Raw genomic sequence first — 56,891 nt, forward strand, 5'->3', positions numbered from 1 at the left:
GAGACTTACATGGAGATCCACAATCCGGGAGTCTATCAAAAAGAGTCTAAATAAAATTAATTTTAGGTTGATTTATTTACCTGACTAATCTAGCTTTAGTTGAATCTAAACCACAATTGAGAGTGCAAAGGATGGCAGGTTATATCATCGCAACCTATAACATAGTAGATCAACTCAATTATCAACGTTATCTGGAGTTGGTCAGGCCAACCTTGGAGTCCTTTAACGGTGAGGTATTGGTGGCAGATTATGATAGTGAACCTCTTGAAGGCACGCCACCACAGGTGAGCATAGTCATTCGTTTTGCCAGTAAAGCCATCGCCAAAGCCTGGTACACTTCAGTACAGTACCAAGACATAATCCATCTGCGTGTGGATACCACCGTAGGTTCGGCGGTTCTGACAGAAGCGTATCAGTATGCAGAACCATCTTCGGCTCTAAAAACATCGCAGAATTCGTTGGCGGGTTAAGAAAGTACCAAACTGGCCGTTATTAATAGATAATGACCTTTGCCACTCAGCAGTTCAGGAGGGCAATTATGGCCAAAACGTGGGACGGTATTGACCGCAGAACCACTTCCAAAAAGCACGATTTTTTTTATCGCTTATCGCGCGTGGGTAATATCCTGTCGTGGATCTTGTTTGTCAGCGGCCTGGTGGTGCTTCATTATGCCAGACCAGAACGGATTTCAGGAGTGCAGCGTTATTGGGGCGTAACCGGTAGAGAAGAATGGAATGACGCCTTATTGCCGTGGTTATATGGGCTTTTTAGCCTTTGCATTTTGTTCAGTATCACCATGCTGCTTTTGCGCAAATACCGCAGTCGCCGTCAAAATGAAAAATGGGCCTGTGGCTTAGTGTTTTTGATCGTTATTGCATCAGCATTTGTTGCCTGGGTGTATCAGGCTGTTGCCTGATACACCAGCTCATTGAGTGTTTGTGTTATCTGAGACAGTTCTTCTTTACTGATAATGAACGGCGGCATGATGTACACCAGCTTTCCAAACGGGCGCACCCACACACCGCGACTAATGCAAAAGCGCTGCACCGCAGCAACATCCACAGGCGAACGCATTTCAATCACACCGATTGCGCCCAACATTCGCACGTCTGCGACTGAGTCTGCCTCCATACAGGGCAGCAGTTCTTCTTTTAGCTGCTGCTCTATCGCATGCACTTGAAATTGCCATTCATTGCGTTGCAGCAAGCTCAGGCTGGCATTAGCGACAGCACAAGCTAATGGATTGCCCATATAAGTAGGGCCGTGCATAAATACTCCGGGCTCTCCCTGGCAAACGCCCATGGCAACATCATCGTTGCACAAGGTAGCCGCAAGGGTCATATAGCCACCGGTAAGCGCTTTGCCGAGGCACAAAATATCGGGGCTAATGTCAGCGTGTTCACAAGCGAAAAGTTTGCCGGTACGACCAAAACCCGTGGCGATTTCGTCACAAATCAACAATATGTCGTATTGATCGCACAATTGTCTGACACGTCGTAAGTATTGGGGATGATAAATACGCATACCACCTGCCCCTTGTACTACGGGCTCCAGAATCATGGCAGCAATTTCATGATGATGGCTTTCTAGCATATCGGTTAAAGGTCCCATCTCATCTTCATTCCATGCTTGCCCAAAACGAGTTTGCGGTGCAGGTGCAAACAACTGCTGATTGAGCACAGGCGCAAATAGAGAATGCATGCCGTTGGCAGGATCACTCACAGACATGGCGGCAAAGGTATCACCGTGGTAACCGTTGCGTGGCGCAATAAACTTGTGTTTATTTTGATTGCCCTGACAGGCCCAGTATTGCACTGCCATTTTCATGGCAACTTCTACCGCCACAGAGCCAGAATCGGCGAGAAAAACCCGGTTAAGACCGTCCGGTGTCATATCGATGAGTTTCCGACACAGTTCAATCGCAGGTTCATGAGTGATGCCACCAAACATCACATGTGACATTTTTTTTAGTTGTGCTTCGGCTGCGGCATTAAGCTCCGGGTGATTATAACCATGCACGGTAGCCCACCAACTGCTCATGCCGTCGATAACTTGTTTACCATCTTCAAGAGTCAATTTAACGCCCGACGCTGAAACTACTGGATAGCAGGGCAGCGGTGAAATGGCGGAAGTGTAGGGGTGCCAGATGTGTTGCGTGTCGAATTGTGTATCGATAAAAGACAAAATACTCACCAGTAGTTCAAAAAATAATCAAAGGTAAACCTTGTGTTATTCTTTAAGTTGACAAAATTACTGGCGATTTTAGACTAAGCAGGCAAAAAATAAAGAGTGCCCACAGGAATCTTCATGCTCACAAATCAACAAACGGCTTCTGATATACGTCATAACTGGACTTTAGCGGAAGTAAACGCCTTATTTAACCTGCCTTTTAACGACCTGTTGTTTCAGGCGCAAACGGTACATCGTCAGCATTTTGATCCGAATGAAGTGCAAGTGAGCACTTTGTTATCCATCAAAACCGGCGCTTGTCCCGAAGATTGCAAATATTGCCCTCAAAGTGCGCGTTACGACACGGGGTTGGAAAAAGAACGTTTGTTGGAAGTGGAAAAGGTGCTGGAAACCGCGCGTCATGCCAAAGCTACGGGATCCACGCGTTTTTGTATGGGGGCCGCCTGGCGTAACCCGAAAGAGCGGGATATGCCCTATCTGGTACAAATGATTGAGGGCGTGAAGGCCCTAGGCCTGGAAACCTGTATGACCTTGGGTATGTTAAGCCGTGACCAGGCATTGGCACTAAAACAAGCGGGTCTGGATTATTACAATCACAACCTTGATACCTCTCCCGAATTCTACGGTGAAATCATCACCACGCGAACCTATCAGGAACGTCTTGATACCCTCAGCAATGTGCGCGAAGCAGGCATGAATGTTTGTTCTGGCGGTATTGTAGGTATGGGGGAAGCATCTAACGACCGTTCAGGTCTGTTAATGCAACTGGCTAACCTGGAGCAACACCCGGAAAGTGTGCCGATTAATATGTTGGTGAAAGTAGAAGGTACGCCTTTGCAGGACCAGGAAGATCTTGAGCCGTTTGAATTTATTCGCACCATTGCAGTGGCCCGCATTATGATGCCTAAATCGCATGTGCGCTTGTCTGCCGGACGCGAGGCCATGAATGAGCAGATGCAGGCCCTGTGCTTTATGGCTGGCGCTAATTCTATATTCTATGGCTGTAAGCTGCTGACCACCCCCAATCCGGAAACGGACAAAGACCTACTGTTGTTTAAGAAGTTGGGCATCAACCCTGAGAAAGGTCGTGACTATTCTGATGAGGCACATGAAGCCGTGCTGCGTGAAGCGGTGCAAGAGCAACAACAAGAAAAACTGTTTCACAACGCAGCGCTATAATGCCCTTTGAACATGTCGCCGAGGCCATCAGCGCCCGGCAACAACAAAACTTATTGCGTCAGCCTGTTACGGTACAGGCTGTCGATGCTGCCCGAGCGCAAATTGATGGTCGCTGGTACCTGAACTTCTCCGCTAACGATTACCTGGGAATGAGTCAACACCCTAAGGTGATAGACGCTTTACAGAGTTCATTTCCGGCGGGCTCGGGAGCGTCGCCTGTAGTTACCGGGTTCAGCCAACAACATCAAGACCTTTGTGACTACCTCTGCCAGCTGACAGGGCAAGAGAGTGTCATGTTGTTTAGCTCCGGATTTGCCGCTAACTATGCTGTTTGTAAGACCTTGATGGATAACAGCAAAGGCCTGATTTTGGCGGATAGATTGAGTCATGCTTCGTTGATTGATGGCAGTGTATCTGCAGAAGCGCCATTGAAGCGTTTTAGGCACAACGATATGAATCATTTAGACACTTTGTTGGCAGCGAATGCACAGCAGTATCGCGATATATTGCTGGTATCTGAGGGCACATTTAGCATGGATGGCGATAGCGCACCGTTTGAGACGCTTTTGCCCTTAGCGCAAAAGCACAATGCTTGGTTGATGCTGGATAACGCTCACAGTATTGGTGTGCTGGGTAGCGAGCAATTCAAAGTGCAAATCGGCAGTGAACGCTTGAAACCGCAGATTGTGATGGCTACTTTTGGCAAAGCTGTGGGAACAGGTGGAGCTTTTGTCGCAGGTTCCGCGCAGCTAATTACTTTCCTGCAAAATTTTGCCCGACATTACGTTTATAGCACGGCATTTTCAGCTGCACATGCCCATGCTACTTTAAGCAGTTTGCGGCTTATTGAGTCGGATCTCAGTTTGCGAGATAAGCTCAGGGCCAACATCGAGACATTCAGAAACGCCTGCTGTCGTTTTGATATTCCCTTAAGTCAATCTGAGACAGCAATTCAACCTGTGATCATTGGTTCACCCGAGAGCACTATGGCTGTCAGTCAGAGTCTACGAGAGCAAGGGTTTTGGGTTTCAGGTATCCGTTATCCCACGGTACCCAAACACACAGATCGATTACGCATTACATTAAGTGCATTGCATAACAAAAGTGACATTGAAGAGTTGGTGCGTAGCTTGCGCTTGGCACTGGATAGTGCAAAAGGAGAGTTACGATGACTGCCTCTGCGATATCACAACAAGCGGTAGTGGCTCCACAAGTGCTCTCAGAGTCGGATATTAAACAACGCATCGCCTGTTGCTTTGGTGAAGCGGCCGCTATGTACGACACCCATGCTCTGGTGCAAAAAGACATTGCTGAGCATGCTTTTTCTTTGATTGCCAATAGCAGGGCCGGCAAAGCAAAGCTTGCCCATGCCATTGACATAGGCTGTGGTACAGGGGCCTTTACCGGCCGTTTGCTTGAATTTGCTCATCGAGCCACCGGATTGGATTTAGCGCAAGGGATGATTCATTTCGCACAAAACCATTATGCCCAAAAGCAGTTGAGCTGGACTGTCTCAGATGCCGAAGCACTGCCTTTGACAGGGCAAAGTATTGATCTCATCTACAGTAGTATGGCTCTGCAGTGGCTAGCACAGGCTGAAAAAGTGGCGAAGGAGTGTTTCCGTATTATTTCCAGCACTGGACAAGGGACATTGGCTGTGGTGGTAGATGGGTCATTAAATGAGCTTAATTATTGTTGGCTGAGCCTTGCACAGCCATCTCCTGTGAATCGCTTTATGCCAGTCAAATCCTGGTATAACGCCTTTAAAAATGCGGGGTTTGAGGTACAGGTGCAACAACAGCGCTTTACTTCATGGCACCAAAATATTTTTGCGGTGCTGCATTCTATTAAAGATATTGGAGCAGGCGTGGTGCTCGATGCAGGCCAGCAAACCCCCTTGAATAAAACTAAACTGAAAATATTAAATTCAGTGTATAAAGACAAGTTTGGCTGCGAAAATAAGTTGCCCCTTAGTTGGCAGATTGCGTTTATCAATTTTCATAAATCTCAACCGGAGAATATAGTTTGAGTGTGTTTTTTGTGACAGGTACTGATACCGAGGTAGGCAAAACCTTTATCTCCCGCACGATCATGCATATTTACGAACAAAAGCGTAAAACTTGCGTGGGCTATAAGCCTGTTGCTTCTGGTTGTGTTCTTACCTCTTCCGGTTTACGCAATGAAGATGCACTGTGTTTGAAAGATGCCAGTACCATCAATCTTACTTATGACGAAGTCAATCCCTATCCCTTCCAGGAGGCTGTGGCCCCGCATCTGGCAGCACAACGAGCTGGACGAGAGATTTGCCTGCAAGGTGTCGCTGATGGTTTTGAGCGCTTACTCAAGAAACAAGCAGACCTCACTATTGTGGAAGGCGCTGGCGGATGGCGCTTACCGGTCGGTAACAAGCGCTTCATGTCAGAATTCGTTAAACAGTACGATATACCCGTAGTGCTTGTGGTGGGGGTGCGCCTTGGTTGTATCAATCACGCCTGCATGACGGCAGAGATTATCAAACAGGATGGCTTAACAATAGCCGGCTGGGTGGCGAATCACGTGGATGCGGAGATGCCGTTTTTAACCGAAAACATCAAAACTTTGAAAGAGCATCTCGATGCGCCATTTTTAGGGGAAGTGCCATTGGTTAAAAGTCCAAAAGAAGCAGCCGCTTATCTGGACATCACACCTTTGTTGCAGTTTGATATGGTAGCTTAACCTGATTCTTAGTAATAAAAAGCCCTCATCAGAGGGCTTGTTAATGTCATAACGTTTTCTCAGTGTAATCAGGTGCGAGTCACATCCACGTAAATCTTTAGTTTCTGTCCCGGCTGCAGGTACTTTTTCTTATTCAACTGGTTCCATTTAGTCAGGTCATTGATGGCGACGTTGAACTTATTGGCAATGCGGGCCAGTGAATCGCCTTTGCGAACTGTGTAGGTTACCGTGCGCATTACCGCGTTGTCGCTTTGCATTTCACTGACTTGATTCACCCAGATAACCAGCTCTTTACCGGGTTTTAACGGGTCGGTGGGAGCCATGCCATTCCACTTGGCTAAGCTGCGCAAGTTCACATTGTATTCGCGGCTAATATCCCACAAAGTATCACCAGATTTCACCTTATGCTTTAACTGGTGAGTGCCACGCTTTTTTGACTGCTTGGCTAGTAAACGTTGCTCTTCTGACAGCGAGTAATAGTCCAATGATTTTAACGCCACCGGGATCATCAAATAGTCGCCAGCACGGATAACGTTACCCCGCAATTCATTCACTTGCTGAATAACATCTACTGAGGTGTGATATTTGTTGGCCAGCTTGAGCAGACTTTCTCCAGATTTAATTTTATGTCTTACCCAATTCAAGCGCTGTCGTTCGGATTTATCACCTAGTGCTAGTTCAAACTGTGCCACTTTATCGATGGGCAATAACAAGCGATGCGGACCCTTGGGATCGGTAGCCCAGCGATTAAATCCGGGGTTTAATGAATGCAATTGCTCGACGGTCAGTCCTGCCCAATCGGCAGCCATAGCTAAATCTATTTGAGAGCCGATCTCCACTACTTCAGTAACGTCTTCGTTTTTCAGTGTTGGCCAATCAAAGCCTATCTCTTCCGAGCGCATCAACAGGTCAGAAAGAGCCAGTAACTTAGGCACGTAAGCTCGGGTTTCTCGGGGTAAATCAAGGTTCCAGAAATCAGTAGGCTTGCCATTGCGTCTGTTGCGCTTGATAGCATTGCGCACACGACCTTCACCACTGTTGTAAGCTGCAAGCGCGTGCAGCCAGTTGCCATCGAAAAACTTGTGTAAGTACTGCAGGTATTTAATGGCGCCATCGGTGGAAGAAATGACATCTCGACGCCCGTCAAACCACCAAGTTTGTTTAATGCCAAAGCGTTCAGCGGTGCCAGGGATGAACTGCCACATACCGGCTGCACGACCATGAGAATAGGCAAAGGGGTCGAAAGCACTTTCCACTATTGGCAACAGTGCCAATTCCATCGGCATATCAGCTTCCTTGAGTTTCTCTACAATATGCTTGAAAAAGGGGGCTGCGCGTTTGTTGACGCGCTCCATGTATTCGGGATGTTTGCGATACCAGGCTTGCTGGTTCCAGATGCGTCTATTGTCAGGGATCACCATGGTCAATTCGCTGCGAACTAACTGCCATAGATCATCTTGCTCTATAGTATCTTGCTCGGTGATTTGCTCCATTTCTGGAACGGAACTGATAAGTTCGTCAAGTTCACTCACCGGATGAATGACTTCATGGGTGCCTTCACTGTTTTCATCGCACTCAAAAGCAAGGTCTGCCACATCGGGTGGAATATAACATTCGTCAATGTATTCGGCGGCTATAAAATCGTCAGAGGATGTCTCATTTTCAGTGAGGGGCTGCGTCAGCTGGCAACCCTGCAAGGCAAACGCAATAACTAACGGCAAGAATATTCGATAGGTCACTAAGTCGTCCTGTATGGTAAGTGCTGTTTAAAATTGGTCTTTTAGTTGCCGAATAGCGGCAAAGGCTTCCAGCTCTGATTGGGGTATTTTACCCGTTTTTTGTTGAATTGCAGTGGCAAATTCAGCTTCTCCTGCACGCATGTATGGATTTACCTTTAGTTCTAACGATATTGAGGTAGGCAATGTGGGTTTATCCAGTTTTCGTAGCGACTTAACGCGTTGGTTATATTCGTTGAGTGCAATATCGGCAGGAAGCAGATCAAGGGCAAAATCCAGGTTCGCTTGGGTGTATTCATGGGTGCAAAATACCTTGGTGTCTGAAGGTAACTCAGCATAGCGTTGGAATACCTGATACATTTGAGCAGGGGTTCCTTCAAACAAACGCCCACACCCTGCGGAGAATAAGGTGTCACCACAAAACAGACCAATATCCCCAAAATAGGCAATGTGTTCTTTCGTGTGGCCGGGGACTTCCATCACGGTGAAATCCGCATCAAGTGGCGTGATGTTAATCTGTTCACCTTCTTTCACTGCAACATCGATATGAGCAATACGCTTTGATACGGGACCATAAACAGTGACACCCGGCTTCTTGAGTTGTGCTACACCACCAGTGTGATCAGGATGGTGATGGGTGAGCAAAATATGAGTTAGTTCAAGGGTATTGTCGTGTAAATACTGCTCAACCGGTGCGGCTTGTCCTGGGTCAACCACTACAGCAGTTTGTCCATTGTGGAGGCACCAGATATAGTTGTCAGTAAAAGCAGGGATGGGAAAAACGTTGATCATCTCTTGGTCAAAAGTTCTATGGTTCTCATTCACTTTGCCATAATATAACGTTCTTGAGTTCATACTGCTAATTTGATTTTTACGGAATTCGCTTGTTCAGACCCGCACTGCTCAACAAAAAACTCTCGGCCCCTACATCGTGGCAGGCAATGCCACATAGCAAGGGGCTTAAAGGTGTTTACGAGCATGAGCTTGCACCGGTAATGCAGAAGTGCTTTGGTTATCACTTAGTTAAGTTGGGTGAGTTAAGTCAGGCGCTGAATTTGGATAGCTGTCCCATAAAACATCAAGTATGTCACTCTTACCACAATAATGCGCTTGCAGGAGTCGTAGCTAAGCCTACCGAGCTGCCCTACAAAGAAAAGAGCGTTGATGCAGTATTGATGACCCACGTGCTGGATTATGCCAGCGATCCACATCATATTTTGCGCGAAGTTGACCACTGCTTGATCCCCAATGGACATATAGTGATCGTGGGGTTTAATCCCTATAGCTTGGCTGGGATAGCTAAGTGGTTGCCACTCAAAAAACAAAATCCTTTGCATCAAGCGCGTTTATTTAGTCGTTCCAGGGTTCGAGATTGGTTGTCGCTGATGGGCTATCAAGTTACTGAAGAGAAGCGTTTTTTGTTCTCTGAGTTATTGTTTTCTAGGGATTTAAAAAAAGCGCAAAAGTGGCATCAACTTGCGCAAAAGCACTTGTCCTTCCTGGCTTCCGTTTACATTCTGGTGGCGAAAAAGCAGGAGTTTCCGCTGTCTTTGATTAAACCTGTGTGGAAGCCGGTTCCCAAATTTGCCACAGTGGGTGCCAGCCTGCGGGTAAAACAAAAGAATTATTAAAAAAGCGCTGATGTAATTAAAAAAATAGACGATATGTATTCAATAGCCGTTTATTGTTTCTAATTACACGAGAAAAGACATTATGTGGTGGTTAAATAAAAGCAACGAAGATGACCTCCTTCAAATCAAACAACTCAACAGTGAAAATCAAACACTGAATGAACGTATTTCCCAGCTGGAGAAGCAGTTAGCTAATAGCGAAATGCTGCTAGCCGAAGCACAGCAAAAAGATACGGGCGGAAATGGCCTGACAGAGAGTCTTGTTAAAGGACAAAGCCAAATCAGCAATGTCAAAGAGTTGATGCAAGACAGCTCCCAAGCTTTATCTGCACAAACAGACAATTTGAGTGCTACCGAAGATCTCTTTACCGGATCAGCAGAAATGCTGGATGAAGCCGTTAATGGTTTAAGTCAGATTGACAGTATTGCTGCGCAAGGTGTAACCCATGCTGGGGAACTGTCCGGATTAGCCAGCCGTATCAGTAACTTTGTAGGTGTTATCAACTCAATTGCAGAGCAAACCAATTTGTTAGCCTTAAATGCTGCCATTGAAGCCGCTCGGGCCGGGGAAAGTGGGCGAGGCTTTGCTGTAGTTGCCGAAGAAGTGCGAAATTTGGCAATGCGCTCTTCGGAATCCACTCAGGAAATTAACAACCTGGTAGAAAAAATCGAAGAAGGCACAAAAAACATCGAAACTAACATCAACGATGTGTCGGAAAAATCTCGTGTGCTGGTGGAGAAAACCAGTGAGGTTAGAACTAAGGTGTCGCAGGTCTTAGATATGTCCGGTGATATGCGCGATACTATTGTTGTGGGCGCCGACAAAGCGCTGTTAGCAATTGCACAGCTGGACGTATTACAAATTAAAACTCAGGTGTACCAAGGTCTCTTGGGACGCGGCAGTGGGGGGCTTTCGAATAAGGCCGACTCTGAGCTAGGACGCTGGATGCAAGATCAAGGTCAATCTAAGTTTGGCAAACTAAACGAATACAAAGCTTGTGAATCGGCATTTAATAAGTTTTACGAGCAGGCATCACGAACGTTTTCTTTAGCGGCGAACGGTGTTGACGAAAACACCCTGAATACGCTGCAAAAGCTTGAGCAATGTGCAGCTGAATTGTTGGCCGCTATTTTGCGCCTCGCCGCTAAACTATAGTTGTTATCCTACAGAGGTGCGTGCAACATCTCTCAGGTGTTGTCGCCTTCAGGTGTGATTATTTTGTTTGCTACTTTTTTAAGTACTTTTTCGCGCAATATAAAATTTTGCGGAAACAGTAAAAAGTAAGTAAAGCCGGTATAGCCTATCCAGTTCGAAGGTACGAGAATACACAAAAGCAGTGCCAGCACACACACGCTAGCGCCACTCAACCAGATGATGGCTTCGGTTTTTGCGATTCGTGTTTCTTCATCGGACAGTCCGATCTCTGCTGCTTTTTGAGCTGCATGATGAAATAACCCCGCGAAAGTCAGACTCAGCAATAAAAAGCCCACAGCGTAGAAACCAAACAAAAAGCGCACCTGCCAGGTGGCTTCAAAGTCCATGTCAAAGGGGAACCAGCCTTGTGACAAAAAGCCCATTAAACCCTGCATCATTAGACGCAACGGATAGATATATACCAGTACCAGAAACACCAACAGGCAACTTAAAACGATGGTGCGGGTATCCTCCAGACCGTATTTGCGGCACCAGCTTGCATGTTCATGCCAGATCCAGGCAAGTATCGCGAAACTGGCCGCAAAGGCTGGGATATTTTTCGCAGCACTTTGTAACTCTTCAAAATTACTTGGAATGGAGTCCACCGAAATCACCAACATCGATACCGCGAAGGCAAAAGCCGCCGCTACAAAGGTTTCGATACGATTCATCTGTTCACCGGGAAGTGCGCTCATGTTGATACATCTTGCTGCTTGGAATGGGACTTAGTGTGCCATAGGTTTGATTGAAGCGAAAAGACCTAATAAACAATAAGACCCATCTGAATAAAGTGAGTCAATCCATTGTTAATGGCGATTTAAAATGGTTTACCGCCATTTAATGGCACCCAACCAGAATCGTACTTACTTGAGTAGTTGTACTGGTTAAACATGGTTGCCATGACAGCGTCTTCGATGCAGGTTTCGGCAGTCCACCATAAATCACCAACGTTGACGCGGTTAGTATTGTCGTCTTTGATTTGTATTATTCCCATAGCGCCAGGCTGTAATGTTGCGCCATACTCCAGGTTTATCGGCGTGTTGGTGGCATCAAAATTATGATGATAGGTCAAAGAGTAGGGGGTGTAATCATTTCCATCGACGTCGGTAAACGTCATAAACACCTTAATGGGCACATCACTGGTATTGGTGATATCAAAATAGCCAGACCAATAGGCGCCGCTTGTTACGAATGATGGAGTCTTAATGCCTCCTGTAGAGAATGCCTCATTGCTTTCTGGGCTGCACGTGGTTTCAGCTATCGCTGCAAATGAGAGCAGTAAAGTTGAGCTCAGGATAGCCACGGATTGTTTTACGTTTTTCATTGATAAGTCCTTGTGAATAACAGTTAACATCAAAATTATTTTACTGACCAGCAAGACAATTTTAAGAGCCTTGATATTAGTCGGTAGTTATTTCTCTCGGGTGAAAAAAAATGACGGATTGTGAATAGCAACAGTCACTGATACTGGCTTTGCGTATGGAATCAAGCAATAGCAAATTAAATCTAAGTAACTATAGTGATGTTACATTTTTCGGTGCATTTCATGTGAGGTTCAGCTGCTTAATTTATGGTTTGAATAGTTCCCAATTCAACGAAGGACAAAAAATGAGACTTTTGGTTTTGACTTTGTTTTTGATAAGTTCGCCCATCTTAGCCACTGATTATCACACTCCGGTGGAGCAATTTTTTAAACTGTATCAGGCAGAAAGGAAAAACAGAGCGGTAGAGCAACTGTATTTTTTTAACCGAGACAGAAAAGACAATAGTAACGATGGCGTTATTATTTCGAAGCAGGCTATGCTACGGGAGGCCACTGAAGCACTTGGACTCTATTATGGTCAGGAGTTATTGGGTACACATCAAGTGGGAGAGAGGTTTAAACACCTCAGTTATTTGTTGCTCCATCAGGAATCTCCTGTCAGGGTTGAATTCCAGTTTTACAAGCCTCAAGACCACTGGTTACTTATTGATTTTCAAGTGGATAATAATCTAGCTTTGGAACTCAAAGACCTGGCGCGTAAAGATATCGCTGGATTTTTAGTGCAAGGCGATGTGGCTGGCTTAAGCCAGCCACAATAGCTATTGACCGTTTAGTTACTGCTTGTGGGATACAATCCCTCGGCCTATGAAGAAATACTTAGTTGCGCGCAGCAACTTCTTCTGCTTTTGACTTTTCCCAGGCCGCGACAGAACTTTGGTATTTCACCAGCAATTCAAGTAGTTTTGGATTCCCTTCGATTACTTTGGCCACGGCATTGAGTGCTTCCTCTTGCTCATCAGCGACCATAAATTCCACCAGTTCTAAAGAGGGCGGTGCAATATCAGCGTCTCTGGCTACGCGGTGTTCATAGGCCATTCTCTCTCTGAGGAAGTTTGGTAAGCAGTTCTTGAACTTTAGGTTGGTGTTGATCTGGCTCTCTCTGCGACAGCTCACTTTAAATTTATAATCATCTATTTGCATATTAACCTGGTCATAAAGACTGATCTCAGCATGTCTCATTGCATCGAAATAGTGGGCTGGTGACTTTTTGCCTTGTATTTCAATGTTTTCACCAAAATCCACAACAGGTTCAGTACTTCCGAGCTGGGCAAAAGCTAAATTGGAGGTAAGTGCCCCCAGTAACAACAAAACAACATGTTTTTTCATTTTCATTTCCTTGGTGGTTAAAAATAAATCCTAAAGTTGTTGTAAAAAGCATAATACAATAAAAATATTTGGCAAGTGTGCAGCTCAACAACAAAGAATGGCCTTACATTTCACATGTATGTCACTCGTTCTCATCCGAAGTATATTGCGCTTTGATTTTTTCATAGTTGGCGACTGAGGTATGGTATTTCACCAGTAGTTCAAGTAGTTTTGGATCGCTTTCGATTACTTTGGCAACGGCATTCATTGCTTCCTGACGCTCTTTGCCAACCAGGGCTTCCACTTGTTCTAAGGTGAGAGGGGGCCCGCCACTTTCACGGGCTTTTTGGGTTTCGAAGGCCATGCGAGCCCTAACAAAGTTGGGCAGGCACTGCTTTTGTTTCAAGTTGGTGCCAATCAGGCTCTCTCTTTGGCAACTTACTTTATACTTGTCATCTTTTAGTTGTTTATTAACTTGATCATAAAGATCAATTTCTGCCTGTTGCATTGCAGAGTAAAAGTACATGGGCGTTTTTTTGCCGCGCACTTCTATACGCTCACCGTAATCTTCTTTTGTGGAGTTTTGTTGTTGTCCAATCGCTAATCCACTGGAAAACAAAGCTACAATCATTAACAGGCTATGTTTTTTCATTTCCGTTCCCTCATAGGAAAAAATTCACATTGCTCAACTTAAGAGCAACTTAGCACGGTTTGAGAAACTTCAGGAGAGCAGGTTGATTACATACCTGCTCTGCAATTGATTAATTAACTAGTCTTCATCCGAAGCATATTGGGCTTTGACATTCTCATAGTTGGCGGCAGAGGTGTGATATTTTATAAGCAATTCAAGTAGTTTGGGGTTTTCTTCAATCACTTTAGCAACAGCATTGAGAGCTTCTTCTTGCTCATCAGCTACCATCAATTCAACTTGCTCAAGGGTAGGGGGCTCAACACCATCCTCTAATGCTTTGCGCGTTTCTTCTCCCATGCGCTCTCTGACAAATTTGGGCAGACAATATTTTTTCTTCAACCGAGTCGCATTTCTCGCCACGCTATAGGTTTCTCTTTCACAGCTGATTTTGTATTTGTCATTGGTAAGCATCTTGTTGACCTGAGCATACAAATCTATCTCAGCTCTTCTCATCGCCTTGTAGTAATGGGTAGGAGTCCTCTGGCCAAGTACTTCAATTCGCTCCTCTGAATTGTCCTTTGGTTCGTTAGTCTCCTGCTGTGCAAATGCTAATCCAGATACGAGTGCAGTAAGCAACAATAAAACGACATACTTTTTCATCTTCCTGTTCCCTTAATGGTAAAAATTAATATCGCCGAGTGTGATGAGTAACATAGCATGGTTTAAAAGTTTTTGGGAAGGGCTAGAAATTGGCTTAAGGAAGAATTTAGTTCTAAGCCAGTCTGACAGCGACACCTGAAAAGCGGGTCACCGTCAGATAAAGTCTCAGCCAGAACAAAGTAAAGGAGCGGAATAAGAGGAGAATCTGTTACAGGGTCTAACTTGTTCTAACTAAATATTCTTTTAACCATGTCTCTTCGATGATTTTGAAGCTCTTCAAAAGATTCATCTGAGTGTTGACACATCCCATCAATTATTTTTTTTATGTATTTAGACAGAGTCATGAAAAGGGCATGTCTTTCTTGACTACTTTCAATTAGGTCCTCCAAAAATGCTCCTTCATGAATTATTCTTGTACGATAACCTATATTTACGCCATTTATTTTTTTACTTGTGAGTAACTGAAACATTTCACCAAGCTTTTCGTACTCGTCTATAGAGGATGCTAAATGTGCTTGCAACTTCTTGCGAACTTTTGCAAAAGGCTTAAACTCGTTTCCTGTTCCAAGGTACTCAAACAAGGCCATCAGATTTATGTACATTAATGTGTCACTGTTTGCATACAATGCACGATTATACATTTTCAGACTGTGTTGTATCATTTTTGCGACTTCTGACTCGCCACTAATGTACATAGGATATAAGTAAGGGTGCATAGCCACCCTGTGGGAATCGTATGATGTTAATCCGATTCCGATTGAGTGTGTGCTAAAATCTTCGGTGGTATTACATGCATAATAATCTAGAGATTTGTTAGGATGTATTATAACAAGCCCCTTATATCCACTTGACCTAAACCAGTTTCCAGGTAGATGTGGAAGACCTTCAGTATTACCCAATTGGCAAAACATTAAGCGTATGGGATTTAATGCGTTGAATACCTTTTCTGATGCTTTTTCAATAACTCGTTTAACGTCAAACGCATTGTTAATCGATGCAACCTCATTTGATTCGCAAGAGAAGATGGCTAAAGAATGCAAAAGCACAACCTCCTCAGAAAATTGTGTAAATGCAGAACTAACATGTGCTATTGAGTTTGAACGGTTCCTTTTATACCCCTTTAATATTTTCTCTAAATTAATTATGGAATTTTGATGAGCAAAGGTTACAAATCCTTCCTCGAAAAAAGTGGACTCTTCGTAATTGCCTTCGTCAAATACGCCACCTTGAGGCATTAAAATTACACATTTACCATCTGAGATTTCTCTTTCTACATATGGCTCAAGATCGAATATTTTGTTTGATGTAGTTTCGTCCATGAATGCCTCCTAGCTTGAATTATTAGTTAGCCTTCAAATCGATTAATGCATTTATTAGCTTCGAGAAAAACATTGTACAAAGCATACTCAATTGGTGATTGAGCGTAGTCATATGTCATGATTTGCCTAATTCTTTCATATGCCGTACTAGAAATTTCAATTCGCCTTACTTGATCTTTACAGTAACTATAATGCAGTTGGATAGCATTAGAGTGCTTTTCCTTGATTAGTTTGTATGAGCGTTCGACTTCCTTAAATTTTTCATCTAGTTTTGCGTACTCCCAATTTTGCCTTTTAAGTTCAAGTTCTTTGTTAGCTACTTCTGCCTCTACTCTCGCTAAAGAAATATCATATTTGGTTTTAGATTCTTTCATGGAAGAGTCATGTAAAGTATCAAGAAAAAATTTTGTACTTGGGATAGAAGCTGAACAAGCCAGAATAACACCAGTCCAAAAACTTAGAGAGAATACCAGTTGAATAATACTTTGAGTTTTTCTTAAAAATTCGTTTTGAGATTGTGAGGAGCTTTCTTTGTCCATTCCTTTTCGACTTTTCATATGCTGCGATTGTTAATGAGAAAGAAGTGGGCATATAGTTTTCAGAATCAGGAACTTCTCTCAAGAGCAGTCTTTCTTCGGTACTAACGTATGGTTCCCTCAAACTTTTTGCTTTAACCAATCGCTGTTCGATAATTATCCGGGAATCATTTTACTCCCAATGTTAGTTCAATATCTATAAGTTAAAGTTGTATATTGACAAGTGCAATAAAATTACCAAAGGGATAGGTTGTGTGAATTAATTTGCTAATAAAGGTTATTATCCTTCGCAATAAAAATAAATATTAAATTTCCTATTCACCTTGCTGGGGGCAAAATTGAGACAACGGGGGGGATTTGCAAAGTACTTCCCTGTACTTTGTCCTGCGGACCATCCTTCGGATGTCCAAATTTGTTCCAGACAAATTTGTGAACCCCCTGCGCGGGTCATTCCCGCTCCACCAATAAAAAAACCTCAAGCCATTACAGCTTGAGAGGAAATGCAGTTACTCAGGTTCGTTGAATAGAGATTAGCGCTAGATTGTTAGTCGTTGGGGATTTACGAAATACGTCCATGTATTTCGCCCTTCGGGCCGTCGCAAGCGACGTTCAAAATCGTTCCCTACGATTTTGTGAACCCCCTCCGGGGCTTAAAATCCCTCGATACCACAAACAAAAAAGCCACCCTTCGGGTGGCTATTTTTTGTTTGGTGGAGCAGGGGGGATTTGAACCCCCGTCCGCAATACCTACATCCTCGGTCCTACATGTTTAGTTTGTCTTTTATTTAACCAGTTGAACTCCGACAAACAGGATTTCTCGTGGCTGGTCTGATACGATTTCGCGGTTCACCCTCAGACGAGGTTCCCTCGCTAGTCTTTTAGTATGACCTCCCGAGCCTTCACGAAAAGACAACGGCTGAAGTGGGAGGGCCTATGCAGGTTATTAAGCTGCTAGTGCGTAGTTTTCGTCGTTTGCGACTATTTTTTTGCGGCTTTTTACGAGGCCAACCGCCCCTCGACATGCACCTTGGGTTTCGTGTATCCCGTCGAATCCTAATCTGCCCCAATCTTTTTAAGGGAGACTAAGGTTGTTTAAACCATCCCTGGTGAGCCGTTCCGGCCAGACGTCCACTTGTTTGGCGTTCGCCCCTAAAATTGCTCCAGGTATTCGCAATTTTCGAGCGGTGCTCACCCTAATCTGCCCCAATTCGTTCTCTATAACCCTGTATCGGCTTATAGTTAAAAAACTGGTGTAGAACACTTGCCTGTAATTAATACATAGCAACGCTGTTCGAGGTTTTCAACCCAGGTTCCATTGATTTAGTGGCTTTAACCACAGCCCTCAACGAAAGGGGCAGGGAGATTAACACAAATCCGGGGGACTGCAAATAGCCCACATCAGGCTTTGTGTTTCATCATCCGCTCTTTTTGACGGGCCCAATCTCTATCTTTAATAGAGTCGCGCTTGTCGTGAGACTGTTTACCCTTGGCCAGGTGAATTTCCACTTTAACCCAGCACTTTTTCCAATACATTGCTGATGCAACGATTGTATAGTTTTGGCGCTCAACACTACCAATTAATCGGTTAAGTTCACGGCGATGTAACAGGAGTTTTTTAGGACGCACAGGATCACAGATAACATGAGATGATGCCGATTCCAGCGGTGTGATTCGACAGTTTAATAACTCTGCCTGACCATCTTTAACATGCACATACACGTCGGTTAGATTGACCTTACCAGCGCGGATACTTTTTATTTCCCAGCCTTGCAGGGACAGGCCAGCCTCGAACTTTTCTTCAAGGAAAAAGTCGTGTTTGGCACGCTTGTTTAGCGCAATGGTGCCAGTAGTATTGGATTTGTTCTGCTTTTTTTTCATGGCCGCGTATTATACGCAGTCACAAAAAATTGTCTTCTAGTTTATAACGAGAAATGTAAACTATCGTGTTACAATTTTCCGGTTTCAAAACTAATAACAACAAGGATATGCGTCCCGATGCCAGCTGTTCACCGCAGTGCCCTGGTGCCTTTCAGTGCTGCGAAAATGTTTAACTTGGTAAATGATGTTAGCCAGTACCCCCAATTTTTACCCGGTTGTGAAGATGCTCGCATTATCGAGCAACACGAGTCATTGATGGTGGCGTCGCTCCTGGTGTCCAAAGCGGGAGTCAGGCAGTGGTTTACTACTCGCAATGAACTGGTAAATAACGCTGCAATTACCATGAATTTGCAGGAAGGCCCCTTTAAAACGCTTACGGGGGGATGGCGCTTTATTGAGTTGGAAGAAAACGCCTGCAAGATAGAATTAGATCTCGACTTTGAGTTCAGTAATTCGCTGGCGCAACTAGCATTTGGAAAGGTTTTCAGTAGCCTCGCCAATAATATGGTGAAAGCCTTCACCGATAGAGCAAAGGAGGTTTACCGTGACTGAGTCTGTAAGTGGCGAAAACAACGCGGCAGAAGCAACAGCAAAAGTCGAAGTGGTATTTGCATTACCAGAAAAACAAACTTTGCTGGATTTAATGGTAGTGGAGGGCTCCACGGTTGAGTCGGTAATTGAACAGTCGGGTATGCTGGAACGTTATCCTGAGATAGATTTGACTAAAAATGCTGTGGGTATCTGGAATCGCACTTGTAAATTGCAAGATGAAATCCGCGATGGTGATCGCATTGAGATCTATCGCCCGTTGATTGCTGATCCTAAAGAAGCCAGACGACGCAGAGCCGAAAAAGCCAAGGAAGAAGGTCGGGCAGATAAGGTTACCGGAGGAAGAGCAAGGCCGCGCTAGCTTGTTCAGGCACTGATAGGCCAGCGCAGCAGTGCTGAATAGTTAAATATCTAACGGCGTATTGAACTCTTCAGGTTGCTCGAAATCACCACTCATTTTAGTGAGTTTATCGCCGTCGAAATGTAAGATCAGATCTTTGCGGAAGTCTTCACCACGAGAACTCATTCCGCGTTTAAGCTTGTAAACATAGTAATAAATGTTTTCGTCGAAGCTGTCTCTCAGTACCGGTTCGCCAAGTACAAAATGCACCTGTTCTTTTGTCATACCGATACGAAGCTTATCAACATCATCCTGAATAACGTAATTTCCCTGGCCAACATCGATACGATAAATCCAGCTAGAGCATCCAGCGATACTAGTGGCTAAAACTAATGCGACGATGAGCTTCAATTTTGACTTCATGCTTACTTCTTATTCCTTAAATGGAAACTTATTCCTGATTGGAAACCGCTGTGAATCCTACTGATTAATGACAACGACATCAACTCAATTGTTCCGCAAGGGAAGCGATTAATTGTAAAAAACACCATGGATATCGGTAATATCCATGGTGTTTTGTTTAGTATTCAGGGGGTTAACGTGCTTTGCTGAGATCATTGCTGCAATAACGCTTTGGCATTGGCAATAGCGGATTCGGTCAGACTGTCGCCTGCCAGCAGTCGAGCCAGCTCTTCAATGCGCTTACCTTCGTCCAGCGGTGTCATGTGGGTTTCGGTGGTTTTACCATCCGAAAACTTGGTTACTAACATCTGATTTTGAGCTTTCGCCGCTACTTGTGGTAAGTGAGTAACACAAAATACCTGAGTTTCGTGTTCACCCAAGGTTTTTAATAAATCACCCACTACAGATGCTGTGCCACCGCTAATGCCGGTATCCACCTCATCAAATATGAGGGTTGGTACCGCATGGGTTTTATTGCCCAACACCTGCAGCGCCAGTCCAATGCGAGATAGTTCGCCACCCGAGGCGGCTTTTTCCAGTTTTTCCAGGTTCATGCCTTTATTACTGCACAATAAAAACTCGACCAGGTCATGGCCTTTGCTGTTGATTTTGTCGCGGTGGCAATCGTTTACCGCGATTTCAAATTCTGCGTCGGGCATATTCATCTTTTTAATTTCTAATGCTACGGCTTTTTGCAATCGTTTAGCCACTTTGCAGCGGGTACTGTGTAGCTTATCTGCCAATGTTTGATATTGCGCTTTAATGGCTTGCAGCTCTTCTTCCAGTGATTCACTTTTGTGATCCGAATCGAACAGCGACTGATATTCTTGCTTCAGCTCCTGATGATACTGAACCAGGTTTTCAGGTTGCACCAGGTGCTTTCTAGCGAGTTCTATAGCGCGAGAATAGCGCAATTCGGTTTGCTGCATTTTAAGTGGGTCGATTTCCAGACAATCCACATAGTTAGCCAGTTCAACACCCGCTTCATCAATATTAATTTGCGCTTCTTTAAGCATTAACTGCACTGGCTTAAGGCTATCATCGTGCTCTACAAGATCGGTAATGCGCTCAAGGCAACGAGATATAATTGCAGCGGCGTTGCCTTGTTCTGACTCGCACAATTCGTGGTAACTGATTTGCGAATCTTCCAGCAACGACTGGCTGTGGCTCATCTTGCGAAACTCACTCTCCAGTGAGTCGAACTCGTTGTCCAGTAAACCAAATTCATCCAATTCAGTCAGCTGATAAGACAGCAAGTTCTTTCTGTCTTCATTGCGCTGTTTCATTTGCTGTAGTTGATCCAGCTCTTTTTGGGCATCATTGTGGCGGGTTACCAAAGCTTTCAACTCGGTCAGTTGTTTTTGGATTAGCTCGTCGCTGTCCAGCAGGGCCCTTTGTGCATCAGGTTTGAGTAACGCCTGGTGGGCATGCTGGCCGTGAATCGCCACCAGTTTGGGGCCTAGTTCCTTTAACTGCTGCAGTGGCACAGGACTGCCATTGATGTAGGCTTTCGAGCGGCCTTCACTGGAGATAACACGGCGTAAAATGCAGGTATCTTCACCGTCTTCTAGATCATGCTCTGCTAACCATTGCTGACAACGGGGATTGTGCTTAACATTGAAACAGGCTGTAATTTCGGCTTTTTTTGCTCCTTTGCGCACACTGTTGCCTTCGGCGCGTTCACCCAGGCACAAGCCCAACGCATCGATGGCGATAGATTTACCCGCGCCGGTTTCGCCCGTGATGGCGGTCATACCTTGTTTGAGTTCAATATCCAGTGATTTGACGATAGCGAAATTTTTAACAGACAGTTGGATAAGCATAAATAAAACCATGTATAGATATACAGATAGCTGTAAATATATACATGTTTTTGCTGCTGTCTAGTATTCTTAGCAATTTTTTGTACTAATAAAGTTTACTGCCCCAGTTAAGCTTGGTGCGCAAGACATTAAAGTAGCTGTAACCTTTGGGGTGGATCAGATGCAGTGGGCTGGGGTTTTTGCGGATCAGGATATCATCACCGGGTACGACTGCCAGCATGACATGGCTATCGCAACTGACCTGCAGATTTTCGGTATTGTCATTAGAGACTTTTAACACGATCTCGCTATTGGCATCCACTACGATAGGTCTGCTACTGAGGGTATGAGGGAACATGGGCACTATCGCCAAGGCATCCAGGTTTGGGGTGAGGATAGGGCCCCCACCCGAGAGTGAGTAGGCTGTGGAGCCTGTGGGAGTGGCCACGATAACGCCGTCAGAGCGCTGACTGAATACGAACATATCATCGACGTATAATTCGAATTCCATCATGTGCGCGACTTTTGTATGGTGCAGCACTGCCTCATTAATTGCCGAATTACTACTTTTGACTTCACCATGCCGATGTACTTCCACTTCTAGTAAGAAGCGTTCTTCGCTATTAAACTTGCCGGCGAAAATAGCCTTCATTTGGCGCTCAATGTCATCGGGTGCGATATCCGTCAGAAAACCGAGATTACCTCGGTTAACACCCACTACCGCTACGTCAAAGCGGGATAACACTCGGGCTGCGCCTAACATATTGCCGTCACCGCCTACCACGATAGCCAGTTGCGCCTCTTTGCCAATAGACACCAAGTCGCGAATTTCTAACTTTTCTTGTTCCAGTTCTTCGTTGGCAACGCGTTCTTCTACGAGCACCTGACAGCCTTGTGCAATCAGAAAGTTGTATAGAATTCGCAAACTCTCGCTGGCACCTGAATGATTAGGTTTGCCGATAAGACCAACGGTTTCGAACATTGGGGGCATATAGCTGGCTCTGATTATTGACTCGATACGGCTCTGTTATACACCAAACGACTCAAAAACGACAAGAGAATTGCCCGGAGACAGGCAACATTAAAATTAAATTAAAAATATGACAAATTGTAACTTGAATCAGCAGGTTCCATCCCCATCTAGCTCCGTAATTCAATTTTCATACATTTTCGGATTGCAACATCATGAGTAACGACGTTCAAAATGACAAAGCAGTAAATCCTGAAGAGACGCAGCCAGAAGTGGTTGAAAATGAATCTCAGGAAATACCTCAAGGCGAAACGGTGGATGCCGTATTAGAAACCATTGAGCAACAGCGCATTGCTGAGCTGGAAGCTGAACTGGCCAAAGCGCAAGCCACGGTTGTTGAACAGCAAGATTCGGTGTTACGTGCCAGAGCAGAGGCCGATAACGCACGTCGTCGTGCTGAAGGCGAAGTAGACAAAGCGAAAAAGTTTGCACTTGAGCGTTTTGTTAGTGAGCTTTTGCCAGTCATTGACAATCTGGAGCGCGCACTAGTGGCATCAGATAATGCCAGCGATGAAATTAAGCCAATTCTGGAAGGGGTAGAGCTAACTCACAAATCGTTCGTAGCAACGGTTGAAAAGTTCGGCCTGGAAGTGGTTGATCCGCAAGGACAACCTTTTAATCCAGAATTGCACCAGGCCATGTCAATGCAGGAATCTGCTGACGTTGCGCCAAACACGGTTATTGCCGTAATGCAAAAAGGTTATCAGCTCAATGGCCGCTTAGTGCGTCCTGCCATGGTGGCTGTTTCCCGTGCTGCCGCTGAAGGTGTAAACACCGAAGCGTAAAAAAAATGCAAAAAACTGGGTATTGCTTTATTGAAAAACAACTTAGCAGCCCTATTAAAAAAACAGTTTTAAAGAATTTTAGTTGGAGACATTCTAATGGGTAAGATCATTGGTATTGACTTAGGTACAACAAACTCGTGTGTTGCAGTACTGGACGGCGACAAAGCCAAAGTCATCGAAAATGCAGAAGGGGATCGTACAACTCCCTCGATTATCGCTTATACACAAGATGGTGAAACCTTGGTAGGCCAGCCTGCTAAGCGTCAGGCGGTAACTAACCCGCAAAATACTCTATTTGCTATCAAGCGTTTGATTGGTCGTCGCTTTGAAGACAAAGAAGTACAGCGTGACATCGACATCATGCCTTACGAAATCGTAAAAGCAGACAACGGCGATGCCTGGGTTGCTGCTAAAGGCGAAAAAATGGCACCACCGCAGGTTTCTGCTGAAGTGCTGAAAAAGATGAAGAAAACTGCTGAAGATTACCTAGGTGAGCCAGTTACTGGTGCGGTAATTACGGTTCCTGCTTACTTCAACGACTCTCAGCGTCAGGCCACTAAAGATGCGGGCCGTATCGCGGGTTTAGAAGTTAAACGTATCATCAACGAGCCAACTGCTGCGGCGCTGGCTTACGGTATGGACAAGAAAAAGGGCGATAACATCGTTGCCGTTTACGACTTAGGTGGTGGTACGTTCGATATCTCTATCATCGAAATCGATGAAGTCGAAGGCGAGCACACCTTTGAAGTATTGGCTACTAACGGTGACACTCACTTGGGTGGTGAAGATTTCGATAACCGCGTAATTACTTACTTGGTAGAGGAATTTAATAAAGATCAAGGTATCGACTTGCGTAAAGATCCGCTAGCGATGCAGCGTCTGAAAGAGGCCGGTGAAAAAGCCAAGATTGAACTGTCTTCAGCACAGCAAACCGAAGTTAACTTGCCATACATTACAGCAGATGCTTCTGGTCCTAAGCACTTAGTGATCAAAGTAACTCGTGCCAAGCTAGAGTCTTTGGTTGAAGACATGGTTAAGAAATCACTTGACCCTGTTAAGCAAGCTCTTGCTGATGCAGACCTTTCAGTATCTGATATCCACGACATTATTTTGGTGGGTGGTCAAACACGTATGCCTTTGGTTCAGAAGTATGTTACTGAATTTTTTGGCAAAGAAGCGCGTAAAGACGTTAACCCTGATGAAGCGGTTGCTGTTGGTGCTGCGATTCAAGGTGGTGTATTAGCCGGTGACGTGAAAGACGTTTTGTTACTTGACGTAACACCATTGTCTTTAGGTATCGAAACTATGGGTGGTGTGATGACACCGCTTATCGAGAAAAACACCACTATCCCGACTAAGAAATCGCAAACCTTCTCAACGGCAGACGATAACCAGGCTGCAGTAACGGTTCACGTATTGCAGGGTGAGCGTAAGCAAGCTGCTGGTAACAAGTCGCTGGGTCAGTTTAACCTGGAAGGTATTCGTCCGGCACAGCGCGGTGTACCGCAAATCGAAGTAACTTTCGATATTGATGCTGACGGTATCTTACATGTGTCTGCGAAAGATAAAGACACAGGTAAAGAGCAGAAGATCACCATTCAGGCTTCTTCTGGTTTGAGTGACGACGAAGTGGAAAAAATGGTACGCGATGCGGAAGATAACGCGGCAGAAGATAAGAAGTTCGAAGAACTTGTATCAGCGCGTAACCAAGCTGACGCCATGATCCACGGTACTAAGAAGCAACTTGAAGAATCTGGTGATGCGCTGAGCGCGGAAGACAAATCTGCCATTGAAACCGCACTGACTGCACTGGAAACGGCTGCTAAGGGTGAAGACAAAGCAGAAATCGAAGCTAAAACGCAAGAGCTTATTCAAGCTTCTGCGAAATTGATGGAAGCAGCTCAAGCTGCCCAGGCGGCACAAGCTGCTGGTGCAGAAGGTGAGCAAGCGTCTGGTGGCAAGCCACAAGACGACGTTGTCGATGCTGAATTCGAAGAAGTTAAAGACGACAAAAAATAAGGCTTGAGTCGGCATTTCCCAGGAAATGCCACTGGCTGAAACACGGGCGCGTCTTGGACTGCGCCCTTGTTTGTGTAAACAGGGTATGAAATCAGGAGCTAAGCTCCGCTTATGTTTCTGAAATAAGGTTAACGACGGGAAATATTATCTCCATGTCAAAAAGAGATTATTACGAAGTACTCGGTGTCAGCAAAGGCGCCGAAGAACGCGAGATTAAAAAGGCTTATAAACGTCTGGCGATGAAATATCACCCAGACCGCACCTCGGGTGATAAAGAACTGGAAGAAAAGTTCAAAGAAATCCAGGAAGCCTATGAAATTCTAAACGATAAAGAAAAGCGCGCTGCTTATGATCAGTTTGGTCATGCAGGTGTTGATCCAAATCGTGGCGCAGGCGCTGGTGCTGCTGACTTCGGTGATATTTTTGGTGATGTGTTCGGTGATATCTTCGGTGGTGGTCGCGGTGGCGGTGGTCGTCGTCGTGCCAGACAAGGTGCAGACTTGCGCTACAACCTGGAAATGACCTTAGAAGAGGCGGTGCGCGGTAAATCTGTAGAGATTAAAGTGCCGACCTTGGTGGGTTGTGATGAGTGTGATGGCTCAGGTGCTAAAAAAGGCACTTCGCCTACTACCTGTCCTACCTGTCATGGTAACGGTCAGGTACAAATGCGTCAGGGCTTTTTTGCTGTTCAGCAAACCTGTCCAACCTGTTCTGGTAAAGGCAAAATCATCTCTGATCCTTGCCGCAAGTGTCATGGTCATGGGCGCGTAGAAGAAACCAAGACGCTATCGGTTAAGATCCCCGCAGGTGTTGATACCGGTGACCGTATACGTTTATCAGGTGAAGGTGAAGCTGGAGAAGCGGGCGCACCTCCTGGTGATTTATATGTACAGGTTAATGTCCGTGATCACGAGATATTCGTGCGGGACGAAAATAACCTGTACTGCGAAGTACCGCTGAGCTTTACCATGGCGGCATTGGGCGGAGAATTGGAAGTACCGACTTTGGATGGTCAGGTTAAGCTGAAGATCCCGGCAGAGACTCAAACAGGTAAGATGTTCCGCTTGCGTGGCAAAGGCGTTAAATCTGTTCGCAGTGGCGCTGTAGGCGATTTGATGTGTAAGGTACTGGTAGAAACACCGGTTAATCTTAACAGCCGTCAGATTGAGTTGTTAAAGGAGTTTGACTCCACGATGGATTCTGAGAAAGAAAGACATCGCCCGAAAGAGAAAGGCTTTTTTGACAGCGTGAAGCAGTTCTTTGACGATCTTAAAGGGTAATCTGCTTAAAGGTTGATTTGTTTCATTCCTCTAAAAAACCCGCTTTTTAGCGGGTTTTTGCTTTTAAGCACTTTATTTAATTACTGCTACAGTTTTTAATAGACGCATAATAACCAGATGTCCTCAATCGGGATAAAATCAGAACACTTAATACAGGCTCTACTATGAAAAAACTTTTGGTTCTTATGGTTTCTGCAGCACTACTGGCAACAACGGCAGTGGCGCAAGATGAAGCTGATTCGCAAAAAGAAGCCAGGGCGGCGCTTAAATTCAGACAATCTCTATTTCAATTGATTCGCAGTAACATGGGCGCGCTAGGTGCCATGGCTAAAGGCAATGCGCCTTTTGATACTGCGGTGATGGAAAAAAATGGTATGCGTATCGAACAGTTGAGCCTGATGATTGAAGATTATATGGCGACGGATACCCGCAAATATAAGCTTGATACCGAAGCGCTGGATAAAATCTGGGAACAGCCAGAGGCATTTTCTGAAAAAGTGGCGGCATTAACCTCTGCCGCGCAAAATCTTCAGGCAGTGGCTAAAGCTGGAGATGAATCAAAGTTCCGCGCGGCTATCGGTGGCGTTGGCAGAACATGCAAAGGTTGCCACGACGACTTTAAAGCGGATTAATACGACCCATAATTGGAAAAGGCTGATTATTTATAATCAGCCTTTTTTATTTGAATGTGATAATGGCTATTTTAATAAGCGTTAGTCGGTATACTCACGCTGTAAAATTGCCAATAAGTTTCCTGTTTTACCCGTCCATACTCCTTGGGTTAGTTCCGGAGTGAGGATTTGTACTAGTTTCCAACCGTTTTCCCCTTCCTTGTTTAAAATTTCCGAAAAGTCGGGGCGTTTTGCCTTTTTGATCCCGGCTAAAAAGCCTTCATTAGTTTCAATTTCCAGGGTTTTAGTTTCGTATTTTTTCATTTTTACTACTTCCTCATAGTCGAGATCATCGAAACTTACTTCAAGTGCAGAAGCCAGCGCCTTTTTAGATTGCAGCGATGCCGTTGCTTCTTTTTCTATTCGCTGTATCGTGCGCAAATTCAAACCTGATGCCAGCGCAAGTTCTTCTTGTGACCAGCACTTTTTTGTTCGTAGTGCTAAAACTAACTTTGCATTGATTTTCATTTCAATCTCGTGGTGTTAAGAGACCGCAGCATTGTTCACCATCTCTCTGGAATTTTTTACGAAACTAGTACGTATTTAACACGCATAAGTGACGACAGTTTTACGACAGCAATGTCAGTAACCCCAATCATTATAAGCGTTACTGTAAGTTTAAAAATAATCATCCACCGCTACTTCAGGGGCAAAATAAGCCACGCTCACTACTACTGCCGTTACCACACAAAGCACAACCAGCGCTAACCAAAGTCTGGAAGAGCTGATGCTTTGTTGTTGGCTGATGGGCTTTTTACCATCCAGCATGGAGCGGATTAGGTTCTGTTTTTTGAATAGCAGATAATAAAACGCGGCGGCAATATGTAAAGCGACGGCGACTTGTATCACAGTAAACAGATTTCCATGTGCCCAGTCAGCCAGCTCTTGATAATCGCCACTTATTGTACTGCGCCATGGACCATCAGTGAAAATCTCATCGCTGGTAAACAGGCCACTCAGGGCTTGCAGGAATATGACTATTATCAGCAATATGGCCATGTAGCCACCCAGTGGCGTGTGACCTGTGAATTGGGAGGCATCTTGCCTTAAAGACTTGAGTGCCTTAACAGGAGACACCAAAAACTCGCTAAACAAGGCATAGCGGGTACCACAAAATCCCCAAGCTACCCGGAACAAGATAAGTCCAAGTGTGAAATAGCCAATGTAAATATGCCACTCTAGCCAGGTATCGCCTTGCTCACCGGTATACCACTGGGCCGCAATGGTTAATACCAGTAACCAATGGAATAACCTTACAGGGAGATCCCACACTAATCCGGTATTTTTATTTTCGCTTTGCATACCATTCTCAATTTCAACGCAAGTGGTTTTAGTTTACCCGAATTCAGAGCAAGCTTAAGCGGTTTGATGCTATATCATTTTGTTATCCTGTGTATATGGTAAATCCAACATCAAAACGCTAGTATCACCCCACAATTTATTGACAGAGATAAAAACCTTGAGTTTGGTGAAAAGCGGTATTTTTGGAGCAAATGGTCGAATGGGCAGAGCCTTAATCGAGGCGCATTTGCAAGAGGATGACATACAATTACAGTACGCTCACGTCAGAGCCGGTTCCAAATGGCAAGGTTTTGATATTGGCGAACTCGCGGGAACACCGAAACAAGGTGTTGTAACCACATCCGATACGAATACCGTGCCTGTGGATGTGATGATTGATTTTACCTTGCCCGAAGCCCTGCAAGCCAACATTAGCTTGTGCGTGGAGCATAACGTCCCATTGGTTATCGGAACCACAGGATTAAATGCACAACAAAAGTCCTTGATTACTGAGGGCGCCAAATCCATCCCCATCGTTTTTGCTGCCAATATGAGTATTGGCGTGAACTTATTGTTTAATCTCGTGCGTCAAACGGCAAGGGTGATGGGGAATACCGCGGATATAGAAATTTGGGAAGCCCATCATCGCTTTAAAAAAGATGCACCTTCTGGCACAGCGGTTGCCATCGGAGAGGTGATAGCAGACGAGTTAGGTCGAGATTTGGATAAGTGTGCCGTGTATGGCAGAGAAGGGGATACTGGTGAGCGAGATCCAAACACCATTGGCTTTGCCACTATTCGCGCCGGTGACATTGTGGGTGAGCACACGGCGATGTTCGCCGAGCTGGGCGAACGCATTGAACTGACTCATAGGGCATCCAGCCGTTTAACGTTCGCTAAAGGTGCGGTCAGAGCTGCAAAGTGGTTAAGAGGCAAACCTGCGGGCCAATATGATATGCAAGATGTATTGGGGCTCAACTAATTTACAAGATTTAACTTCCACAGGAATTCAAGGATGACATCAAAAATTTATATTGTAGACAGAGTATTACATTGGATATCGGCGCTTGTGCTGCTGTTTATGTTGATGAATCTGTCCACTCAACTACACCATGTTGATTGGGATGTGAAAGGGCAACTATTGCATCGTCAGGATGCGGTAGAAACCCATGCAATTATGGGGATTATCCTGGTTGTTCTGACTATTGGCCGCATTGTTTATTCTTACTTCAGTGAGACTAAGCTTAACCGGGTACAACCAAAATCCATCTGGCATCAGCGTTTTATTCAAATAACTCATATTGCGCTCTATACCTGTATCCTGTCCCTTGTGGCAACGGGAATCGCGATGATAAACCACTATGAAATTCCGCTAACTGTGTATGGTATTGAGTTAGCCCCTGATAAAGAGGGCTTTTACAATACTTTCCCAGCGTTCCACAGTATTCATTTGCGATTGCGAGAAGCTATCTGGTGGCTAATTTCGATTCACTTTTTCGGCATCATGTACGCGAAAAGATAGGGTACGCGAAGAGATAGGGTATGCAAAAAGATAGGGGATGCCACAAGATAGAGGCTACATGGAGGTCGGACCCACAGAGAATATGGTCCGCTAGCGTTTAGGGTAACTTACGTTTGCAAGTTACCCTTCTCAATTCTATTTCTTATTCTTTCCCGCCCATTTGCAAGGCAATAACCACCGGGTCGTGATCAGAAGAACGGTACGGATCCGCGTTGTAATAGTCTTGCATTTGCGCTTCAGATTTATGCTCCATGTTATAGTCCAGAATAATAGGTTCATCGGTATTGATGTGCCACTCGGTAACATCTAATACTTTGTTTAACATTATTTTGTTGGCAAGGGCATGATCTAATTGGCCTGATTGACCGGCAAATACATAGCTATAAGCGTTTTCCTTTTCCAGGTGTTCAAACAGCTCTATGAAACCACCCTCGGATAACGCCGTTAAAGGATCCTCTTTCGCGTAGGCATTTAGGTCGCCAATGGAAATAATCGCTTTCTCTTTAAATTCAGTGTTTAACCAGTGAGCAATGGCCATAGCTGCGCGTGTGCGTGTCAGATTGCAATTGCCTTGTCCGTCTTGCAGGTTAGGATCGCCTAAGTCATTACAATTAGAGCCTTTTGATTTTAAATGGCTTACTGAAACCACAAAATGCTCGCCCGATTCCTGGTGTTGGAATTCTTGTGCCAAAGTTGGTCGATTTTTGTTATCTAAGTACAGTGGTTTGCCCTTGGCATCTTTTTTGGAGTTGTTACTATCCAGAATAGCTGCGGCGTTAACGGGGGTGACAACCGATTGGCGATAGATAATCGCCACCATAATGGAATCTGTGCCGATTTGTTTTACTGTCGGTTTAACAAATCGCCAATTTTGCGCCGAATCTGTTTTATTCAGCGCCGCTACGAGATTAGCGAGTGCGCCATGTTCCGTGAAGCCATTATTTTCTACTTCCATTAATCCGATAACATCGGCATCAAGTGCAGACAGAGCGGCTATGGTTTTGGTTTGCTGACGGGTAAACTCCTTTTTATTGTCTGCTCCACGTTTATCCATGGTGGTGAAATAGTTCAAAACGTTGAAACTGGCAACCTTTAGATTACCTTGGCTTGTTAATTCAGGCATTTCCGGGCGAGGGTTGGTTTTGAGCACCTTGGCTTGCGATACAGGATGTATACGGTAGTTATTGGAAGCGTAATGCATGACACCGGCTTCAAGGCTTAATTTGTCGCCAACACGCAAGGTGTTTTGCGCCGAGAGTCCTGTAGCAGGGTAGGGTATAAACTCAGGGTTTTGTTTATCCGAACCGTCATCTAATAAAATTTTATTCAAGTTATTGCTAGCCGCATGCGCGCGCGCGGCGTCACCGGGGGAGGCTACTTGGGTAGGAATAAAACGTCGGCCATTGGCCAGCGTAATAGTGCCAAATCGACCAAGATGATAAACGTCATTTACTGTCATCTCGTTAAAGGTAACAAGCATACCTTCCAGGTGTTCTGGCTCTTTAGTAAAGGGCAGCTGAAGTTGAACTGGCTCTGGTAACGAAACGGAATGCGCACACACGGTTATTTCCGAAGGTGTCTTTAATCTTGTGAGACCTTCATGCTCTTCAACGGTTGCACTGAATCTAATGAGGTTGCCCGGTGCAACCTTTGCTTCGGTGTCGGCGGTGTAAACGAATATGCCTTCAGAAGTTTCAGGGTCACCGTCTTCCCTGGCCGGGGACGATTGCAGATAAAACCCCTGTAGAGCTTCCTGGAAATCAGCTGTAACAACCGCTTCCACTTCCACGATTTTTCCGATAAAAGGAGAGGCTCCAGAGTTGCCTTGAATATGACTTATGGGGTGAGCTTTGCCAGAGCAAATTATATTTTTGGTTTGTATTCCTGAATCGAGCTCGGAGGAAATAACTTGCATTGAAAATGCAGTTAACAAGACGGCAGAAAGTCGTTGGAAATTGTTGCTCATTGAGTTTTGGCTTCGTTATTCAAAAAGTAGTCATTATTTTGCCTTGAATTCTATAAGGGATTAAGGACTTGTCAAAATTCATTATTACTGATTAATAAGTCAATAATTACAATGGGTTACGTGGTAAGTAGTAAGCTTATTTATAGAATGATTCTGGTTTGGAATACAAAGTTGGTAGTTCGGTTTAAGGAACCATTTTTTTGAAAACAGCGAAAACACTTTCGCGTAATGAATTGAGTGGTTAATCGCGGTGTTACTAAAGCAGGCAATCTCGGTTTTAGTTTGGATGCCGATATCGAGATTCTTAAAAGTAAATAAAATGTAGTTTTTGACCGTTTGGGCAGAAAAATGAATTTAACTGCCCGAAAAGGTAATTAATTAAATAAAAGATGGACCAAGCAGGTCGCTTAGTCTACAATGCGCGGAATTTGCCACAAATTTAGGTAGAACCTACTTTTGGACTCGAAAAAATATCAGTTTAGCCAGAAAAACGGGATGTAGATAAGTTAACGCATTTAACTTAGAAACAGCCCGTTTTTTATGGGTGTTTGGCAGACTGGCTACGTTAATATTACCGCATTTGGGGAGGTCATTTTGACGCATTCAGCGCTACTAGTACTAGCAGACGGCTCAGTGTTTAAAGGCACTGCTTTTGGAGCCGAGGGTATTTCAGTTGGGGAAGTGGTATTCAATACTTCCATGACAGGATATCAGGAAATTCTTACCGATCCCTCCTACGCGGAACAAATCGTGACCTTAACCTATCCTCACATTGGCAATACCGGTGTGAATAGTGAAGATGAAGAATCCGAACAAATTTGGGCTAAAGGACTCATTATCAGAGACTTGCCTTTGGTGACCAGCAACTTTCGCAGTGAGCAGTCTTTGTCTGATTACCTGAAAGCCCGAAATGTATTGGGTATCGCAGATATTGATACTCGTCGTTTAACGCGAATTTTACGGGATAAAGGCGCGCAAAACGGTTGCATTATCACTGGAGCTGAGCTGGATGAGAGCAAAGCTCTGCAGTTAGCGCAAGAATTTCCGGGACTCAAGGGCATGGACCTTGCCAAAGTCGTATCAGCTAAAGAAAAGTATGAGTGGAATGAGGGTGTTTGGGAGCTTGGTCAAGGCCATTCTAATCTAAAAGAAAACCCCGACTTTCACGTAGTTGCTTATGATTTTGGTGTAAAGCGCAATATTTTACGAATGTTAGTGTCTCGCGGTTGTAAATTGACCGTAGTACCAGCGCAAACTCCCGCGGCAGATGTGCTGGCTTTAAATCCAGATGGTGTATTTTTGTCAAACGGACCGGGTGACCCTGAGCCTTGTGATTATGCTATCGAAGCCATCAAAGAGATCTTAAACACGGATATTCCTGTGTTTGGTATTTGTTTGGGTCACCAGCTTTTGGGGTTGGCCTCAGGCGCCAGCACTGAAAAAATGAAATTTGGCCATCACGGTGCTAACCATCCGGTTAAAGATCACAAACGTGGTGTGGTGATGATCACCAGCCAGAACCACGGTTTTGCCATTTCTGAAAACAACTTGCCAGAGAATCTGGAAGTCACTCATACCTCTTTATTTGATGGTTCAATGCAAGGCATTCATCGCAAAGACAAAGCCGCGTTTGGTTTTCAGGGACACCCTGAAGCGAGTCCGGGACCGCATGATGCCGCGCCATTATTCGACCACTTCATTGAACTTATGCAAGCACGCAAGTAATAGGATCTGACAATGCCAAAACGTAATGACATAAAAAGTATTTTGATTTTGGGCGCTGGCCCAATCGTAATCGGTCAGGCTTGTGAATTCGATTATTCGGGTGCTCAGGCGTGTAAAGCTCTTCGCGAAGAAGGCTACCGTGTAATTTTGGTGAACTCTAACCCAGCTACCATTATGACTGATCCGGAAATGGCCGATGCCACTTATATCGAGCCTATCCACTGGGAAGTCGTCAAAAACATTATTGCTAAAGAGCGCCCCGACGCAGTTTTACCCACAATGGGCGGACAAACTGCATTGAACTGTGCGCTGGACCTGGAAAAACACGGTGTATTAAAAGAATTCAATGTAGAAATGATCGGTGCCACAGCCGACGCCATTGATAAAGCGGAAGATCGGGAACGCTTCGATAAGGCCATGAAATCCATTGGTCTGGAATGTCCACGCGCTGAGATTGCCCATACTATTGAAGAAGCCCATGACGTGCTTAGTCGTATTGGTTTTCCTTGTATTATCCGCCCGTCTTTCACAATGGGCGGAACCGGGGGTGGCATAGCTTATAATATTGATGAATTTGATGAGATTTGTCGCCGCGGTTTGGATTTATCACCTACCAATGAATTACTCATTGATGAATCCCTTATCGGTTGGAAAGAGTACGAGATGGAAGTTGTACGTGATAAAAACGACAACTGCATCATCGTTTGTACCATTGAAAACTTTGACCCGATGGGAATTCATACCGGGGATTCCATCACCGTTGCTCCAGCGCAAACCCTTACCGATAAAGAGTTTCAAATCATGCGTAATGCCGCCATGGCAGTATTGCGTGAGATCGGTGTAGAAACAGGTGGTTCTAACGTTCAGTTTGGTGTGAATCCAAAAGATGGTCGCCTGGTCATCATTGAAATGAATCCGCGTGTATCACGCTCATCAGCTCTGGCCTCCAAAGCAACGGGGTTCCCCATTGCTAAAGTGGCTGCCAAACTAGCTGTAGGTTATACCCTGGACGAATTAGCCAATGATATTACTGGTGGCTTAACTCCTGCGTCTTTTGAGCCAGCTATTGATTACGTAGTTACCAAAATTCCACGCTTTAACTTTGAAAAATTCTCCGGTGCAAACGACCGACTTACCACACAGATGAAGTCGGTGGGTGAGGTTATGGCGATTGGCCGCAATCAGCAAGAGTCATTGCAAAAAGCCCTACGCGGCTTGGAAATTGGCGTTAATGGTTTCGATTCCATCATTGATTTGGAGGCTAGCGATGCCAAAAATACGCTAGTACGCGAAATGACTGAAGCCGGTGCCGAACGCATTTTCTATATTGCCGACGCCTTCCGCTTTGGCATGACAGTTGACGAAGTGTTCAGTCATACCAACATTGACAGATGGTTCCTGGTGCAGATTGAAGATATCGTCAATCTTGAAAAACACATGCAAGAACAGGGGGTTGCGGCTCTGACTGGTGATTTTCTGCGCAAGATTAAGCGCAAGGGCTTCGCCGATGCTCGCATTGCTGAGCTAACAAAACTGGCCGAGTCTGACGTGCGCGACTTACGAGTTAAGAACGAGGTATTGCCGGTTTATAAGCGCGTTGATACCTGTGCCGCAGAGTTCTCCACTACCACCGCTTACATGTATTCCACTTATGATGAAGAGTGCGAGTCCAACCCATCTGACAAAGAAAAAATCATTGTTTTGGGTGGTGGACCCAACCGAATCGGGCAGGGGATCGAATTTGATTACTGTTGTGTTCACGCTTCGTTGGCCCTTCGTGAAGATGGTTACGAAACCATTATGGTTAACTGTAATCCAGAGACAGTGTCTACCGATTACGATACCTCTGATCGTTTGTACTTTGAGCCCGTAACTCTGGAAGATGTGCTGGAAATTGTGCGTGTTGAAAAGCCCAAAGGCGTGATTGTGCAATACGGTGGACAGACACCGCTCAAACTAGCCAAAGCATTGGAAGAAGCCGGCGTTCCCATTATCGGCACTCCGCCAGATGCCATTGACCGTGCAGAAGATCGCGAACGCTTCCAGCAGATGGTGTACAAGTTACAACTTAAGCAGCCTGCCAATGCCACGGTTAGCAACCTTGAGCAAGCACTAGAAGAAGCTGGAAAAATCGGCTTCCCATTGGTGGTGCGACCTTCTTATGTATTAGGTGGTCGGGCGATGGAAATTGTTTATGATATCGCTGATTTGAAACGCTACCTGAATGAAGCCGTAAGTGTGTCTAATGACTCTCCGGTGTTACTAGACCGATTCCTTGATGATGCAATCGAAGTGGATGTTGATGCTATCTGTGATGGTGAGAATGTCACTATCGGTGGCATTATGGAGCATATCGAACAAGCGGGTGTTCACTCTGGTGATTCTGCCTGTTCATTACCGTCTTATAGCTTGCCGAAAAAAGTATTGGATGTCATGCGTCAGCAAGTCAAAGACATGGCTTTAGAATTGGGCGTTATCGGTTTGATGAATACCCAGTTTGCGGTGAAAGATGGTGAGGTTTACCTTATTGAGGTGAATCCACGTGCTGCGCGTACTGTTCCATTTGTATCTAAAGCCACAGGTAAACCATTAGCGAAAATCGCTGCCCGAACCATGGTTGGTCAAACCCTGGCACAGCAAGATGAAATGTTGGAAATCATTCCGCCGTATTATTCTGTTAAAGAAGTGGTGATCCCCTTCGCTAAATTCCAAGGCGTTGATCCATTGATTGGTCCAGAAATGCGTTCTACTGGTGAAGTCATGGGTGTTGGCGAAAGCTTTGTTCAGGCTTATGCAAAAGCCAATTTAGGCGCAGGCACGCCTTTACCGAAAAAAGGTAAAGTCTTGCTGTCTTTGCGAGATAATGATAAAAATCGCGCTGTAGAATTGGGTAAAGCCATGTTGCAAAAAGGTTTCGGCCTCGAGGCGACCAGCGGTACTGCTCAGTTATTGAATAACGCGAACGTCGATTGTGATGTGGTCAACAAGCTGTCGGAAGGTCGACCTAACATTGTTGATGCCATCAAAAACGGCGAATACTGCTACATAATTAACACAACCGAAGGACGTCAGGCGATTTCTGACTCCGTCTACATCCGTAAAGAAGCACTACTCAATAAAGTAGCTTATACCACAACCATGAACGGGGCTTTTGCTACCATCAACGCTCATGCGTCGGATGATCGTAATGCGGTTAATTCTGTGCAGGAATTACACAAGAGAATTACGCAATGAATCAAATACCAATGACAGCCGAAGGGGCTGAAATGTTAAAAGCGGAGCTGCACGAGTTAAAAACCGTGAAGCGACCGCAAATCGTTAATGCCATTGCAGAAGCACGAGAGCACGGCGATTTAAAAGAAAACGCTGAATATCACGCAGCGCGTGAACAACAAAGCTTTTGTGAAGGTCGAATTCAGGACATCGAAGGCAAGCTGAGCAACGCCCAAATCATCGATGTGAAAAAGATGACCAACAATGGCAAAGTGATATTTGGTGCCACAGTGACGGTGTTGAATCTGGATACTGATGAGGAAACTACCTACCGCATCGTAGGTGATGATGAAGCTGATATTAAAAATAATCTGATTTCAGTGAATTCTCCTATTGCCCGCGGTTTGATCGGTAAGAGCCTGGATGATGTTTCGACAATTCAGACACCGTCAGGTGCAAAAGAGTTCGAAATAATCGAAGTAGAATACATCTAATTTCGATGTCGCTAGCCGCATATAAAAAAGCCGTTCTACTGAACGGCTTTTTTTTAGCGTTGCGAAAAGTGGTATTTTACTTTTTCGGAAGCTCAATCTTTTTGTCTTCTGATGGTTTGTAAAGCACCAGCACATGGCCGATGGTTTGCACCTTTACAGCCCCTGATTCTCTTACAATGGCGTCCATGATCAGGTTCTTTTCTTCACGGTCTTCAGAGGGGACTTTTACTTTGATAAGTTCGTGATGTGCCAGGGCGGAATCAATCTCTGCCATAACACCTTCAGTCAGGCCATTGCCGCCCAACATCACCACAGGCTTTAGGCTATGGGCTAAACCTTTTAAGTGTTGTTTCTGTTTATTGGTTAGATTCATTTACAAATAAATCTCTATTCTTAGGTTGAAAACCTGTATTCTAGCGCCATCTCACCATTAATCCTAATCGGGAATGGATTAAAACATCGAAAAGTACTCTTTAACTTTCTTTAAAGCTGGGGGGTTGGTGGGTTTAAGAGTGTTTTGGGCTGACTTTTTCGTCCGGTTTTGAACAGAAGTGGTGCTTTAACCGTATTGTAAAGAATCACTAGCTGAGATCTTATCGAGTGAGCCGTGATTTCACCACGTGCTATACAGCGTTGAAGTGAATGATTAGAGGCAGGTTTCGAAAAGTGATTTCGGGCGTCGAAACCGGCCAATGTTAGAGGAAACACCCGAAAATAGACGTCTTTTGTTCAAGCACAGTGGATGTCCTTATATTGGCTACCGGCAGAAAACTATAGTATTCTTGACCGATGGCGATTTGATTACGCATTTTTAAGTTTTATTGAGGTTATTACATTGAGTGATATGGCTAAAAACCTGATCCTTTGGTTAGTGATCGCTGTGGTATTGATGTCTGTTTTTCAGAGTTTCACCCCTGGTGACTCTGGCAAGCGGCAAACCAGTTATGATCAGTTTATCAAAGAAGTCAATCAGGGCATGATCCGTGAGATCAGTATCGATAAAGAGACTGGTGAGGTGCGCGGTTTAAAACGCACTGGTGAAAGTTTTAACACCAACATTCCATATTACGACGATGGATTAATGGCGGACTTGCTGAAAAACAATGTTCGTGTGGTAGGGATACCTCCTGCTGAGCCCTCCATGTTGACCAATATCTTTATTTCCTGGTTCCCGATGTTGCTGCTGATCGGCGTGTGGATTTTCTTCATGAGACAGATGCAGGGCGGCGGTGGTCGCGGTGCTATGTCGTTTGGCAAAAGCAAGGCTCGCTTATTAGGTGAAGACCAAATTAAAACCACTTTCCAGGATGTCGCTGGTTGCGACGAAGCCAAAGAAGAAGTGGTAGAGCTGGTAGATTTCCTGCGTGATCCGTCTAAATTCCAAAAGCTGGGCGGCAAAATCCCTAAGGGTGTCTTAATGGTAGGGCCTCCTGGTACTGGTAAAACCCTTTTGGCAAAAGCCATCGCCGGTGAAGCAAAAGTACCATTTTTCACTATCTCTGGTTCTGATTTTGTAGAAATGTTCGTCGGTGTCGGTGCTTCTCGAGTACGAGACATGTTCGAGCAAGCTAAAAAGTCAGCACCTTGCATTATCTTTATCGACGAAATCGACGCCGTAGGCCGCCAGCGTGGTGCGGGTCTGGGTGGTGGTCACGATGAGCGTGAGCAAACCTTGAACCAGATGTTGGTGGAAATGGACGGCTTTGAAGGGCATGAAGGTATCATCGTTATCGCTGCCACCAACCGTCCGGATGTACTCGACCCGGCGCTTTTACGTCCAGGACGTTTTGACCGCCAGGTAGTGGTGGGCTTGCCTGATATCCGTGGTCGTGAGCAAATTCTGAAAGTACACATGCGCAAAGTGCCAATTGCTGACAACGTAGAGGCTTCGGTTATTGCCCGTGGTACACCCGGTTTCTCTGGAGCCGATTTGGCTAACCTTGTTAACGAGGCTGCGTTATTCGCCGCTCGAGCAAACAAGCGCCTGGTTAACATGGAAGAATTTGATAAGGCGAAAGACAAGATCATGATGGGCACAGAGCGTCGCTCAATGGTAATGTCGGAAGACGAAAAAGCCATGACGGCGTATCACGAAGCGGGGCATGCTATTGTTGGCCGTTTGGTACCTGAGCACGATCCTGTATACAAAGTATCGATTATCCCTCGTGGACGGGCTTTAGGTGTAACCATGTACCTGCCTGAGCAAGACAGAGTAAGTCACAGCAAGCAGCACCTTGAAAGTATGATCTCCAGCTTGTTTGGTGGACGCTTAGCTGAAGACCTCATATATGGTTCAGATAAAGTCACTACCGGTGCTTCAAACGATATCGAGCGTGCTACTGATATCGCCCGCAAGATGGTTACTCAGTGGGGCTTATCGGACAAAATGGGGCCGATGCTATACGCAGAGGAAGAAGGTGAAGTGTTCTTAGGACGCAGTGCTGCACAGAGTAAGCACATGTCTGACGATACCGCACGCGCTATAGACGCTGAAATCAAAGGTGTTATTGATCGCAACTATGAGCGCGCTAAGAATATCCTCGAAGAAAACATGGACATTCTACATGCCATGAAAGATGCTCTAATGAAATACGAAACCATCGATGCTAAGCAGATTGATGATCTGATGGAACGCAAAGAGGTTCGCCCACCGGCAGACTGGAATAAGGACGACGATAAGTCTGACAAGCCAACAGGCGGTGCAGGTGCTGAAGCCTCAGCTAAAACAGAAGATGAGGATAAAACAGAGTCTAAAAGCTCTGTAGGTAAACCGGGCGACATGCCGGGATAAAATCCGATATTGAAATGAAGTATGAAACGCCTCGTTTGAGGCGTTTTTTTTGACTAGTTTAATAAATCCGATGACACTACAACACAAGTTCAATCCTGATCTGGAAGTTATGGGGATACTTAACGTAACCCCTGATTCGTTCTCTGACGGGGGCAAGTTTAACGGTCTTGATAGCGCGCTGGTGCAAGCTGAGCAGATGGTGGCCGATGGCGCTTCCATAATAGATATTGGTGGGGAGTCCACTCGGCCCGGCGCAGCAGAAGTTTCAGTGCAAGAAGAGCTTGATAGAACTGTGCCTGTAATTGAGCGGTTATCTGGCAAGATAGATGTTCGAATCTCCATTGATACCAGTAAACCTCAGGTAATGCGTGAAGCGGTGGCTGCCGGGGCTACGCTGATTAATGATGTACGAGCATTACAATTACCTGGTGCTATCGAAATTGCAGCTATTTGCAATGTGGAAGTTTGTCTTATGCACATGCAGGGACAGCCACGGACCATGCAGGCAGCGCCGCAATATGAAAACTTACTCGCAGAAATTAAACAATTTTTTGAACAGCGCATAGCTGCATGTGAGCAGGCTGGGATATCACGAACTAAACTTATTCTGGATCCCGGGTTTGGCTTTGGTAAGTCATTGCAACATAATTATGAAATACTAGGGCAACTAGATTACTTCGATGGATTGCAGCTACCGTTGTTGATTGGCCTGTCGCGCAAGTCAATGATAGGCAATTTACTTAATCGCCCGGTGGAAGAACGCCTGGCAGGTAGTTTAAGCGGAGCGCTAATTGCGGCGTGTCAGGGCGCAAAAATATTGCGTGTGCACGATGTCAAAGAGACCGTGGATGCGCTAAACGTATTGAAAAAAACCATACAGTTAATTTGAGATTTTAAATGAGAAAGTACTTTGGAACGGACGGCATTCGAGGTCGTGTTGGTGAAAACCTGATTAATCCGGAATTTGTAACCAAGCTAGGGTGGGCTGCAGGTAAGGTTCTTGCTGGTCATGGCACTAATAAAGTATTGATAGGAAAAGACACCCGAATATCTGGCTACATGTTGGAGTCGGCGTTGGAAGCCGGCCTTTCTGCTGCGGGCATCAATATTGGTTTGTTAGGTCCAATGCCTACGCCCGCGATTGCTTATTTAACCAAAACTTTCCGAGCGGAAGCCGGTATTGTGATAAGTGCTTCTCACAATCCTTATTATGATAATGGCATAAAGTTTTTTGGCTCCACAGGTTATAAGCTTGACGACGATATTGAGTTAGCTATTGAAGCTCAAATGGAAAAACCCATGACCTGTGTTAGCTCTGACAAATTAGGTAAGGCCAACCGCATTGATGATGCCGCAGGACGATACATTGAATTTTGCAAGGGCTGTTTCCCATCGGAATTGTCATTGCAGGGACTAAAAATTGTGGTTGATTGTGCCCATGGCGCAACCTATCACATAGCGCCTGATGTGCTTATTGAACTAGGTGCTGAAGTTATTGAGATAGGTACCAATCCCAATGGCCTGAATATCAATGATAAAGTTGGGGCGACCTCACTGGAACAAATCAAAGCCAAAGTACTTGAAGAAAAAGCAGATTTGGGTTTTGCCCTTGATGGCGATGGTGATCGCATCATGATGATTGATCACAAAGGCAATGTGCTGGATGGTGACCAGATCGTTTATATCATCGCACGAGATAACCTCAAGTCAGGTAAGTTAAACGGTGGCGGTGTCGTAGGTACCCAAATGAGTAATTTGGGATTAGAAATTGCGCTAACTAAGCTCGGTATCCCTTTTGCGCGTAGTAAAGTAGGGGACAGATATGTTCTTGAATTACTTCAGGAAAAAGGATGGAGCATAGGTGGTGAAAGTTCAGGACATGTACTTAATCTCAATGTAGCCTCTGCTGGTGATGGTATCGTCTCGGGATTACAAGTGATAACGTCCATGCTTAAGGCGAATATGTCCTTACATGATCTATCCAAAGGCATGGAAAAATTTCCTCAAAAACTCATCAATGTACGCTTCAAAGAAGGCGATGATCCGTTACAACTCAGTTCTGTTCAGGATGCCGTTAAAGAGGCTGAATCGGAACTGGATGACACAGGACGAGTCCTGCTCAGAAAAAGTGGCACCGAGCCACTTATCCGCGTAATGGTAGAAGCTCAGGACAGCGCGCTGGCTAATAATTGGGCGGAATACATCGCCGGTGCCGTAAAAGACGCCATTTAAGCAAAATATTTCCGTTGAAATCTTGTATCTTGGATGTGTCTTCGTTAATATCTCGCACCGCTCGGAATTGCTGAAAAATGACAAGTGATATGGCAACAAAAAGAAAATCATTGGTAGCCGGTAACTGGAAACTGAATGGTTCAAGTGCTTTAGTCAAAGAAATGAGCCAGGCATTAAATGCTTGCGATTTCAAAGACACACAAGTGGTTGTTTGTGTACCGTCTGTTTATTTAGGTCAATTTTCAGCAGTTAGCTTCGATGTGGGAGCGCAAGATGTAAGCGCTCAGGAGTCTGGGGCTTACACTGGCGAAATCAGTGCTGCTATGCTCGCTGAGTGCGGTGCCAAATGGGTGATTGTTGGACATTCTGAACGACGTACCTATCACGCAGAATCCAACAGTATCGTCGCGCAAAAAGCTCAGCGTGCGCTGGAAGCAGGGTTAACACCTATTGTGTGTTTTGGTGAAGAAGAAAGCATCCGAGATATTGGGGATTACGTTGAGCACTGTGTGCAGCAAGTTGCCGTTGTGATTGAGCAACTTGGCATTGAGCGTTTCGCTCAGTGTGTACTAGCTTATGAGCCTGTGTGGGCAATTGGCACGGGCAAGACAGCAAGTCCGGAGCAGGCACAAGAAGTGCATCAGAAGGTGCGTGAGTTTATCGCCCAAAAGTCTGCTGAAGTAGCAGGTGGAATGAGAATTTTGTACGGTGGTAGTGTTAAGGCTGATAATGCATCAGAGCTCTTTTCACAACCCGATGTAGATGGTGGCCTCATTGGTGGGGCAAGCCTCAAAGCTGACGATTTCAAAGCGATTTGTAAGTCGGCCTGAATATACCAGAGATAATAAATGTTATACGAAGTATTGTTAGTTGTTGATTTGATTGTAGCCATCGCGCTTATTGGTTTGGTGTTGATCCAGCAAGGCAAAGGGGCCGATATGGGTGCGTCTTTTGGTGGCGGTGGCTCCAACACGGTATTTGGTTCAACTGGGTCAGGTAATTTCCTGACAAGAACCACGGCAATTTTAGCTACGATTTTCTTTATCGTAAGTTTGGCGTTGGGTAATTTGTCCAATAATCAGGGCACAACAGAAGACACGTGGGAAAACATTGAGGTGCCTGCTGTGACTGCGCCAGTAAGTGAAGATGTTCCTGCGGCGGGAGATGTGCCAGCTGCAGACCAGGAAGAGTCTGAAAGCGACGTTCCAAACACTTAATATAATTTTCGCGGATGTGGTGGAATTGGTAGACACGCCATCTTGAGGGGGTGGTGAGCTATGCTCGTGAGGGTTCAAGTCCCTCCGTCCGCACCAAATATAAAAACCGGCTTTTGCCGGTTTTTTGCTTTTTCGGTGGCCTGCAATTCCTGCTGTGCACCATATCTCTAATCCAGCCGCTACAGCTATAGAACTTTTACAGATAATGTTATCTGGAAATCAGTAACCTCAGCCTCTATATATATCAAAGCGAACTATTTATATTCTCAATAGGAATATTCCTGGCTTTAGTCAGATTAGTTTGGAATACAGTTATACCAGCTATTGCATATCCCTAAAAGGAATATATTATATCGTCCAGTTATATCTGAGGGCGTAGATTTGGAATTGATTGGCTATTTGGCAGCTATTGTAATGGGGCTGGTTTTGGGGCTCGTGGGCGGTGGCGGTTCCATTCTGACCGTACCCATCTTAGTGTATTTAATGCATTTAGAGCCAGGTATTGCCACTGGATACTCATTATTGATAGTAGGAGCGACGGCTGCTTTTGGCGCTATGCGGTATTTCCGTCTTGGCTTAGTGGATCTTAAGCTTGCGTTGTTATTCGCTATTCCTTCAGTTGTAGCGGTCTATCTCACCAGGCTGCTGTTAATGCCGACTTTACCTGACGTGTTGCTAACTTATCCCGTTGTGATCCAAAAAGACAAGGCGATCATGGGTTTATTTGCCTTATTGATGTTGGCTTCTGCTATCGCAATGCTGAAAAAGGCTCAACAAAAAAATAATCAAGACCAGGTTGAGGGAAGTGTTATAAAACTTGATACCTCGCGCTGGCTGGCAATAGCTCTGGACGGTGCTGTTGTGGGCTTGATTACCGGAATGTTGGGCGCTGGAGGTGGGTTTTTAATCATCCCCGCCTTGGTACTGTTACTAGGCTTACCGATGAAAAATGCGGTTGGTACTTCGCTATTTATTATCGCACTCAAATCACTATTGGGGTTTGTTGGTGATCTCCAGACGGGCATAGTTCTGGATATGCAGTTAATCGTCTTTATGCTAACTGCTACTTTACTGGGTATGTGGGCATCGTCTGGGTTAGCAAACCGAATTGACGGCGGTCTATTGCAGAAAATGTTTGCTTTTTTTACTGCAGCCATTGCTACTTTTATTCTGATCAAAGAGTTTATTTAGAGAGGAACTAATGCAAGTTGAAACATTCCACGATGAAAGAACCGGATCCTTTACCTATCTGGTGATTGATGAAGAGACAAAAAAGTCCGCCATCATTGATTCTGTTATGAATTATGACCAATACTCTGCTATGGCGAGTTTTGATAGCGCAGATCGTGTAATCAAATTCATAGAACAACAGCAATTGCAAAATCAGTGGATACTGGAAACCCACGTTCATGCTGATCATATTACAGCTGCCCACTATCTGAAGGAAAAAGTAGGGGGCCAAATTGCTATGAGTGTAGGAATTGTGAAGGTACTTTCATTGTGGGTACCCAAGTTTGAGACAGAAATTGATACTCCAATTGACGGCAGTCAATTTGACAAATTATTTGAAGATGGCGAACAGTTCCAAGTTGGCAATCTCAATGCCACTGTGTGGCACACTCAAGGCCACACTCCCGCCTGTGCCAGTTATTTATTTGAAGGGGCAATTTTTGCAGGGGACACCCTATTTGCACCGTCACTTGGTACTGCACGTTGTGACTTTCCGGGCGGCAGTGCACAAGATTTATATAGTACCATTCAGCGTATTTACTCGTTGCCGGAAGATACCAAAGTCTTTTTGGGGCACGATTATCCGGCGGAAGGGCAAAAGCCTTGCTCAATGGTTACCGTTGGACACTCAAAACAGGCAAATATCATGATTAAGGCCGCCACGTCTCAAGACGAATTCATTGAGAAAAGGCAAGCTCGTGATGCAACCCTGGCTGTACCAAAGTTATTATTACCCGCAATACAAGCCAATATGCGCAATGGTCAGTTTGGTGAAGTGAGCGAGAAAGGTCAGCAATTTATCAAGATCCCGGTTAACGCAATATAGGTATCAGCATGAAATTAAATAAGGTATCTGAAACCCTGACTATTTCTGAACAACTTAATGTCGCTGATATAACGCAGTTACATGCTTTAGGATATCGTTCAATATTATGTAATCGCCCTGATGAAGAATGCACGGAGTTAGCCCAATTCACTGACATTAGACGTAAAGCTGAAGAGTACGGTATTGAGTGCCGTTATTATCCAGTAGCTCCCACCGCAGTTTCTTTACAAGCAGCGAAAGAATTTGGCAAAGTTTTATCTGAGCTTCCACAGCCCGTATTAGCCTATTGCCGCAGTGGCAAGCGCTCTATATCGCTTTGGGCTTTATCGGCCAAATCACAATTACCCGAGCCAGAAGTGAAACAGAAATTGCAGGCGTTTGGCATGGATAAAGACGGTATTGCCGCATTAGTTTCATAAAGTGTTGGTATGTTTTGTAGATGGACGTGCGGATTTCAATTTTTATCTTGTTATGGCTATTTTCCTGTCAGGCGGCAGCAAACAAAAGCTGCCGTGAGGTTCTTGAGGATATCGGTCCACAACCTGCCGGTGTTGAGATAGTCTGTACCTCTTTATTGAAAAATAAAGCAGGGCAAAGCATACGTGCCCAAACTCAGACTAATATCTCACAGCGAACCATTAAAGTACTGTTGGATAATACTTTGTCCGGGACAGAGCTTACTATGTCCTTACAGCATGAACTTGCGCACGTTGCACAATATAAGGCCTGGATTGATAGTGCTAATGTATCACTCGAATATCAAGAGAGATTGCAGGCGTTGCATAATCTGGTCGCTCCTAAAGGTCTTAATTCAACTTATCAAACGTTAGCCCGGCTGAAGCGTCATTCATTGTTTAGAGCACATCCTGAACGGTGGCTTCAAGCCTACGCTAATATGCATTTTTGCATGGAGTATCAGGCCTGGATTCAAGAAGCTGAAAAAGCGCAAAGAGAGTCTTTACCTCTTTCACTTATGACAGCGGAAGTCGCCGCAATCATGAATAACGACGAGCAAGCTTTGCTAGAGTACATTGATCAAACCACGGTCAAAGCGGTTTATCCCGAAGGCTTCAATCCAAGACAGTTGCAACTGGCACTGGATAGCTGCCCGGTAAGCAACAACCCGGTGACCATGTTTCTCACCTCTGTAGAGGCGCTTGGACTGTTGTAATAAGTTTTGAATCGCCTAATCAGTAACTAACTCAAATGACAAGCCAGCTTTGTCGGATAAGCGTTCGATTAATGGCATGCCAAAGAGTGTCGAGGGGGTCCAGAATCCCCCGTCAGTACAAGCGTCTTTATCATTCTTACTGAGTTTCGAAAAGAAAATAGCGGTTTCTGCCAACATTTTCGCGGTGGAACCATAACCGGGATCTTTGTCGCCGGTTACTTTGCACTTGATGGTTTGCCCGGTGGCTGTCTCGCCAAAAAACTGCATATTGTAAAAGCCATTTTCTTGTTCGTCAGGGGAAGGACCATCGCCCGGTTTAGGTAAGAACAATGATTCCATGGCAGTGCGCAACGGTCCCAACGCTGCAGATATCATAAATGCACCTAAGCCATAAGCCATCGCTTTTGCTTTAAAGGCTGTGGCACTCAACATGGCTTCATCGTATAAGAAGTTTTTACCATAGCGGGCGTCCAGTAGACCGTTACTTCGATGGACTATGCGTGTGTTAATGGAGGCCATGACAAAGGGCGCTGTCCATTGTTGGAAATCACTATCGAACTTCGCTTTGTTGTTGCTGGCCTGGCGAGCGAAGAAAGGATGATTTGTGGGGCAGAGTGCGTAAGGGTTGGTCAGGGTTCTTCGCAGCGCAGGATCTTTGGCTGCTTCTTTAGCAACATTAAGCAGACTGGCTACGGTTCCCCCGGAAAATCCACCTTTCATGGCTTTCACTCGCATTTTCACGCGGTAACAATAGTGACCAAATTGTTCATGAGCTTTTTCCTGTAAAAAGAGAGTTCCCATGTCAGAAGGGATTGAGTCAAAACCACAGCAATTGACGATGCGTGCACCAGAGGCTTTCGCTTTTGCTTCGTACTTCTCCAACATTTGAGCAATCCATTGTGTCTCACCTGTCAGGTCACAATAATCGGTTCCGGTTTCACAGCAGACTTTGACCAGCGGTTCGCCATAGAGGGCGTAAGGCCCAACGGTAGAAACTATCAGGTTGGTTTGATTGGCCATGGCAGTGAGCTGTTGCTCGTCGGCGGCATCGGCCACAATAACTGGCACCAAATTGGCTTTTTCACCTAGCTCGGTTTTCAGGGAATCTAACTTGCTTGCGGAACGTCCCGCCATTGCCCACTTAACAGAGCCGTCATTGTAATGTTCGGTGAGGTAGGCACATAATATTTTTCCCACGAAACTGGTCGCGCCAAAAACGATAAAATCAAATTCAGAGTCACTCATGGGAAAATTCCTTGTTAAGATTAGTATTCAAAGCAAATGTAGGTGCTCGCTCTTTGAAATACAACCGTAATCGGGAACTTTCTTGCATCTGTGTCATTTGTGAGGATAATGCCCCAACACCTGGTCTATTACTGTGTCGTTTTCATATTTAACGCCTGATACAACCGTCAGATTTTTTATGCGCTATTCCAAATCCACCCAAATTCGTTGTTTTTTGTTTGCCCTCTGGTGCCTGGCATTTTTCAGCTATGCAGAATCTCCCTTGCAGTTATTGGGGGAATACATAGGGTTTGCGTTTTTGGGCATCGTCGGCGCTATTTTTGCAAACTCTACCGGAGCCGGTGGCGGCGTTATTTTTGTGCCCTTTTTCAGTCAGCTGGGTTTAGACAATACCACTATAGTTGCCACCAGTTTCGCCATTCAGTGTTTTGGCATGACAGCGGGCGCATTGTCCTGGTTCCTGTGGTTTAAGGCGGAAAAAAAGAGCGATGCTGAATGGCAACCACTGTACCGAGTGTTGTTGTTAACGGTACCGTTCTCAATGGCGGGTATAGGGTGGGTGCAAGTCATGGATTGGCAGTCACCTAATAGTTTACATGCCACTTTTGGGGCTTTTTCTGTGGTACTGGCGCTGGCCATATTTGCGTCAATTCCAATGTTAAAAAATTCCCAATTCAGCACAGTTTTAACGAGATGGGATCACTTCTGTTTGCCAGTAATTGCGTTGCTCGGAGGAGGGATTACTGCCTGGCTATCGGTGGGGGTAGGAGAGCTCATCGCCATTTATTTGATTTTTCGGCGCTTCAATGTGTCTTTTGCTATTGCCAGTGCGGTTATTCTCAGTGCTTTTTCTGTTTGGACAGGAGTGCTTTATCATTTAATGCAAACTGGAGCCGTGTATTGGGCCATTGTTCTGTTCGCCGGGCTGGGTGCTGTTATCGGTGGCTCCATTGCCCGTTTTGTGGTGCTATATTTCTCAGTGACACGTCTGAAACTGTTTTTTGCTGGATGGGTATTGCTCATTGGTATTGCCTCTATACCGCTGTAAAATAAAATGACAACTTTTGCTTAGTAGCAATGATGCCCCTAAATAAGAATTATTAAATGTCAGATGTAACCAAGGCTTTTGCACAGGATGGCACGCTATCCGAAAATATCGAAAATTTTAAACCTCGTGCTGCGCAAATAGAGATGGCGGAAGCTGTTGCTAAAGCGATTAAGGGAAAGGAGCAATTGCTTGTAGAAGCCGGAACAGGCACAGGAAAAACCTTTGCTTATCTGGTCCCGGCTTTGCTCAGTAAGCGCAAATGTATTGTGTCGACGGGTACAAAAAACTTACAAGAGCAGCTCTTTTTACGGGACCTTCCTCTGATAAAAAAAGCCCTGAAAAGCAATAAAAGTACGGCATTGTTAAAAGGACGAGCCAATTATCTTTGTTTGCAGCGATTAGCCCAGCACAGCAGTGGCACTCATTTGATGAGCGCGGATGTATTAGCGGATTTGACCCGGGTGAAGAAATGGTCGGTTACTACGCAGTCGGGTGACATCGGAGAGATTTCTGCCATAAAAGAAGATTCTGGTATTTTGCCTTATGTCACCTCAACAGTAGACAATTGTTTGGGACGAGATTGTCCTGATTACGAAGATTGTTACCTGGTAAAAGCACGTAAGAAAGCCATGGAATCGGATTTGGTAGTGGTGAATCACCATTTGTTTTTTGCTGATTTGGCGTTAAAGGATACTGGTTTTGGTGAACTTATCCCCGAGGCGGATGCTATTATTTTCGACGAGGCGCACCAAATTCCTGATATCGCCACCGAATATTTTGGCGAAACGCTTTCCGGGCGGCAGGTACACGATATTTGCCGAGATATTGAAGCACTGCAAAGAACCGTTTTAAAAGATGCCAGTCAACTCAGTCAGGCTGCCGAGCAATTGCGCGGTGAAATGGCGGAATTGCGTCTTCTTTATCCATTGCAGCCTGAAAAGGGCAATTGGTTTGAGCAACTGCGTAGGCCAGAAATAATCGAGCAGCTCAGCAAACTCAACGATGCCTTTGATGTGATGTATCAGGTGAGTAAGCTGCACCTCAATCGTGATAAGGCATTTGATGCGCTATTTGAACGGTTGGTGGAGGTGCGCAGTCGACTCGGGATCATGCGTGATGAAAAGCAGCTTGGTATCAGTTTGTGGTACGAAACCACGCCCAAACATATAATTTTACATGCGACGCCATTGAGTATTGCCGGTAAATTTGGCGCGTTTCTGGAACACAGTGATAGCGCCTGGGTTTTTACCTCAGCCACCTTGGCTGTGGGGGAAACCTTTACCCACTTCAAAAAACAGTTAGGACTCAAGCCTGCTGACGAAATGATCCTCGATAGTCCATTCGATTATCAGTCCCAGGCACTGTTATGCGTTCCACGGTATTTTTCCGAGGCGAATCACTTTAAGCGCAAAAACATGTTGCTGGAGGTTTCTCTTAAGCTCATTGAGGCCAGCGCGGGCGGTTGTTTTTTGTTGTTTACCAGTCATAGTATGATGCGCCAGGTTGCGGGCTTGTTGGCTGATGAAATAGATGTACCTATTTTGGTGCAGGGGGACACCAGTAAACGGGAGTTGCTGGAGCAGTTTATGGATAATCCTGAAGCGGTTTTATTGGGAACAGGAGCGTTTTGGGAAGGTGTTGATGTGCGTGGCGACAAGCTGACTTGTGTACTTATCGACAAGCTGCCTTTTGCCTCACCCGATGACCCATTGTTACAAGCTAAAGTAGAAGATTGTCGTAAAAAGGGGCAAAACCCCTTTGCAGTTATGCAAATCCCTCAAGCAGTTATCTCCCTGAAGCAAGGCGCAGGAAGATTAATTCGCGACATCAATGATAAAGGGGTATTGGTTATTTGTGATAATCGATTGGTGAACAAAGATTATGGCAAAACTTTTTTAAGCAGTCTTCCCGATATGAAGCGCACTCGCTCACTTGAGGATGCATTAGCTTTTTTAGAGGCATTATAAGAAATGAGTTTGAATATACTGGTAATAGATACTGCAACGGAAGCTTGCTCTGTGGCACTTGAGACCCAACATGGGGTGATTAGTCGTTTTGAGATTTGCCCTCAGGAGCACAGCCGAAAATTGCTACTTATGGTGCAAGAGGTGTTATCTGAGGCTGATTTGCAACTCAGTCAATTAGATGTGCTAGGAGTGGGGGCGGGCCCCGGCAGTTTTACTGGTGTGCGTATTGCGATGGGGATGGTGCAAGGACTGTCTTTTGGCGCCAGATTGCCCATCGTCAAAGTCAGTACGTTACAGGCTATGGCGCAACAGTGTCACGCCAATAGCGATTGCCAGTCTGTTGTGTCACTTATTGATGCCCGTATGTCAGAGGTGTATTTTGGCCATTACCAATTGGATGCCAATGGCTTGATGCAACTGAGAAACGAGGAGCTGGTGATCCCACCTGAAGAATTGTTGCAAGGACCGTTATCGCAAGCCGGTGAGTTTGCTTGTGCGGGAACCGGGTGGAAGGCATATGAACAACTGAGTGCCTTCACACCTCAGGACATTGGTGTAACATACCCTGATGCTCGCTGGATGCTTTCCATGGCAAAACACCAATGGCAGCAAGGCCATACTTTTGAAGCGGCGAAAATCGAACCCACATATCTCAGGGATAAAGTGACCTGGAAAAAACTACCCGGCAGATAGAATTATTAACAGATTCAGGGGATCAATAACTATTAATTGTAAGATTGGCCGGGAAATTGCTGAGAGAAAGGCTAAAGAGTTACAGAAATCAGCCGATTAATATTGCATAGATTTTTGTAAACATAGCAAATGGCAATTGGAAGCAGCTAGTGACGTTTGAATCATCCGTGGTTACCCGACCCGGAACACTCATTATTAATCCGCCGGTAAATCAGGCGCCAAGGCAAAATCCGGAGCAACAACCTGCTCAGGAGGATGCGTCGCAGTCACGCTCGGGCTATCCTGGTCAAGTTGTCGTTAAGCGTGGCGATTCTGAGTCTTTCGCCCAGGCAGATAAATTTCGCGAGCAACAAGGCGGCCAGTTTTCGGGGAGCAGGTATGGCGTCGATGCCTATCAAAGCCTCGCCGTAGAAACTCGTCGGGAAGAAATAAAACAAATGATGGGCGTAGATACCTACGCCTGAGATACCTGGTCAACTTCATTCCAAACGCCTCACTGATTCAGTAGCGGTTCACTTTAAACCGTTAAGCTAATACACTAGTGTCCATCTATTTCCCCAATTTTGAGGGCCTGAATATGAAATTTGGTCTGACAAAGTCTTGTTTTTCATTGCTTGTTTTTACCTTGTTTTTAACTGGCTGTGCCGCTGTTCCTGAGAGTGTCAAAGTACCGGAGAACACGCCTTTAGTGGCCTATCAGCAAGTTGCCGCAGCACCTGATGCGCAAAAAGACAAGATGGCTCGCTGGGGTGGGGTTATTGCTAATATTGAAAACAAAGCTGATAAGACGCAACTGGACGTTGTGTATTACCCGTTAAGGGGATATGGACGTCCAATAATAGGTAAGGAGAGTATCGGTCGCTTCCGGGTTTATGTTGATGGCTTTCTAGACCCTATGGTGTATCAAAAAGGCCGCAGTATGACGTTCTCTGGCACTATAAGCGGTGTAGAACAAGGGTTGGTTGGGGAGCACAATTATCATTATCCCACTATGAAAGCCAAAGGTTATTATCTTTGGGAAGATATCGACAGAATTGAAATTGAGACGATTTCAGTTTGGCCTCATCACCGTTATGGATTCGGTTATCCCTTTTATGGCTGGAATCATTGGCCTTTTTATCAGCGTCACGTAGTAAAACGCAAGCACCATCATCATCACCAGAATACCCGAACAGGCGGTAATAATCATGGTGATGATTCCTCTAATAACACCCGGCAAAGAGACTATTCGCAAGGTCTTGAAACTAAAAGAGGCCGGGGCAATATCGAACCGTAAACATGGCATTGTGATGTAAAGGATGTTAAAAAAACGGCAACTTATTGCCGTTTTTTGGTTTTTTATGACAGAAATTGAATTCGCATTGCCCCACATCACGTTTCGTGGGCTTTCTTTTGGTGATCCTGAACTTCCGCCTGTACTGGCTTTGCATGGCTGGCTAGATAATGCCGCCAGCTTTATACCGCTTGCCGAATGTTTGCCTGATCTTCATATTATCGCGCTGGATCTTGCCGGGCATGGTAAAACTGACCACAGAGCGCAAGGTGCCCATTATCACCTGATGGACAATGTTCAGGATTTGCATCAGGTGATAGAACTCATGGAATTAAACAAGGTTTCCTTTATCAGCCATTCCATGGGGGGCATTGTTTCTTCCGTTTATGCCAGTTGCTTTCCTGAAAAGGTACAAACTCTTGCGGTAATTGAGTCCTTCGGGCCCTTGACATTGGAGCCAGAAACCAGCCCACAGCAGTTACGAGAATCCATTGAAAGTCGTATTGCCAGCCAGCAGAAAACACCTCGTCATCCCGGCTCTGTGGAAACCGCGGTTACTGCGCGCCTGATGGCGGGTAAAATGAAACGAGAATCAGCTCAGCTGCTTATGGAACGCAATATTGAGCAAAGCGATAAGGGGCTTAAATGGCGCACCGATGCAAGACTCAGAACCATTTCCTCTCTTCGGTTAACTGAATCTCAGGCAAATGCCTTTATAGCAGGTGTGCAATGCCCGTGGCTCACTATCTTAGGCAGTGAGGGGTTTGAAAAGCTAAAAGTAAACTTGCAGCGTCGTCAGTCACTAGTAGACCAGCTGGAGGTGGTGACGTGTGAGGGGGGACATCATTTGCACATGGATAATCCTCGCCAAGTGGCTGAAAAAATTTCTAAATTTTTCGGGAAGTATGCTTAACGCCAGGCTATTGTTAACGAGATGTGATTAAAAGTTTAACTTTGCTAAAGGTTTGGCTAGTATTAACAAAAGTCTCTGGTCGGACGACTGACGTCAGTCTCTTTTTTCACCTCAGACGTATAACAATTAAATATTACTCAGACCCAAGCACGCTCAGGAGCCATCAAAGTGGAAAAGATTTGGTTGAAGAATTACCACTCTACTGTACAGCCGGAAGTTGACCCGGATAAATACACCTCACTCGTAGATATTTATGAACAATCAATAGCAAAGTACGCTGACAAAACTGCCTATATCAATATGGGACACAGCATCACATTTGGTGAGTTAGATGAATATTCGAAACACTTTGCTGCTTATCTGCAAGGGCAGGGACTCAAGAAGGGTGACGCCGTTGCGGTAATGATGCCAAATCTCATTCAATATCCCATTGCAATTTTTGGCATATTGAGAGCGGGTATGTCGGTGGTAAATGTCAACCCTATGTACACTGAGCGCGAATTGGAGCATCAACTCAATGACTCCGGTGCCAAAGCTATTGTTATCGTAGAGAACTTCGCCAATACACTTTCAGCTATTATTGATAAAACACCTGTAAAGCTGACTATGCTGACAAAAATTGGTGATATGTTCCCAATTCCAAAGCGCTGGATTGTCAATGCGGTACTGAAGTACGTTAAAAAAGTGATCCCTGAATTTAATTTACCTGGTGCGGTGCCATTTCCTGATGTGCTGAGTCGAGGTAAGAATCTGACCTTTACTAAACCAGAAATAACTAACGATGATATTGCCTTTTTGCAATATACCGGCGGTACCACTGGTGTCTCTAAAGGCGGTATGTTGACTCACCGCAACATGGTAGCAAACCTGGAGCAGGTGTCAGGAATTCTTGAGCCCGTCATCACACCGGGAGAAGAGATAGTCGTGACAGCATTACCGCTTTATCACATTTTTGCACTACAAGGTAACTGTCTGACTTTCATGAAGTTTGGTTGTCCGAACTTGCTAATCACTAACCCGAGGGATATGCCTGGATTTATTGAGGAGTTGGGTAAATACAATTTCTCTATTATTACCGGTGTTAATACCTTGTTTAACGGCCTTTTAAATACTCCAGGATTTAGCGAACTGGATTTTTCGCGCTTCAAGTTTGGCTTGGGCGGTGGCATGGCGGTACAACGCGCCGTAGCAGAACGTTGGCACGAAGTGACGGGTACAGCCCTGTTGGAAGGCTATGGCCTGACTGAATGTAGCCCGGTGGTAACAGTCAATCCACCACAGTTAGAGCGCTATAAAGGCTCTATTGGGATGCCTGTTCCCTCTACAGATATTAGATTACTTGATGACGATGGCAATGAAGTGCCCATGGGCGAATCCGGTGAGATGTACGTGCGTGGGCCACAAGTGATGAAAGGCTATCTGAATCGCCCTGAAGCTACAGATGAAATCATTAAAGATGGTTGGTTAGCCACTGGTGATATCGCCAAGTGTGATGAAGATGGTTATTTTTACATCGTTGACCGCAAAAAAGACATGATCCTGGTATCTGGATTTAACGTGTTCCCTAATGAGGTAGAAGATGTCGCTGTAATGCATCCTGGTGTGCTGGAAGCGGCTGCTATTGGTATACCGCATGAAGTTTCGGGTGAAATCGTAAAACTCTTTATCGTTAAAAAAGATGATAGTCTGACTGACAAAGAGGTGATTGCTCATTGTAAATCTCATCTGACGGGGTACAAGGTTCCGAAAATAGTTGAGTTCAGAGACGAGCTTCCTAAATCAAATGTTGGTAAGATACTGCGCAGGCAGTTACGAGATTAGACAAAAACCGGCGCCAGCCGGTTTTTTTTTCTTCAAAATCAGAAGTGTATGGAATTCCAAATAATAAATGAAAACGGAAGCCTGGCAAGCTATTGTCAGCAATCCAAGGGTGTAGAGTTCATCTCCCTCGACACCGAGTTTGTGCGCACAAAAACCTGGTATCCCCAGTGTGGTTTAATTCAGATAAATAACGGTAAGCAAATTGTTTTGGTGGATCCGTTAACGGTTACCGACTGGTCCCCCTTAGTTGAAATTCTAATTGATCCGGATGTTGTCAAGGTTTTGCATTCCCCTTCGGAAGATTTTGAGGTGTTTTACCGATTATTAGGGGTTTATCCAGCTCCAATCTTCGACACTCAGTTCGCGGCTTGTCTGGTAGGACTCGGTAATACCTTGGGGTACGCCAAGTTGATACAAGATTTGTTAGGCGTTGAGGTGGACAAAGGAGAGTCTCGTACCGACTGGTTACGCCGTCCTTTGAGTGCTACGCAATTGCAGTATGCCGCCTATGATGTTTTATATTTACATCAGGTTTACCCAATATTAAAAGAAAAGATAGTGGCCATTAAGCGCTTTGAATGGGTGCTCCAGGAGATGGAATCTTTGGCTAATAAAAAGCGGGCTAGTCTGCAACCACAGCACCGCTATTTGCTGGTTAAGAATAACTGGCAACTACAACCCCGCTGTTTAGCAGTGTTACAAGATCTGGCTGCATGGCGCTACCAAACCGCGGTAGAACAGGACCTGGCCGCAAATTTTGTGATCAAAGAAACCGCGATGCTGGAAATCGCCAAACGAGTGCCCAAATCTCTAAGTAAGTTGGCGGCCTTGAATGTGCTGTCGGGCAAAGAATTGCGTATTTATGGTGAGCAAATCATTGCGATTATTTTGCAATCTAGCCAGCGAGACGAGGACGGATTGCCACCTAAAGTGCGACGCTTAGTGGATATCAAAGCATACAAAAAAATCAGTCAGAGTATTCGCAACGAATGCCTTGCCATTGCTGAAGAGTTGAACATTCCCCCG

The 56,891-nt window shown here is 45.1% G+C and carries 57 protein-coding genes, 1 tRNA gene and 1 other RNA gene (2 of these 59 cut by a window edge); 39 read left to right on the plus strand and 20 right to left on the minus strand.

The features are described from left to right. The 3 genes from ACXAGP_RS06525 to ACXAGP_RS06535 all read left to right on the plus strand — a co-directional run. Nucleotides 1-54 carry the end of a GNAT family N-acetyltransferase gene (locus ACXAGP_RS06525; RefSeq protein WP_475260315.1) on the plus strand. It extends 423 nt beyond the left edge of the window, so the window shows 54 of its 477 coding nt (coding positions 424-477); its start codon lies beyond the left edge, outside the window; its stop codon occupies nucleotides 52-54. 77 nt (nucleotides 55-131) lie between these two features. Next, nucleotides 132-470 carry a DUF1330 domain-containing protein gene (locus ACXAGP_RS06530; protein ID WP_475260316.1) on the plus strand — a complete coding sequence of 113 codons (339 nt, stop codon included), beginning with the start codon at nucleotides 132-134 and terminating at the stop codon, nucleotides 468-470. Nucleotides 471-538: 68 nt separating this feature from the next. Continuing rightward, entirely contained in the window at nucleotides 539-916 is a 378-nt protein-coding gene (locus ACXAGP_RS06535; RefSeq protein ID WP_475260318.1) for a hypothetical protein, read from the plus strand. On the opposite strand, the gene bioA is transcribed toward ACXAGP_RS06535, so the two are convergent. Then, nucleotides 901-2,184, minus strand: coding sequence for an adenosylmethionine--8-amino-7-oxononanoate transaminase (gene bioA, locus ACXAGP_RS06540; RefSeq protein ID WP_475260320.1), 1,284 nt, complete (start codon nucleotides 2,182-2,184; stop codon nucleotides 901-903). The genes ACXAGP_RS06535 and bioA overlap by 16 nt on opposite strands. Before the next feature lie 123 nt (nucleotides 2,185-2,307). Between bioA and bioB the strand changes: the two genes are divergently transcribed. The 4 genes from bioB to bioD are packed head-to-tail and all read left to right on the plus strand — an operon-like array spanning nucleotide 2,308 to nucleotide 6,084. Further along, a complete protein-coding gene (gene bioB / locus ACXAGP_RS06545; protein WP_475260321.1) occupies nucleotides 2,308-3,369 on the plus strand; it encodes a biotin synthase BioB in 1,062 nt (353 codons plus the stop codon). Next, entirely contained in the window at nucleotides 3,369-4,541 is a 1,173-nt protein-coding gene (locus ACXAGP_RS06550) for an aminotransferase class I/II-fold pyridoxal phosphate-dependent enzyme (RefSeq protein WP_475260322.1), read from the plus strand. Before bioB ends, ACXAGP_RS06550 begins: the two co-directional genes overlap by 1 nt. Further along, complete coding sequence (locus ACXAGP_RS06555) at nucleotides 4,538-5,398, plus strand: methyltransferase domain-containing protein (RefSeq protein ID WP_475260324.1); 861 nt, start codon at nucleotides 4,538-4,540, stop codon at nucleotides 5,396-5,398. Before ACXAGP_RS06550 ends, ACXAGP_RS06555 begins: the two co-directional genes overlap by 4 nt. Nucleotides 5,399-5,400: 2 nt before the next feature. Then, nucleotides 5,401-6,084 carry a dethiobiotin synthase gene (gene bioD, locus ACXAGP_RS06560; protein ID WP_475260941.1) on the plus strand — a complete coding sequence of 228 codons (684 nt, stop codon included), beginning with the start codon at nucleotides 5,401-5,403 and terminating at the stop codon, nucleotides 6,082-6,084. Between the two features lie 68 nt (nucleotides 6,085-6,152). Here bioD and ACXAGP_RS06565 read toward each other — a convergent pair whose 3' ends face one another. Together ACXAGP_RS06565 and gloB are read right to left on the minus strand one after the other, a co-directional pair. Then, the gene (locus tag ACXAGP_RS06565; RefSeq protein ID WP_475260326.1) at nucleotides 6,153-7,823 is read right to left on the minus strand and encodes a LysM peptidoglycan-binding domain-containing protein; all 1,671 of its coding nucleotides are present in this window, start codon (nucleotides 7,821-7,823) and stop codon (nucleotides 6,153-6,155) included. 27 nt (nucleotides 7,824-7,850) lie between these two features. After that, on the minus strand, nucleotides 7,851-8,675 hold the full coding sequence (gene gloB / locus ACXAGP_RS06570) for a hydroxyacylglutathione hydrolase (protein WP_475260327.1): 825 nt from the start codon (nucleotides 8,673-8,675) through the stop codon (nucleotides 7,851-7,853). A gap of 29 nt (nucleotides 8,676-8,704) precedes the next feature. On the opposite strand from gloB, the gene ACXAGP_RS06575 reads away from it, so the two are divergent. Together ACXAGP_RS06575 and ACXAGP_RS06580 are read left to right on the plus strand one after the other, a co-directional pair. Further along, complete coding sequence (locus tag ACXAGP_RS06575) at nucleotides 8,705-9,451, plus strand: class I SAM-dependent methyltransferase (RefSeq protein WP_475260328.1); 747 nt, start codon at nucleotides 8,705-8,707, stop codon at nucleotides 9,449-9,451. Between the two features lie 82 nt (nucleotides 9,452-9,533). Continuing rightward, nucleotides 9,534-10,607: a methyl-accepting chemotaxis protein gene (locus tag ACXAGP_RS06580; RefSeq protein WP_475260330.1), complete on the plus strand. Its 1,074-nt coding sequence runs from the start codon at nucleotides 9,534-9,536 to the stop codon at nucleotides 10,605-10,607. Nucleotides 10,608-10,639: 32 nt separating this feature from the next. Here the strand turns inward: ACXAGP_RS06580 and ACXAGP_RS06585 are convergent, their stop codons facing one another. Beyond that, nucleotides 10,640-11,341, minus strand: coding sequence for a TMEM175 family protein (locus tag ACXAGP_RS06585; protein WP_475260332.1), 702 nt, complete (start codon nucleotides 11,339-11,341; stop codon nucleotides 10,640-10,642). Between the two features lie 122 nt (nucleotides 11,342-11,463). Further along, nucleotides 11,464-11,970 (minus strand): hypothetical protein, encoded by a 507-nt coding sequence (locus ACXAGP_RS06590; RefSeq protein WP_475260333.1) that lies wholly within the window; start codon nucleotides 11,968-11,970, stop codon nucleotides 11,464-11,466. Nucleotides 11,971-12,254: 284 nt separating this feature from the next. Here ACXAGP_RS06590 and ACXAGP_RS06595 point away from each other — a divergent pair, with 284 nt between their 5' ends. Beyond that, nucleotides 12,255-12,728, plus strand: a complete 474-nt coding sequence (locus ACXAGP_RS06595; RefSeq protein WP_475260335.1) for a hypothetical protein — start codon at nucleotides 12,255-12,257, stop codon at nucleotides 12,726-12,728. 58 nt (nucleotides 12,729-12,786) lie between these two features. Here ACXAGP_RS06595 and ACXAGP_RS06600 read toward each other — a convergent pair whose 3' ends face one another. The 7 genes from ACXAGP_RS06600 to smpB form a co-directional block, all read right to left on the minus strand. Beyond that, a complete protein-coding gene (locus ACXAGP_RS06600; protein WP_475260336.1) occupies nucleotides 12,787-13,296 on the minus strand; it encodes a hypothetical protein in 510 nt (169 codons plus the stop codon). A gap of 121 nt (nucleotides 13,297-13,417) precedes the next feature. Further along, nucleotides 13,418-13,927 carry a hypothetical protein gene (locus tag ACXAGP_RS06605; RefSeq protein ID WP_475260338.1) on the minus strand — a complete coding sequence of 170 codons (510 nt, stop codon included), beginning with the start codon at nucleotides 13,925-13,927 and terminating at the stop codon, nucleotides 13,418-13,420. Between the two features lie 117 nt (nucleotides 13,928-14,044). Then, on the minus strand, nucleotides 14,045-14,566 hold the full coding sequence (locus ACXAGP_RS06610) for a hypothetical protein (protein ID WP_475260339.1): 522 nt from the start codon (nucleotides 14,564-14,566) through the stop codon (nucleotides 14,045-14,047). 227 nt (nucleotides 14,567-14,793) lie between these two features. Next, nucleotides 14,794-15,885 (minus strand): hypothetical protein, encoded by a 1,092-nt coding sequence (locus ACXAGP_RS06615; RefSeq protein ID WP_475260340.1) that lies wholly within the window; start codon nucleotides 15,883-15,885, stop codon nucleotides 14,794-14,796. A 26-nt stretch (nucleotides 15,886-15,911) separates the two neighbouring features. After that, entirely contained in the window at nucleotides 15,912-16,424 is a 513-nt protein-coding gene (locus ACXAGP_RS06620) for a hypothetical protein (RefSeq protein WP_475260341.1), read from the minus strand. Nucleotides 16,425-17,129: 705 nt separating this feature from the next. Beyond that, nucleotides 17,130-17,486: a transfer-messenger RNA gene (gene ssrA, locus ACXAGP_RS06625) on the minus strand. A gap of 333 nt (nucleotides 17,487-17,819) precedes the next feature. Further along, nucleotides 17,820-18,299: an SsrA-binding protein SmpB gene (smpB, locus tag ACXAGP_RS06630; protein WP_475260342.1), complete on the minus strand. Its 480-nt coding sequence runs from the start codon at nucleotides 18,297-18,299 to the stop codon at nucleotides 17,820-17,822. A gap of 117 nt (nucleotides 18,300-18,416) precedes the next feature. On the opposite strand from smpB, the gene ACXAGP_RS06635 reads away from it, so the two are divergent. Continuing rightward, nucleotides 18,417-18,851 carry a type II toxin-antitoxin system RatA family toxin gene (locus tag ACXAGP_RS06635; RefSeq protein ID WP_475260343.1) on the plus strand — a complete coding sequence of 145 codons (435 nt, stop codon included), beginning with the start codon at nucleotides 18,417-18,419 and terminating at the stop codon, nucleotides 18,849-18,851. Then, nucleotides 18,844-19,209, plus strand: coding sequence for an RnfH family protein (locus ACXAGP_RS06640; protein WP_475260345.1), 366 nt, complete (start codon nucleotides 18,844-18,846; stop codon nucleotides 19,207-19,209). Before ACXAGP_RS06635 ends, ACXAGP_RS06640 begins: the two co-directional genes overlap by 8 nt. Before the next feature lie 42 nt (nucleotides 19,210-19,251). Here ACXAGP_RS06640 and ACXAGP_RS06645 read toward each other — a convergent pair whose 3' ends face one another. From ACXAGP_RS06645 to nadK, 3 genes are all read right to left on the minus strand, one after another. Beyond that, a complete protein-coding gene (locus tag ACXAGP_RS06645) occupies nucleotides 19,252-19,611 on the minus strand; it encodes an outer membrane protein assembly factor BamE (RefSeq protein WP_338292059.1) in 360 nt (119 codons plus the stop codon). Between the two features lie 191 nt (nucleotides 19,612-19,802). Next, on the minus strand, nucleotides 19,803-21,473 hold the full coding sequence (gene recN, locus ACXAGP_RS06650; protein ID WP_475260346.1) for a DNA repair protein RecN: 1,671 nt from the start codon (nucleotides 21,471-21,473) through the stop codon (nucleotides 19,803-19,805). An 85-nt stretch (nucleotides 21,474-21,558) separates the two neighbouring features. Continuing rightward, nucleotides 21,559-22,443, minus strand: a complete 885-nt coding sequence (nadK, locus tag ACXAGP_RS06655) for an NAD(+) kinase (protein ID WP_475260347.1) — start codon at nucleotides 22,441-22,443, stop codon at nucleotides 21,559-21,561. Nucleotides 22,444-22,637: 194 nt separating this feature from the next. Here nadK and grpE point away from each other — a divergent pair, with 194 nt between their 5' ends. From grpE to ACXAGP_RS06675, 4 genes are all read left to right on the plus strand, one after another. After that, nucleotides 22,638-23,267, plus strand: a complete 630-nt coding sequence (gene grpE / locus ACXAGP_RS06660) for a nucleotide exchange factor GrpE (RefSeq protein ID WP_475260348.1) — start codon at nucleotides 22,638-22,640, stop codon at nucleotides 23,265-23,267. Between the two features lie 96 nt (nucleotides 23,268-23,363). Continuing rightward, on the plus strand, nucleotides 23,364-25,286 hold the full coding sequence (gene dnaK / locus ACXAGP_RS06665; RefSeq protein ID WP_475260349.1) for a molecular chaperone DnaK: 1,923 nt from the start codon (nucleotides 23,364-23,366) through the stop codon (nucleotides 25,284-25,286). Between the two features lie 152 nt (nucleotides 25,287-25,438). Continuing rightward, on the plus strand, nucleotides 25,439-26,566 hold the full coding sequence (gene dnaJ, locus ACXAGP_RS06670; protein WP_475260350.1) for a molecular chaperone DnaJ: 1,128 nt from the start codon (nucleotides 25,439-25,441) through the stop codon (nucleotides 26,564-26,566). 164 nt (nucleotides 26,567-26,730) lie between these two features. Then, nucleotides 26,731-27,198, plus strand: a complete 468-nt coding sequence (locus ACXAGP_RS06675) for a c-type cytochrome (protein WP_475260352.1) — start codon at nucleotides 26,731-26,733, stop codon at nucleotides 27,196-27,198. An 81-nt stretch (nucleotides 27,199-27,279) separates the two neighbouring features. Here ACXAGP_RS06675 and ACXAGP_RS06680 read toward each other — a convergent pair whose 3' ends face one another. Both ACXAGP_RS06680 and ACXAGP_RS06685 read right to left on the minus strand, forming a co-directional pair. Further along, complete coding sequence (locus ACXAGP_RS06680) at nucleotides 27,280-27,705, minus strand: DUF4177 domain-containing protein (protein ID WP_475260353.1); 426 nt, start codon at nucleotides 27,703-27,705, stop codon at nucleotides 27,280-27,282. A gap of 150 nt (nucleotides 27,706-27,855) precedes the next feature. Then, the gene (locus ACXAGP_RS06685) at nucleotides 27,856-28,539 is read right to left on the minus strand and encodes a cytochrome b/b6 domain-containing protein (RefSeq protein WP_475260354.1); all 684 of its coding nucleotides are present in this window, start codon (nucleotides 28,537-28,539) and stop codon (nucleotides 27,856-27,858) included. A gap of 163 nt (nucleotides 28,540-28,702) precedes the next feature. On the opposite strand from ACXAGP_RS06685, the gene dapB reads away from it, so the two are divergent. Both dapB and ACXAGP_RS06695 read left to right on the plus strand, forming a co-directional pair. Then, nucleotides 28,703-29,500 (plus strand): 4-hydroxy-tetrahydrodipicolinate reductase, encoded by a 798-nt coding sequence (gene dapB / locus ACXAGP_RS06690; RefSeq protein WP_475260942.1) that lies wholly within the window; start codon nucleotides 28,703-28,705, stop codon nucleotides 29,498-29,500. Nucleotides 29,501-29,533: 33 nt separating this feature from the next. Next, on the plus strand, nucleotides 29,534-30,040 hold the full coding sequence (locus ACXAGP_RS06695; RefSeq protein WP_475260355.1) for a cytochrome b/b6 domain-containing protein: 507 nt from the start codon (nucleotides 29,534-29,536) through the stop codon (nucleotides 30,038-30,040). A gap of 142 nt (nucleotides 30,041-30,182) precedes the next feature. Here the strand turns inward: ACXAGP_RS06695 and ACXAGP_RS06700 are convergent, their stop codons facing one another. Then, on the minus strand, nucleotides 30,183-32,006 hold the full coding sequence (locus tag ACXAGP_RS06700) for an ExeM/NucH family extracellular endonuclease (RefSeq protein ID WP_475260356.1): 1,824 nt from the start codon (nucleotides 32,004-32,006) through the stop codon (nucleotides 30,183-30,185). Between the two features lie 594 nt (nucleotides 32,007-32,600). On the opposite strand from ACXAGP_RS06700, the gene carA reads away from it, so the two are divergent. The 3 genes from carA to greA are packed head-to-tail and all read left to right on the plus strand — an operon-like array spanning nucleotide 32,601 to nucleotide 37,438. Next, nucleotides 32,601-33,731: a glutamine-hydrolyzing carbamoyl-phosphate synthase small subunit gene (gene carA, locus ACXAGP_RS06705; protein ID WP_475260357.1), complete on the plus strand. Its 1,131-nt coding sequence runs from the start codon at nucleotides 32,601-32,603 to the stop codon at nucleotides 33,729-33,731. A 12-nt stretch (nucleotides 33,732-33,743) separates the two neighbouring features. Further along, nucleotides 33,744-36,965, plus strand: coding sequence for a carbamoyl-phosphate synthase large subunit (gene carB, locus ACXAGP_RS06710; RefSeq protein ID WP_475260359.1), 3,222 nt, complete (start codon nucleotides 33,744-33,746; stop codon nucleotides 36,963-36,965). Continuing rightward, nucleotides 36,962-37,438: a transcription elongation factor GreA gene (greA, locus tag ACXAGP_RS06715; RefSeq protein WP_475260360.1), complete on the plus strand. Its 477-nt coding sequence runs from the start codon at nucleotides 36,962-36,964 to the stop codon at nucleotides 37,436-37,438. Before carB ends, greA begins: the two co-directional genes overlap by 4 nt. A 76-nt stretch (nucleotides 37,439-37,514) precedes the next feature. On the opposite strand, the gene yhbY is transcribed toward greA, so the two are convergent. Beyond that, nucleotides 37,515-37,811 (minus strand): ribosome assembly RNA-binding protein YhbY, encoded by a 297-nt coding sequence (yhbY, locus tag ACXAGP_RS06720; RefSeq protein WP_475260361.1) that lies wholly within the window; start codon nucleotides 37,809-37,811, stop codon nucleotides 37,515-37,517. A gap of 462 nt (nucleotides 37,812-38,273) precedes the next feature. Between yhbY and ftsH the strand changes: the two genes are divergently transcribed. The 10 genes from ftsH (at nucleotide 38,274) to ACXAGP_RS06770 (ending at nucleotide 46,905) form a co-directional block, all read left to right on the plus strand. After that, entirely contained in the window at nucleotides 38,274-40,229 is a 1,956-nt protein-coding gene (gene ftsH, locus ACXAGP_RS06725; RefSeq protein WP_475260943.1) for an ATP-dependent zinc metalloprotease FtsH, read from the plus strand. Between the two features lie 70 nt (nucleotides 40,230-40,299). Next, nucleotides 40,300-41,118: a dihydropteroate synthase gene (gene folP / locus ACXAGP_RS06730; RefSeq protein ID WP_475260944.1), complete on the plus strand. Its 819-nt coding sequence runs from the start codon at nucleotides 40,300-40,302 to the stop codon at nucleotides 41,116-41,118. Between the two features lie 8 nt (nucleotides 41,119-41,126). Continuing rightward, nucleotides 41,127-42,461 (plus strand): phosphoglucosamine mutase, encoded by a 1,335-nt coding sequence (gene glmM / locus ACXAGP_RS06735; protein WP_475260363.1) that lies wholly within the window; start codon nucleotides 41,127-41,129, stop codon nucleotides 42,459-42,461. Nucleotides 42,462-42,550: 89 nt separating this feature from the next. Then, the gene (tpiA, locus tag ACXAGP_RS06740) at nucleotides 42,551-43,291 is read left to right on the plus strand and encodes a triose-phosphate isomerase (RefSeq protein ID WP_475260364.1); all 741 of its coding nucleotides are present in this window, start codon (nucleotides 42,551-42,553) and stop codon (nucleotides 43,289-43,291) included. Between the two features lie 18 nt (nucleotides 43,292-43,309). Beyond that, the gene (gene secG, locus ACXAGP_RS06745; RefSeq protein WP_475260365.1) at nucleotides 43,310-43,678 is read left to right on the plus strand and encodes a preprotein translocase subunit SecG; all 369 of its coding nucleotides are present in this window, start codon (nucleotides 43,310-43,312) and stop codon (nucleotides 43,676-43,678) included. A 10-nt stretch (nucleotides 43,679-43,688) separates the two neighbouring features. Next, nucleotides 43,689-43,774 (plus strand) — tRNA-Leu (locus ACXAGP_RS06750). A 285-nt stretch (nucleotides 43,775-44,059) separates the two neighbouring features. Further along, entirely contained in the window at nucleotides 44,060-44,869 is an 810-nt protein-coding gene (locus ACXAGP_RS06755; protein WP_475260366.1) for a sulfite exporter TauE/SafE family protein, read from the plus strand. Between the two features lie 10 nt (nucleotides 44,870-44,879). Beyond that, nucleotides 44,880-45,734 (plus strand): MBL fold metallo-hydrolase, encoded by an 855-nt coding sequence (locus ACXAGP_RS06760; protein WP_475260367.1) that lies wholly within the window; start codon nucleotides 44,880-44,882, stop codon nucleotides 45,732-45,734. A gap of 8 nt (nucleotides 45,735-45,742) precedes the next feature. Further along, on the plus strand, nucleotides 45,743-46,153 hold the full coding sequence (locus ACXAGP_RS06765; RefSeq protein WP_475260368.1) for a protein tyrosine phosphatase family protein: 411 nt from the start codon (nucleotides 45,743-45,745) through the stop codon (nucleotides 46,151-46,153). A gap of 20 nt (nucleotides 46,154-46,173) precedes the next feature. Continuing rightward, a complete protein-coding gene (locus tag ACXAGP_RS06770) occupies nucleotides 46,174-46,905 on the plus strand; it encodes a hypothetical protein (protein WP_475260370.1) in 732 nt (243 codons plus the stop codon). Nucleotides 46,906-46,920: 15 nt separating this feature from the next. On the opposite strand, the gene ACXAGP_RS06775 is transcribed toward ACXAGP_RS06770, so the two are convergent. After that, nucleotides 46,921-48,150 (minus strand): saccharopine dehydrogenase family protein, encoded by a 1,230-nt coding sequence (locus ACXAGP_RS06775; protein ID WP_475260371.1) that lies wholly within the window; start codon nucleotides 48,148-48,150, stop codon nucleotides 46,921-46,923. 178 nt (nucleotides 48,151-48,328) lie between these two features. Between ACXAGP_RS06775 and ACXAGP_RS06780 the strand changes: the two genes are divergently transcribed. The 8 genes from ACXAGP_RS06780 to rnd form a co-directional block, all read left to right on the plus strand. After that, a complete protein-coding gene (locus tag ACXAGP_RS06780; RefSeq protein WP_475260372.1) occupies nucleotides 48,329-49,198 on the plus strand; it encodes a sulfite exporter TauE/SafE family protein in 870 nt (289 codons plus the stop codon). Nucleotides 49,199-49,254: 56 nt separating this feature from the next. Beyond that, on the plus strand, nucleotides 49,255-51,165 hold the full coding sequence (locus tag ACXAGP_RS06785; protein WP_475260373.1) for an ATP-dependent DNA helicase: 1,911 nt from the start codon (nucleotides 49,255-49,257) through the stop codon (nucleotides 51,163-51,165). Between the two features lie 9 nt (nucleotides 51,166-51,174). Next, entirely contained in the window at nucleotides 51,175-51,858 is a 684-nt protein-coding gene (gene tsaB, locus ACXAGP_RS06790; protein WP_475260945.1) for a tRNA (adenosine(37)-N6)-threonylcarbamoyltransferase complex dimerization subunit type 1 TsaB, read from the plus strand. A 149-nt stretch (nucleotides 51,859-52,007) separates the two neighbouring features. After that, complete coding sequence (locus tag ACXAGP_RS06795) at nucleotides 52,008-52,322, plus strand: hypothetical protein (protein ID WP_475260374.1); 315 nt, start codon at nucleotides 52,008-52,010, stop codon at nucleotides 52,320-52,322. Between the two features lie 113 nt (nucleotides 52,323-52,435). Continuing rightward, nucleotides 52,436-53,134, plus strand: coding sequence for a Slp family lipoprotein (locus tag ACXAGP_RS06800; RefSeq protein WP_475260375.1), 699 nt, complete (start codon nucleotides 52,436-52,438; stop codon nucleotides 53,132-53,134). 64 nt (nucleotides 53,135-53,198) lie between these two features. After that, nucleotides 53,199-54,044, plus strand: a complete 846-nt coding sequence (locus tag ACXAGP_RS06805; protein WP_475260376.1) for an alpha/beta fold hydrolase — start codon at nucleotides 53,199-53,201, stop codon at nucleotides 54,042-54,044. Nucleotides 54,045-54,212: 168 nt separating this feature from the next. Continuing rightward, entirely contained in the window at nucleotides 54,213-55,865 is a 1,653-nt protein-coding gene (gene fadD / locus ACXAGP_RS06810; RefSeq protein WP_475260377.1) for a long-chain-fatty-acid--CoA ligase FadD, read from the plus strand. A gap of 48 nt (nucleotides 55,866-55,913) precedes the next feature. Then, nucleotides 55,914-56,891, plus strand: partial view of a ribonuclease D gene (gene rnd / locus ACXAGP_RS06815; protein ID WP_475260378.1) — the 5' portion only. Its footprint extends 150 nt past the window's final position; the window shows 978 of its 1,128 coding nt (coding positions 1-978); its start codon is at nucleotides 55,914-55,916; its stop codon lies beyond the right edge, outside the window.

Source organism: Planctobacterium sp. AWM4_229 (assembly GCF_056160305.1).

What these genes read in the sequence shown, in the direction of transcription:
- ACXAGP_RS06620 (WP_475260341.1), bottom strand. Translation starts at nt 16,424, where the DNA reads ATGGACAAAGAAAGCTCCTCACAATCTCAAAACGAATTTTTAAGAAAA.
- ACXAGP_RS06760 (WP_475260367.1), top strand. Translation starts at nt 44,880, where the DNA reads ATGCAAGTTGAAACATTCCACGATGAAAGAACCGGATCCTTTACCTAT.
- bioB (WP_475260321.1), top strand. Translation starts at nt 2,308, where the DNA reads ATGCTCACAAATCAACAAACGGCTTCTGATATACGTCATAACTGGACT.
- gloB (WP_475260327.1), bottom strand. Translation starts at nt 8,675, where the DNA reads ATGAACTCAAGAACGTTATATTATGGCAAAGTGAATGAGAACCATAGA.
- ACXAGP_RS06680 (WP_475260353.1), bottom strand. Translation starts at nt 27,705, where the DNA reads ATGAAAATCAATGCAAAGTTAGTTTTAGCACTACGAACAAAAAAGTGC.
- ACXAGP_RS06800 (WP_475260375.1), top strand. Translation starts at nt 52,436, where the DNA reads ATGAAATTTGGTCTGACAAAGTCTTGTTTTTCATTGCTTGTTTTTACC.
- dnaJ (WP_475260350.1), top strand. Translation starts at nt 25,439, where the DNA reads ATGTCAAAAAGAGATTATTACGAAGTACTCGGTGTCAGCAAAGGCGCC.
- ACXAGP_RS06530 (WP_475260316.1), top strand. Translation starts at nt 132, where the DNA reads ATGGCAGGTTATATCATCGCAACCTATAACATAGTAGATCAACTCAAT.
- tpiA (WP_475260364.1), top strand. Translation starts at nt 42,551, where the DNA reads ATGGCAACAAAAAGAAAATCATTGGTAGCCGGTAACTGGAAACTGAAT.
- ACXAGP_RS06600 (WP_475260336.1), bottom strand. Translation starts at nt 13,296, where the DNA reads ATGAAAAAACATGTTGTTTTGTTGTTACTGGGGGCACTTACCTCCAAT.
- dnaK (WP_475260349.1), top strand. Translation starts at nt 23,364, where the DNA reads ATGGGTAAGATCATTGGTATTGACTTAGGTACAACAAACTCGTGTGTT.
- ACXAGP_RS06595 (WP_475260335.1), top strand. Translation starts at nt 12,255, where the DNA reads ATGAGACTTTTGGTTTTGACTTTGTTTTTGATAAGTTCGCCCATCTTA.
- ACXAGP_RS06535 (WP_475260318.1), top strand. Translation starts at nt 539, where the DNA reads ATGGCCAAAACGTGGGACGGTATTGACCGCAGAACCACTTCCAAAAAG.
- recN (WP_475260346.1), bottom strand. Translation starts at nt 21,473, where the DNA reads ATGCTTATCCAACTGTCTGTTAAAAATTTCGCTATCGTCAAATCACTG.
- smpB (WP_475260342.1), bottom strand. Translation starts at nt 18,299, where the DNA reads ATGAAAAAAAAGCAGAACAAATCCAATACTACTGGCACCATTGCGCTA.
- ACXAGP_RS06770 (WP_475260370.1), top strand. Translation starts at nt 46,174, where the DNA reads ATGGACGTGCGGATTTCAATTTTTATCTTGTTATGGCTATTTTCCTGT.
- ACXAGP_RS06685 (WP_475260354.1), bottom strand. Translation starts at nt 28,539, where the DNA reads ATGCAAAGCGAAAATAAAAATACCGGATTAGTGTGGGATCTCCCTGTA.
- secG (WP_475260365.1), top strand. Translation starts at nt 43,310, where the DNA reads ATGTTATACGAAGTATTGTTAGTTGTTGATTTGATTGTAGCCATCGCG.
- yhbY (WP_475260361.1), bottom strand. Translation starts at nt 37,811, where the DNA reads ATGAATCTAACCAATAAACAGAAACAACACTTAAAAGGTTTAGCCCAT.
- ACXAGP_RS06645 (WP_338292059.1), bottom strand. Translation starts at nt 19,611, where the DNA reads ATGAAGTCAAAATTGAAGCTCATCGTCGCATTAGTTTTAGCCACTAGT.
- folP (WP_475260944.1), top strand. Translation starts at nt 40,300, where the DNA reads ATGACACTACAACACAAGTTCAATCCTGATCTGGAAGTTATGGGGATA.
- ACXAGP_RS06675 (WP_475260352.1), top strand. Translation starts at nt 26,731, where the DNA reads ATGAAAAAACTTTTGGTTCTTATGGTTTCTGCAGCACTACTGGCAACA.
- glmM (WP_475260363.1), top strand. Translation starts at nt 41,127, where the DNA reads ATGAGAAAGTACTTTGGAACGGACGGCATTCGAGGTCGTGTTGGTGAA.
- nadK (WP_475260347.1), bottom strand. Translation starts at nt 22,443, where the DNA reads ATGCCCCCAATGTTCGAAACCGTTGGTCTTATCGGCAAACCTAATCAT.
- ACXAGP_RS06695 (WP_475260355.1), top strand. Translation starts at nt 29,534, where the DNA reads ATGACATCAAAAATTTATATTGTAGACAGAGTATTACATTGGATATCG.
- ACXAGP_RS06765 (WP_475260368.1), top strand. Translation starts at nt 45,743, where the DNA reads ATGAAATTAAATAAGGTATCTGAAACCCTGACTATTTCTGAACAACTT.
- ACXAGP_RS06605 (WP_475260338.1), bottom strand. Translation starts at nt 13,927, where the DNA reads ATGAAAAAACATAGCCTGTTAATGATTGTAGCTTTGTTTTCCAGTGGA.
- ACXAGP_RS06580 (WP_475260330.1), top strand. Translation starts at nt 9,534, where the DNA reads ATGTGGTGGTTAAATAAAAGCAACGAAGATGACCTCCTTCAAATCAAA.
- ACXAGP_RS06785 (WP_475260373.1), top strand. Translation starts at nt 49,255, where the DNA reads ATGTCAGATGTAACCAAGGCTTTTGCACAGGATGGCACGCTATCCGAA.
- grpE (WP_475260348.1), top strand. Translation starts at nt 22,638, where the DNA reads ATGAGTAACGACGTTCAAAATGACAAAGCAGTAAATCCTGAAGAGACG.
- ACXAGP_RS06610 (WP_475260339.1), bottom strand. Translation starts at nt 14,566, where the DNA reads ATGAAAAAGTATGTCGTTTTATTGTTGCTTACTGCACTCGTATCTGGA.
- ACXAGP_RS06805 (WP_475260376.1), top strand. Translation starts at nt 53,199, where the DNA reads ATGACAGAAATTGAATTCGCATTGCCCCACATCACGTTTCGTGGGCTT.
- ACXAGP_RS06585 (WP_475260332.1), bottom strand. Translation starts at nt 11,341, where the DNA reads ATGAGCGCACTTCCCGGTGAACAGATGAATCGTATCGAAACCTTTGTA.
- ACXAGP_RS06700 (WP_475260356.1), bottom strand. Translation starts at nt 32,006, where the DNA reads ATGAGCAACAATTTCCAACGACTTTCTGCCGTCTTGTTAACTGCATTT.
- greA (WP_475260360.1), top strand. Translation starts at nt 36,962, where the DNA reads ATGAATCAAATACCAATGACAGCCGAAGGGGCTGAAATGTTAAAAGCG.
- ACXAGP_RS06550 (WP_475260322.1), top strand. Translation starts at nt 3,369, where the DNA reads ATGCCCTTTGAACATGTCGCCGAGGCCATCAGCGCCCGGCAACAACAA.
- carB (WP_475260359.1), top strand. Translation starts at nt 33,744, where the DNA reads ATGCCAAAACGTAATGACATAAAAAGTATTTTGATTTTGGGCGCTGGC.
- ACXAGP_RS06615 (WP_475260340.1), bottom strand. Translation starts at nt 15,885, where the DNA reads ATGGACGAAACTACATCAAACAAAATATTCGATCTTGAGCCATATGTA.
- ACXAGP_RS06780 (WP_475260372.1), top strand. Translation starts at nt 48,329, where the DNA reads ATGCGCTATTCCAAATCCACCCAAATTCGTTGTTTTTTGTTTGCCCTC.
- ACXAGP_RS06775 (WP_475260371.1), bottom strand. Translation starts at nt 48,150, where the DNA reads ATGAGTGACTCTGAATTTGATTTTATCGTTTTTGGCGCGACCAGTTTC.
- ACXAGP_RS06555 (WP_475260324.1), top strand. Translation starts at nt 4,538, where the DNA reads ATGACTGCCTCTGCGATATCACAACAAGCGGTAGTGGCTCCACAAGTG.
- ACXAGP_RS06635 (WP_475260343.1), top strand. Translation starts at nt 18,417, where the DNA reads ATGCCAGCTGTTCACCGCAGTGCCCTGGTGCCTTTCAGTGCTGCGAAA.
- ACXAGP_RS06590 (WP_475260333.1), bottom strand. Translation starts at nt 11,970, where the DNA reads ATGAAAAACGTAAAACAATCCGTGGCTATCCTGAGCTCAACTTTACTG.